The sequence below is a fragment of the Bacillus cereus group sp. BfR-BA-01311 genome, assembly GCF_022664295.1.
Lineage (GTDB): Bacteria > Bacillota > Bacilli > Bacillales > Bacillaceae_G > Bacillus_A > Bacillus_A cereus.
Genome location: NZ_JAKUHC010000007.1, coordinates 57,672 through 115,342, shown reverse-complemented (window position 1 = coordinate 115,342; position 57,671 = coordinate 57,672). Strand labels below are relative to the sequence as shown.

Sequence of the window (57,671 nt, the reverse complement as noted above, 5' to 3'; positions counted from 1 at the left end):
AGGTAGACGGACTTGTGCCAGGTGAATATACGTTAGAAGAAACAAAAGCACCAGAAGGTTATGAGTTAACAAAACAAATAATTCATGTAACAGTTGACGGTGAAAAAGTTATTGATGTAAAAGTAACGAACAGTAAGAGCCTTGGGCAATTCGAAATCGTAAAAGTAGATGCTCAAGATAAAACGAAAGTATTATCAGATGCAGAATTCGAAGTGTATAAGGATGGTAAAAAAGTAGATACGTTACGAACAGATAAAACTGGTAAAGTAATTTCTCAGAAATTAGAGCCAGGAACATACAAATTAAAAGAAACGAAAGCACCACAAGGATATAAGTTGTTAAAAGAAGAAATTGAAGTCGTTGTGGAAGCAGACAAAGTAGTAGAAGTACAAATAGAAAACGCAAAAGAACTAGGAAGCTTACAAGTAATCAAAAAGGATGCAGAGAGTGGAAAAGTTCTAGCAGGTGCGGAATTTAAATTAAAGAACGAAGCTGGTCAAGTAGTTGGAGAAGCGAAAACAACGAATAAAGACGGCGTTGTGAAATTCGAAAGCTTAGTGCCAGGAAGGTATACGTTAGAAGAAACGAAAGCGCCGGAAGGTTATAAGGCGTTAGAAGTAACAGTAGAAGTAAATGTTGTAGCGAACGAAGTAGTAAAACAAGAAGTTATGAATGAAAAAGTAAAAGAAGAAATTACAGGTCAATTAGAAATTACAAAGGTAGATGCTAATAATACAAATAAAACATTAGCAGGCGCAGTGTTTGAAATTTGGAAAGACGGAATAAAAATCGACACATTAACAACAAATAAGAGCGGTAAAGCGACTTCTAAGAAGTTAGAACCAGGAGATTACACTTTAAAAGAAATCCAAGCGCCAGAAGGATATACTTTATCCGATAAGGAAATGAAATTTACGATTTCTAATGAAAAAATTGAAGTTGTAAAGCTTCAAATTACAAATAAAAAAGATACAGATAAAGATCCGGAAAAACCAGGTGAAGGAACAGGAAAACCAGGTGAAGGAACAGGAAAACCAGGTGAAGGAACAGGAAAACCAGGTGAAGGAACAGGAAAACCAGGTGAAGGAACAGGAAAGCCGGGTGAAGGAACAGAAAAGCCGGGTGAAGGAACAGAAAAGCCGGGTGAAGGAACAGAGAAGCCAGGTGAAGGAACAGAAAAGCCAGGTGAGGGAGTAGAAAAACCTAATTTACCAGAACAAGGACAAGGTTCTTCTAATAATCAACAACTCCCAGCTACAGGACACAATACGAATTACGTTCCATTCATCGGTTTTATGCTTCTGTTACTAGGAATACGTTTAAGATTCATGGCTAAAAATAGTTAACGGATGTATAAAAGGCATCAGAGATATACAATCTCTGATGCCTTTTAAATTAATACAGATAAATATTTTAAGCTTCAATTACGCTAAGCATTCTGTTTATAAATGCAGCTGCGTGTGCACGTTGTGATGGTCCTTTTGGTACGAATTGATTCAATTCATTACCTTTTACAATTCCATATCCATATACTCTTTGTACTTCTTCTTTAGCGTAAATTAAGTTTTGGTCTACGAATGGTAGTTCAACTTGTTTTGCAAAAATACCAGCGTGTTTTAGAGAACGATCAATCATAATAACAGCTTCTTCGCGTGTAATTGTAGTATTTGGATCAAATGTATTATCACCACGTCCGCGGATTATGCCTGCGCTTGCTGCACGATTAATACCGTCTCTTAAAGATGGGTGTACTTGTTCTAAGTCTGTGAACTTAGCATTTCCACTTGGTAATTGTAAAGCACGAGTAATTAATGTAGCAAATTCAGCACGCGTTACAAGACGTTCTGGGAAGTACTTGCCGTTTCCTTCTCCTTGCATAATGCCTCTAGCTGCTAATTGACGAATGTCTTGTTCATACCAGCCACCTGTAATGTCATCAGTTACTGGATTTTTTTGATTTTCTTTATAGTATGTTTCAGTTCCTTTTAAGAAAGCATCCCATTGTCCGCGTTGAATCATAAACGCAGGGCAGTTTTTTCCTGACCAAAATTGGTGTTTTTGGACCTTATCTAGAGAAATATTTAAGTCGTTCATTAAATAAGCTGCCAATTTACGGGCATTTTCTACCGCTTTTTCATAGTTTCCATCTTGATTAACGGCAATTTCAATTCCGATAGATTCATAGTTTCCAGTTTTATTTCCAGCATGCCATCCAACTTCATTTACCGGAAGATGTTGATAAATTTCTTTATCATCTACTGTGAAATGCCAAGATGCGGCGCGATCAGCTGTTCCGCGTGCTTGATTATCTAAGAATTTTGCATGATTTAGAGCATTAGCACCTTTCGCTGTATTAGCCGTTTCGTGAATCGTAATATATTTAGGCACCATCGGGTAGCCAGGTCGAATATCGTCATTTCCTTTTGGGACAATCATTTCTTTAAATGTAACGCCATAAATATTGTTTGTTTGTAGAGCTTCTGGCGATCTCAATAAACTGTTTTTAGCAGTACGACTGTTTTTTAATAATGAAGCTTTTGTACCTTCAAATGTAGCAGAAGGTGCATAAATCCATTTTGCTGTTTCGTTTATTTGGACTTTAAACCAATTTCCAGCTTGTTCAGTAGGAGTAATGACTTGTGGCTCTAGTTTCCCTTCTTCTTTAAACGATTGGAACGGAAGTGCATGTATGGAAGCTTCTTCTTTTACGATTAATTTTTGGTTAGATAGTTTATGAATCTCTTGAACTTCTAAGCTATTATCATTGTTATCTATCCATCCAGCGCCAGTTGGCGTCGTTATGTAGTAAGCATTTCCTTTTTTCTTTGTCGCCGTTACGACTTGTTCTGTAATCTCGATATTCGATTTGTTTTTTAAATCATTCGCGGTATATAATGAATGTTTTTTTGAAGTGTATAGTAGGAATTGGCCAGTAACCTCGATATCTTCTTCATGAGTACTATGCTCATTAACATGCTCCTTAATACTTTTAAAAACTTGATCCTCCGTATATACTTCGGCGGATTTTTCAGCACTCTCTGCAAATGAATAAGTAGGTGCAAGAACAGTTTGTAATGCAAGAGAGAGAGTTAATACACTATAAAATTTCTTTTTCATATTTGTTTTTAACACATTAGATTGTGGAATCTAGTGTTAACAGTCCTCCTTTTATATTGTATTTTCACTATGTATCGATTTTAACACTAATAAATTTTAACAAGAGAAAATGATGATGTCTATATACATGAGCGATATTCATAAAAAGAATTATTTGAAAAAATGTAAGAGAAACAGGTAAAACCTTCTGTATTGACCTGTAAACGCCCTTCAAGTAAACTAAAGAGAGTTTGCAAATGAAAAGGTGATAATGTTGTTAATTTCAATTAAAACGTTACAAGATGATCGTTTTTTACGTCCGCTACAAAATATTGGCGGCTTATTTTTTGAAGATAGTACGATTGGATTTGAACAAGAGGAAGCAAATCTGATCGTTGATATACACATTGAGGATAATGTGAAAGCATCCGCTCGATTAACGGATGTTAGCACAGGAAATGTGTATGAAGAAACATTCTCGAAAGATCTATCTGCTTTCACAGATGAAAAAGAGCGTATGAAGCAAGTGAAACACGTTGTTTCTTATGTATATCTTTCTGTTCTTCAGCAGTTAACTGGTATTGAACAAAGCTGGGGTATTTTAACGGGAGTACGTCCGACGAAACTTCTTCACAAAATGCTTCAAAATGGTATGTCAAAAGAAGAAGCGCATCAAGAACTTCGTGAAAGTTATTTAATTCATGAAGAGAAAATTGAACTTCTTCAGCGCATTGTTGATTGCCAATTAGCAGTTGTTCCGGATTTATACCGTTTGAAAGAAGAAGTAAGTATTTATATCGGTATTCCGTTCTGCCCAACGAAATGTGCATATTGTACATTCCCGGCTTATGCAATTAATGGACGCCAAGGATCTGTTGATTCGTTCTTAGGTGGTTTACATTATGAAGTTCGTGAAATTGGTAAGTTTTTAAAAGAAAAAGGTGTAAAAGTTACGACGATTTATTACGGCGGCGGTACACCTACAAGTATTACAGCAGAAGAGATGGATATGCTGTATGAAGAAATGTATGAAGCGTTCCCAGATGTGAAAAATGTGCGTGAAGTAACAGTTGAGGCAGGTCGCCCAGATACAATTACGCCAGCAAAGCTAGAAGTGTTAAATAAATGGAATATTGACCGTATTAGTATTAATCCGCAGTCATACCATCAAGAGACACTAAAAGCAATTGGACGTCATCATACTGTAGAAGAAACAATTGAGAAATACCATTTAGCTCGTGAAATGGGAATGAACAATATTAATATGGACTTAATTATTGGTCTTCCTGGTGAAGGGTTAGATATCTTCAAGCATACGTTAGATGAAACAGAAAAGTTAATGCCAGAATCATTAACAGTTCATACGTTATCATTTAAACGTGCTTCTGAAATGACGCAAAACAAACGTAAATATAAAGTAGCAGGTCGCGAAGAAATTACAGCGATGATGCATGAAGCAGAAGAGTGGACGCAAAAGCATAATTACGTACCATATTACCTATATCGTCAAAAGAATATTTTAGGTAACTTAGAGAACGTTGGTTATGCAATGCCGACGCAAGAAAGTATTTACAACATTGTCATTATGGAAGAAGTACAATCAATTATCGGACTTGGTTGTGGTGCATCAAGTAAATTTGTTCACCCGAAGACGGGAGCAATTACGCACTTTGCGAATCCGAAAGATCCAAAATCATATAACGATGGCTTTGTGAAATATACAGAAGATAAACTGAAAATTTTAGAAGAGCTATTTGCATAAGAAGAAAGAGGTTGTTCCGACTCGGAACAACCTCTTTTTTATCCTGTAGGCGGTCCGATTATATCTTGTCAGTTTTTGTCGGTAAGTCGATATATTTTGAAAATCGCCGATATAATTCGAGTTGCGCTGATATATTTCAAGTTACGGTCGATATATCCGGAAAATCGCCGATATAATTTCATTTACCTTCTAGCGGTACCGTATGTAAAACTATGTCGATAATAATCAGAAAAATTAGTCAAATCATTAGAGGACAATGTCTACTTATGGACGAAATGATAGATTTATGAAAGAGAAAAGGGGGAAATCGTTGGCATGTATATGACGATAGGGAGAATTTTTGATTTATCAGTTGGTAAGTATCCAAATAAAGAGGCGTTAGTGGAACCTGAAAAAAATATTCGCTGGACGTATAAACAGTGGGATGAACAAATAAATAAAACGGCACACGCTCTATTAGAAGAAGGGGTAAGAAAGGGAGATACGGTATCTGTTTACTTATATAATTGCCGTGAATTTGTAAACGTTTACTTAGCCTGTGCGAAAATTGGTGCGATTTTTAACCCGATTAACTTCCGCTTAAAGGCGAAAGAAGTATCTTATATTCTTCAGGACGCATCCTCGAAAATCGTTGTCTTTGAAAAAGCAGTTGAGTCAACTGTTGCTATAATTGAAAGAGATTTTCCAAATACATCTTTTTGGTCTATAGAAAACGATAAACCTTCCTATGCAAGTTCCTACCATGAAAAAGTGAATGAAGCATCTTCTGAGAAAGTAAATATCGAAATTGATGAAATGGATTATTGTTCTATGCTGTATACGAGCGGTACGACAGGTCATCCGAAAGGCGTGTTACATCGCCATCGTGAAATGGCTGAGCATAGTATGATTTGTACGTATTTCCTAAAATATAATAGAGATAGCGTTGGGCTTGTTGTTGCACCTTTATATCACTGTGGTGAATTAAATGCCGGAATCATACCACGCATTCAAGTTGGCGGAAAGAATGTTATTTTGCATCATTTTGATACAGAAACAGTATTACATACGATTCAAGAAGAAAAGATTACGACGTTCTTTGCAGCGCCGACGATGTGGAATATGTTGTTGCAAAAAGATTTAGCTCAGTATGATTTAACGTCAATGAAAATCGGTATATATGGCGGAGCAGCAATGGCACCGGCGTTAGTGAAGGAATGTAAAGAACGTCTTTATATTGATCTTGTTCAAATATACGGAATGACAGAAATGGGGCCAGTTGTTGCATTTCTCGTAGAGGAGGATCAAATTACCAAAGCTGGTTCAGCAGGCACGCCATGTTTTAGCCATGAAGTTCGTATTGTGAAACCGAACGAGGATGCACCGGCAGAACCAGATGATGTATTACCTCCTTATGAAGTGGGAGAAATTATTTTACGCGGCCCAACTATGATGGCTGGCTATCATAATCGTGAAGAAGCGAATAAAAAATCGATGTATAAAGGATGGTATCATTCTGGTGATCTAGGCTATTTTGATAAAGACGGTTATTTATTCGTTGCTGATCGCGTTGATGATATGGTAATTAGCGGTGGCGTAAATATTTATCCTCGTGAAATTGAAGATTTCCTTCATAGTCATCCAGGTATATTAGATGTGGCGGTACTTGGTGAGCCAGATGAATTATGGGGAGAGCGTGTTGTCGCAGTTATTGTGAAGAAAGATGAAACAATAACTGAAGCTGATTTAGAAACGTATTGCAAAGAAAGTGATGAACTAGCAGATTATAAACGTCCGCGTCATTATTTATTTGTAGATGAACTCCCTCGTAATGCGAGCGGGAAGTTGCAGAAGTTTGTACTGAGGGAGTCGTTGAAAGGTGCGAAAAAATAGAAAATGCAGGATGCCCCATATCTATGGGGTATCCTGCATTTTTCTGTATTAAACAGAAGAAACAATATCTTTGTTAATTCTCATTTTTTCTTGGTGAAGGTTAATTAGCGCATTTGAAATAAGGTGGAAACACAAAATGGATGTAATGTCCAAAAAGAAAAGACACCTTAAGGTGCCTCTCTCCGACTTGAACCATTTCATTTCATACGAATCGGAATCTATCCGTATTACCATTACCCCTTTGTTATAAGTGTAAACACACACTATAAAGCAGAATCGTCTATATACACTAGATTGTTAGTTCACAAAAGACAAGAGATTTGAGATCAATATCGAAGTGACGCCACATCCCCTATAATAATTGATATGTTACGCCTTTTAAAAGAATCTGCTTTATAGAACGTGCCCACAAGTTATATTTTACTACATGTAATATTCATTTAGTGTATTTTTTAATGAATATGTATAATTACATAAACTGTATGAAAAAAAGAGAGTATACTCTAATATTGTGTAATAAAGATGAAGCCCGCCTACGGAATAGGGGGCTTTTCTTACTTTTTATAAATATTTATTCCAATTATATTATCAAATGAGTCTAAACGAATATAAACGTCAGCTGATAAAAGGTGTGCATTATATATTCGTTGTTTATATGTTGATATCTCGAAGCGTTTTCCATTTAATTCACATTCTAGAATAATCATATCGCCATGTTCTTTCCAATTTATTAATTTAGCAGTTGTATTCATATAAACCTCCTCTGAATCATTTTATGAAAATTAGTAGAGATAGTGTGAGAAAGGAGTTTATATAACAAAAAAAGACACCTTAAGTGTCTTCTTTGATTACTATAAAAGTCGTTGAATGAAATAGGTTTCTATTTTTATTTGCGTGAAAAGCCTTCTTCATCAAGGTATTCCGCAGCTTCTGGATAAGAGTTGAATGTACCGTCTAAGTTTACACCAGCGTACACGTTCCACATGTCATCCTCTGAAATAAGAGTAAGAATATGACCATCTTCGTTCTGCCATTCTTCTTCTTTCGCAGGTTCTACAGGTGCTACTACTTCTTCTTGTGATAGAAGGTCAATTGATTTCGCAATTACTGAACGTAACTCCTCTGCTGAAAACTCACGGATGTTAACCATGCCTTTATCATCTGTTTTATAACCTTTAATACCGCTTGCATATACAAATCCATTTCCATTTGGGTGTAAATGAAATACAACGTTCTTTTTATCTAAACGACTTTCTTCAAAGTGGAAGTTTACACGTTTTAATGATACGTTCTTTCTTTCTAGTTCTGGGAAAGATTCAATAATCGATAATTTTTCTTCAAAAGTTAGCATAGTGCCTCCAAGTATATAGTAAAAGATTTAATTTGTTCATTATAGCATAGTTGCAATTGTTTCCAAAGATAAGGGGGAAACTTTTCATTGAATACGTTTACGTCACGAGAATGTAAAAAGTGAGCTAACGAATGTATCTTTTTAGGTGTACAATGGAACATGGACTTTATACAAAGGTGGTTTTTTTATGTTTCAAAAAATAGCAAAGGAATGTTTAGCAGGATTTACTGTTGCGATTGTTGCGTTACCACTTGCGATTGCATTTGGTATTGCCGCGACAGGAACGTCTGAGGGAGCGCTTGTTGGATTGTATGGTGCGATTTTTGCAGGTTTATTCGCAGCGTTATTTGGCGGGACACCTGGGCAAGTAACAGGGCCAACAGGACCAATTACCGTTATTGCAACAGGAGTTATTGCGACGCACGGGTTAGAGGCAAGTTTTATTGCCTTTATGATGGCAGGGTTATTTCAAATTTTATTCGGTGTATGTAAGCTCGGTTCTTACGTTCGATATATTCCGTATCCTGTCGTTTCGGGATTTATGAATGGTATTGCATTAATCATTATTTTAGGCGAAATAAAGCACGTACAAAATAGTTTTTTACTTGTTGTGTTAACGATTATTGTAATGATTGTTTCTGGTAAATGGATTAAGGCGATTCCGTCTAGTTTAGTAGCACTAGTCGGTGTGACAGCTTTGCTTCCTTTATTTTCTTCCTTACTCGAAGGACTTACAGTAAAGTTACCGATTATCGGAAATCTTTCACTAAATAAAGTAATTGAAAAGATTGGAACCATTCCAGAAGCGATGCCTACGCTTCATATTCCATCTTTAAGTGGAACAGGAATAGCAGCACTTATTTTGCCAGCGCTTAGTATTGCTTTATTAGGATCGATTGACTCGTTGTTAACATCGGTCGTAATGGATAATGTGACAGGTACACGTCATAAAAGTAATAAAGAACTGGTCGGACAAGGTATCGGTAATATGATGAGCGGATTGTTTGGCGGATTAGCAGGTGCAGGTGCGACTGTAAGGTCTATCGTGAATATAAGAAGTGGCGGTAAAACGGCACTTTCGGCATGTATGCATAGTGTTATCTTATTTATTTTTATTATGGGTCTTGGTTCGGTCGTACAATATATTCCACTTGCTGTATTATCAGGTATTTTAATTTTAACTGGTATTGGAATGTTCGATTGGGGAAGCATGAAAAAGATGCATGTCGCTCCTAAAGGTGATGTCGTTGTTATGCTCGTAACGATGATTGTAACGGTGAAGTTCGATTTAATGATTGCTGTTGCATTCGGTATTATTCTTTCGTTCATCATATATATGGTGAAATGTAAAGAACGCAAAACTTCTATCGTAAAAGAAAAAGAAGAAACGTACACAATTCAAGGACCGCTCTCTTTCCTATCAGTAGATCGTATTTTCTCTACTTTACAAGATGTGAAGTCACCGGTTGTTTTACGTATGAAAGATGTGCGTTATATGGATGTATCAGGAGCTATGGCATTATTAAATTTTGTTGAGCAATCAAATAAAGTAGGAGCAAGTGTAAAGCTTGAGCAAGTACATCCGAGTATTGAAAAAACAATCGCAGTAATGGCAAGCAATGAACAGAAAGAGCAATTGAAAATTTTAAGTGTTTAGATGGTAATTAGAATATCTCACAATCTTACATAAATTATAATGTAGAGTTGTGGGATATTTTTATAATGTTTTTAGTAATATGTATCGCAGTGATAGAGAGGAAGGGCTCTTTTGAGTAACAGAAACGGTTATAGTGTGTACATATATAATGGAAGGAATTAGAAAAAATATTGTGAAGAGACAGGCTTAAATGGGTTCTCTTTTCTATTTTGAAAAAAAAACCAAGTATTCAACCTATAATAAATTTGTTATGATAACCAATGGGATAAAGTGAATTCCTATCGTTTAAAACAATATGTTTGAGAGTATATGTATAAAAGAAAAGAGAAAAAATATGAATAAAACATTTGTAAAAGGAGCAGCAATTTTAACCATTACAACTTTTTTGTCGAAATTGCTGGGTAGTTTTTTTCAAATTCCATTACAAAATATTGCAGGAGATGAAGTGCTCGGTATTTTCCGCCTTGTTTTTCCTGTATATATGATTGCTCTTACATTATCGGTAGCCGGAGTTCCACTTGCAATTTCGAAACTAATTGCAGAGTTGAACGAAAAAAATAAGCAAAAGGAAATTGCGAAATTATTTAAATCAGCGTCAATTATTGGGATAGCATTTGGCGTTTTCGGCTGTTTAGTCATTGTATTATTTTCTATTGAAATTGCAAATATGCTTGGTGGACAAGAAACTAGAATGCCGTTGCTTATTACTTCATTAGCATTACTCATTGCGCCATACATGGCGGTGTATAGAGGGTATTTTCAAGGTTTCGGTGATATGAAACCAACAGGGGTATCACAGGTCATTGAGCAATTTGTACGTGTGTTTTTTATGTTAATAATTGCTTACATACTAGTATCATGGGATAAGAGTAATACTGTTATTACTAGTGGTGCGATGGTTGGCTCTTTTCTTGGAGTCATTAGTTCGCTTATATATTTGCGTATAAAATATAATAGAAGTCCATACTACAATAAAAGCAATTCCTATTCGCTCCGAGATTTAAGAGAAAACGGCAAAAAGATATTGCGGGTATCGATCCCAATCGCTATTGGAGCTTTATCAATGCCACTTTTAAATTTAGTAGACTCGCTTACAATACCGCATGTATTACAAGGATCATCAACAGAAATTCAAGAACAATTTGGAATTTACAGTCGCGGTTTTGCATTCACGCAAATAATTGTTATTTTTGCAAGTGCAATTGTATTTCCGTTAATACCACTCTTAACTTCCGCATTGGCCAAAAGAGATATAAATTTGGCGAAAATAACAATTCAAAATACAAATCGACTAGCGCATGTTTTGACAGCACCGTTAACAATATGGTTGATGGCATTAACAGTACCGTTAAATGTCGGATTGTTCACAGATGTAAAAGGCAGTAGTATGTTAACAGTTATGATTGGCAGTTCGTATTTTACTGCGGTTATGGTATTATCAATAGGTGTTTTACAGGGCATTAACCGTTCTGCACAAGCTGCATGGATTGTTATTGGTGCGAGTTGTGTGAAAGTCGTGTTAAACATAATGTTCGTGCAGAAGTTTGGTATAGATGGAGCGGCGTATAGTACATTCATTACTTACGTATTGGTTTGTATTGTAAATCATTTGTATATTCGAAGCTATATTGCCTATTCTATTCATTTAAAAAGCTTTTTTGGTGTGCTAGCAATAGCATGTATTTTGGGACTAGGATTGTATGAACTATGTAATGTGATAAATATTACATCTTCAAGAATTATGACGTTATTATTCAGTGGTATAGCATTAAGTATTACAACCATTTTGTATGGTGTATGTGCTTTGAAATTAAAATGGATATCAATAAACAAAATACCATTTTTGAAAAGATAAATATAGAAATTTAATTTTTATTATAATTCATATGAACTGATAAAGAGGAAACTATGTAGGGTATCAAGTGTTTAGGTAAGGAATGGGTACTAGTTTATGTTAGATGAAATAAACGGTTACCTAGTTTTGGAGGAGATTTAGGGTGCGTTTAGTCTTATCAGGATATTATGGTTTTTATAATGTTGGAGACGAGGCGATTCTACAATCAATTATTGAATCGTTAAGTAAAGAGAACCCGGATATAGAACTAGTAGTACTATCAAATGATTCTAAATATACAAAGGAAATGTATGGTGTAGAATCGGTAGATCGCTGGGATATAAAAGCTGTTTATCATGCAATCAAAAACAGTGATGGAGTTATTAGCGGTGGCGGGAGCCTTCTTCAAGATCAGACAAGTACGAAGAGTATTCTATATTATACGGGTATTATGGGACTCGCTCGATTATTAAAAAAGCCGTATTATATTTATTCACAAGGAATAGGTCCAATTACAAAAGGATATAATCGTCTATTAGTAAAATGGAACTTGTCAAAAGCTTCCTATGTATCAGTTCGAGATGAGGATTCGTTTTTATATTTAAAAGAACTTGGCATAAAAAACGATATTGAAATTGTTCCAGACCCTGTTTTAACATGGAAACGGACAAAACAATCGGATTGGTTGCAAAAGCATTCGATACATGGAAAAGTAATTGCGGTTAGTGTGCGTTATTGGAATGCAAAAGAAGATTATATAAAAAAATTAGCTGCGGCATTAAAAAAATTAAAGCAAGAAGGATACCAAATTCTATTTGTTCCAATGCATGAGCCATTTGATCAAAAAGCTTCGCGTGAAGTAGTAGACTTAATGGGAGAAGAGACGTATATGCTTCCATATAAAATGGATATCGACGAGAAAATATTCATTTTATCACAATGTTCATTACTAATTGGTATGCGTCTTCATGCACTAGTTTTTTCTGCTGTAGCCAAAACTCCAATGGTCGGGATTTCATACGATCCGAAAATTGATTCGTTTTTAAGTCAAGTGAATCAGCCAGTTATAGGAAGTGTGGATGGCGAATGGAGTGCTGAATATTTATATGAGATTGCGAAAAAGCAATTAATGCAACAAGGAACTGTGCAGCAAGAGTTACAATTGACAATAGATGAGCTTCGGTTGCAAGGCAAACAGGCAACAAAGAAACTCATTGGTCATATGGAAAAAGGCACTTTATTAAAAAAGTAAAGTGCCTTTTATTTTGTTTTGAATGTAATGAAAATTCTAATTAAAAAACGTTTTATTTTAATTCCTATTTATTATGCTAAAATGATTGTGATTATTATATAATCAAATTTGTGATAATAAATTCGTAGATTACGAGGAGGATAACCTTGAAGACTTTTTCAAAAGGTATAACAGCAGTGGCATTAACGGGATCATTACTTTTAACTCCTATTTCAAGTTATGCGGCAAATGATGATATTACAGGACATATGTTTGAGACGCATATGCGCTCACTTATTACTAAAGGAGTTTTAATGGGGTATGGAGACAATGTATATGCGCCTGATAAATTAGTAACAAGAGCAGAGTTTGCTACATTCATAGCAAGGGCTTTAAATTTACCGAAAGCTGATTCGAATTTCGAGGATGTGCCGAAGACTTACGGTTTATATGATGGTGTAAGTAGAGCATATGGAGCGAAAATTATTAATGGTCGTACGAACGAGACGTTCTCACCAAATGATGTGATTACACGTGAAGAAATGTCGATCATGGTAAAGCGAGCGTTAGACTATAAAAATATTAAAGTAGCTGTAAGTCCGCTTACCTTTACTGATAAAGATAGTATTAACTATAAAGAGCATGTGCAAGTTATGGTGGCTACTCAAATTATTAAAGGGTATCCAGAAGATAATACATTTAGACCACATTTATCAGCTACAAGAGGGATGGCTTCAGCTATGTTGGATCGCATGCTTCAGACGATTGAAAAAAACGGAAATACCAATCCTGTAGAAACTAAGAAATATGTTGTGACAAATGTAAGAGAAAACGGAACAGAGCAAGAAGTAGAGCGCTATAATACGTATAAAGAAGCGGTTACGGCTGCTCAAAATAAAGGTATGAATGCGGTAAAATATGAGAACGAATTTTTATGGATTAAAGATGGTTTTGCAAGTGCGAAAAGAATAACTGGGCAAAACATCATTAATATTTATGATGAGAATTTAGCAACAGTATATACGTATATTCAGTATGGAACAGAATTGAAAGTGTTAGAAGTTGGCGAAGATCGTGTGAAAGTTCAACTTTCTGGTTTGACAGGTTATGTGAAGAAGAATGAAATCACTTTAATTCCTACCAATGAAATGAAACAGTCGTCTTATTATGTGAAATCAGATGGATATTTATACCATAAATATTATACATATAATACAAGTTCACCTGGATATACAGAATTTAGATATGGTGTGGCACCTTCTTTCATGAAGCAAGGACAGCAAATGTATAGTGTAGATGGAAAGACATTCGGAGACGAAACTTTCTATCAATATTTCAATTATTTATCATTACGTTCGAAAACAGATTATACAGCTGAACAACTAGATAGTTATGTGAAATCGATTAAGCCAGACTCTCCATTAATTGGTTTAGGAAAGAAATTTAAAGAAGTAGAAAGCAAGTATAATGTAAATGCATTATTCTTATATTCATTAGCAATTCATGAAAGTTATTATGGAACAAGCGCTCTTGCAAAAGACAAAAATAATTTATTTGGTTTAAAAGCAACAGACGATAGTCCATATGGTAACGGAGAAGCATTCAATTCAAAAGAAGATTGTATTGAACATGCAGCAAAATTATACATGAATGAAGGATATTTAAATCCAGGACATTGGCGTTATACAGCAACATATACAGGTGATAAAGCTGCTGGTTTAAATGCGAAATATGCATCTGATGCGAACTGGGGTAAAAAAGTAGCGGGGCATATGAACCGTTTTGATTCTTATTTAGGTAAAAAAGAATACAACAAGTACAAACTTGCACGTGTGATGAATAACGTGGAAGTGAAAAAGAATCCTAGTATATCAAATGAGCGACTGTATCGTTTAAATACAAATGTAGTTGTCACAGTTACTGGTGAAGAAATAATAAATGGAAAAGCGTGGGTTAAAGTTATTTCAGATAATCCTACTGTAACAGAAGCGTATATTGCAAAAGAAAGCTTAGAGTACGTAAAACATTAATTAAATAAAAAAGAAGGTGCTACTAATATTTCGTAGCACCTTCTTTTTATTCAATTTCAAAATCAACAATGATATAGGCGAGTATAACAACGAAGAAAATGCTAACGGCTGGCGCTGTTAATACGTGGCCAGACATAAAGCCAATGCCAAGTGATAGAATGAGTGTGCTCGCTAATAGCATATACTTTACAGTCATGATTTTCTTAAAGTTTGTGATCATGCGGATGAATAATGTAATACCAAAGTATAGAAGTGGTATTAAGTAAATAAGGAAACCGATAATTCCAAATGCGAAAAATAGGTCATGGAAGTCCATTTCAATTAATTTAATTTTATCTGTGTAGTTACCAGCGTAACCCATTCCGAATAGTTTTTGTGAAAGCGGTGCGTCTTTATAGTACTGTTTGTATGTTTTTAAGAATTTGTCGCGATCGCTGTAAATTAAACTTTTTACTTCAGAATCTGTAAGTTCACCTTTTGCATGTTTTTTTGCATCTTCTGGATCTTCTTTAATTACTTTTCCTTCTTTTCGATCTTTCTCTTCTTGTACTGATTTTTTGTATTCGTATATTTGCATGTGAATGCCCATATTTTTTGCGATAGGAGTATGCGGTGTAAGAACAATTAAACCTCCTAGTATAACAGCGGCAACAACGGTATTTACAATATGTGTGAATCCTTTTCCTTCTTTTTTACGATTTATCATGTACTCAAGGAATGAGAAGAAAAGTGCTACGCCTAATGTAATAACAATTGCGCCATATCCGACTTTCGTTCCGACCATAATACTTGCATACATCGCAAGTATTGTTGGAATCCAGTAATATATTTTCGAGAAAGAAGTTGTTTTATGAATTGAATATAAGACAATGATTGGGAACATAATGGCGAAAAGAGAACTTAAATCATTTCCAGCGAAGAACCAACCTCTTGAACCGATTTTTGAATGAGGATAGCTTGGGAAATCCGTTCCAGTTTGCATTGCGACAATCATTGTGATGCTTAAAATTAAAGTTGCATATAAGAAATATGTAATGATTTTATGAAATACATATTCTTTATTTTTTAGCTCTTTAAAGGCGATAATATATCCAAACAGTAGCACAATTGGATATATGCTCTTTAAGATAAATTTAACTTCTTCTCCAAATGAAATTGGAGATTTAACCATCATATTATTTACAAGACCGATTGCGAGTGCGATTCCGAGTAAACATAAATAGAGGATGTACTTTTTCGCATCTTGTTGTTTGTGATGAAGAAGTAGGTATCCTAATGCAAGAAGCATAAAGGCGAAACGGACTACAACTCCAACTGTTGCGCTCATGTGTAGTATATAGATTGAAAAAGATGTTAATAAATCTAAAATTGGTTGAAACACAATGAATAGCAATAGGAAATGTGGGAAGTAGTTATCCGTTTGTTTCAACTTATTAACCATATGTTCCTCCAGTTCTTCATTCCTTTATTACAACACCCAAAAGATGGGTATAAAGCCTTTTTTACATAGTAAGGCGAATGAATTTCAATATTTGTTTTTTTATCAAACTTAAGAATACACCATTTCATTGTAATGGTAAATAGATGAAAAGCATGGATAAACCGACTTTAATTTCTATATTTTTCAACGGAATTGTATGTTTTATACGGTATATGTACAAATTGCGAGATTATTAGACAGAAAATTGAGAAAAAAGAAGGATTTTTCAGTGGTTTTCTATAATTATATAAGTATAATCTTTATGGAGAAAAGAGGGGTATATATAATGGAAATAACAAGTAAAACAGAATCTGTCGTTGTGAAATATGAAGGCCACGTTGCAACGGTTATGGTCAATCGCCCAGAGGTGTTAAATGCGTTGGATGAGCCGACCTTAAAAGAGTTATTACAAAAGTTGAAAGAAGTAGCGGAAAGTTCTGCGCATATCGTTGTGTTATGCGGGAACGGCCGTGGTTTTTCTGCGGGTGGGGATATTAAATCGATGCTTTCAAGTAATGATGAAAGTAAGTTTGATGGCATTATGAATACCATTTCTGAAGTTGTCGTGACATTATATACGATGCCAAAGCTTGTTATTAGTGCAATTCATGGACCGACTGCAGGTCTTGGGTTAAGTATTGCGTTAACAGCTGATTATGTAATGGCGGATATATCATCTGTTATTGCAATGAACTTTATTGGAATCGCTTTAATTCCAGATGGAGGCGGTCATTTCTTCCTTCAAAAGCGTGTCGGTGAAAATATGACGAAGCAAATTATTTGGGAAGGTAAGAAATTATCAGCGACAGAAGCGCTTGATATCGACTTAATTGATGAAGTAATCGGCGAAGATTTCCAAACGGCTGTGAAGCAGAAGATTAATGAATGGTCACAAAAACCGATTAAAGCAATGATTCAAACGAAGCAAATTTTATGTGAAGTAAATCGCTCTAATTTAGAGCAAACATTGCAATTAGAAAAGCGTGGTCAATATGCAATGAGACAAACAGCGGATCATAAAGAAGGTATTGCTGCGTTTTTAGAGAAACGTTTACCAGCATTTAAAGGGGAATAAAGTTTGTCCATTCCTCACTGATTATTAGCTCGTTAATTCGGGATAAAGGGGAGAAAGTGCTAACACATTTTAGTATAATTGTGTTAGCACTTTTTTTTAGGAGTAATACATGAAGAAAATGATCGGTGTTATCACTATTATTTTGCTTACATATTCTGCTTTGCATAGTACACCATCTTTGGCAGTTCGGACTGCGTTATTTTTTGAGGGACATCCAAGTGTTGCATTTTCTGACGGGGTGACGAAAGAAAAAGATGTGAAAAAAGAAGCGATTCCAGATGAGTATCAAACTCTATATGGTAAGGACGAAGACTTAGAGCACTATTTCTTTCCACATGTAAGAGCACATGGATCAGGAATTGATATGTTAAGTGCATGCGTGAAGAAAAAATGGTTTTTCTATAAAGCAGAGCTCGGATGTTATTAAATATAGGAGGATGAATGATGTCAGCATATAACAAGTTAGTAAGAGATCGTGTTCCAGAGAAGATTTTAATGTCTGGAAAAACATATACAGCACAAAAATTAACAGGTCAAGCCTACATACAAGCTTTAGCGAAAATTGGAACGGAAGAAATTCGTGAATTTGCTTCTATGAAAGAACGCGAACATGCACTAGATTCTCTTGCAGATGCGCTAGAGGTTATCATTTCATTAGCACGTGCAGAAGGTGCATCGATTGAAGATGTGGAACGCCTTCGTAAGCAAAAAGAGATAGAGCGCGGTGGATTTGAAAGAGGTATTTATTTATTAGATGTTTCAGAAGAATAGTTTTATAGGAAAAGCATAGCGTTAATGAGTAACACTATGCTTTTTTGTTGCAATGAAGCTAATAATGAAGAAGATAGCTGTTAATATCCAGCCGATTGTAATAGAAGTAGTAGTATGAATGGCATAAGAGATTTGTAAACAAAATAATGATGCTAAAAACCAAATGAGTGCAATGTGTATATATTTTTTTGATATATTCATATTTCAGGGCTCCTTTTGTATACTAAAAAGAATTTTACTACAATTTAGAAAATTAGGCCATATAAGTAGAGGTTTTCTGGCGAATTTTGTATACTGAATAGTAGAGAAAATGAGGAGGAAACGACAATGGCACACCATACGAAAGAAACGATGGAACTGATTAAGGAGCTTGTCTCTATTCCAAGTCCATCTGGAAATACAGCAAAAATTATTAATTTCATTGAAAACTATGTCAGTGAGTGGAACGTAGAAACGAAACGTAATAATAAGGGAGCTCTTATTTTAACGGTAAAAGGGAAGAATGATGCGCAGCACCGCTTATTAACGGCACACGTTGATACGTTAGGTGCGATGGTGAAAGAAATTAAGCCTGATGGTCGCCTGAGTCTTTCTATGATTGGTGGATTTCGCTGGAACTCTGTAGAAGGGGAATATTGCGAAATTGAAACATCAAGTGGCAAGACATATACAGGAACGATTTTAATGCATCAAACATCTGTACATGTATATAAAGATGCAGGTGAAGCAAAACGCGATGAGAAAAATATTGAAGTTCGTATTGATGAGCGCGTATTTTCAGCTGATGAAGTACGCGAATTAGGAATTGAAGTAGGAGACTTCGTTTCATTTGATCCGCGTGTTCAAATTACAGAGAGTGGATACATAAAATCCCGTCATTTAGATGACAAAGTAAGTGTTGCGATTTTATTAAAATTAATTAAAAGATTACAAGATGAAAACGTAACATTACCATATACGACGCATTTCTTAATTTCTAATAATGAAGAGATTGGATACGGTGGTAATTCTAACATTCCTGAAGAAACTGTTGAATACTTAGCAGTTGATATGGGAGCGTTAGGTGATGGACAAGCATCTGATGAATATACAGTATCTATTTGTGCAAAAGACTCTAGCGGCCCGTATCATTACGCACTGCGTAAACATTTAGTAGAGCTTGCGAAAACGAATCATATTGAATATAAAGTAGATATTTATCCATACTACGGATCTGATGCATCAGCTGCGATTCGCGCGGGATTTGATGTGAAACATGCGTTAATTGGAGCGGGTATTGATTCTTCTCACGCATTTGAACGTACACATGAAAGTTCTATTGCGCATACAGAAGCATTAGTGTATGCATATGTAATGTCTAATTTAATTGAAGAATAATTTCATAGATAATAGAGAGCTGATTAAAGATATTATTTTTAATCAGCTTTTTATTTGGCAAAGCGATTAGGAGACATGTTCTAATCGCTTTTTAATCCCGCTATTTGCCGAGTAGTAAGACCCCTACCTCAAAATTCAGCGAAAGCAAAAAAGTTAGATGGGGACCGGGCTGCCTGTAAAAGCCCGATTGGTGAGGGCTGATTAAAGTTTTTTATATACATTCATTATAAGTTATATATATGCGATTTTTGTTATACGACCGGAAACGTATTTACTATAGATATATAATGTTATACACTATGAAAGGAATTAATTAATAGTTAATATTTTTTAGTTAGCTTGATTAAAAAAATTGTATGAATATGAAGTTTTGAGAGGAGATTTATTTTTCATGAAGTACAAAGCAATAGCCGCAGGTTTATTAGCAGCAAATTTACTAGCACATCCAATTAGTAGTTTAGCAGAAACGAAGAAATTTCCTGATGTTTCAGATAGTGCGTGGTCGAAAGACGCAATTTATTATTTAGTAGAGAGAAATGTAATTAACGGTATGCCAGATGGTAACTTTATGCCATACGGAAATTTAACACGTGCCCAGGCAGCAAAGATTATCGCAACAGCAATTGGTGCTAAAGTAGATCCAAATGCAAAGCCGTCTTATAATGATGCGAAAAATAGTTGGGCAGCTTCATTTATTGCAGCCATGGAAAAAGAGAATATTATTAAGGGACGAGAACCAGGAGTATTTGATCCTGAAGGAAAAGTAACTCGTGCTGAAATGGCAGCTATGCTTGTAAGAGCATATAATTTGAAGAGCAAAGTAACAGGACCAGTTCCTACAAAATTTGCTGATTTAGAGAATCATTGGGGTAAAGAAGAAGTTAATATTTTAGTAGAATTAAAACTTTCTTTAGGTACAGAGAATGGCTGGAAACCGAATGATTCTATTACGCGTGAACAAGCAGCTCAGCTTACTGCGCAAACAGATAAATTTAGCAAGAATAGTGATCGTCCAGTAGAAACAAAGAAAATGTACATAGATAGAAAATTCATTACATATCACGCACCATCATTAAGTTCTGGGATTAGTGCAAATCAGCATAATCCACAAATGGTTGAAATTAAAGAAGAACGAGATGGATGGATCAAAATTGCAACAAGTAACGGTGATAAATGGACACCTTTAGTAGAGAAAACAGAAGTTATTAATGAAGGGTTCACTACTTATGCAGAAGCTTCTTCTTCGTCAAAAGTAATGGGAACACATAACGCACAACAAGTAACTGTTATTGAAGAGAGCGGCAGTTGGATTCGTATCCGCATGGGCGCTGGTTTCCAATGGGTTAATAAAAATCAATTAAACCCAGTGAAGCAAGGTAATTTCTTAGAAGGCAAAGCGATTATCATTGATCCAGGTCATGGTGGAGTTGATCCAGGTCATTCTGGTGTGAAAATGGATGAAAGTGCTATTGTATTAGATACATCTTTACGTGTACAAAAACTATTTGAACAAAAGACACCATTTACTGTCTTATTAACACGTAATGATGATACGCGTCCGGGAAATACCCCTGGTGAATCTTTGAAAAAACGTGTAGAATTTGCACAAGAAAATAAAGGTGATATTTTCGTAAGTATTCATGCAAACGGGTTTAATGAACAAGTAGAAGGAACAGAAACGTTCTACTACAGATCAGCAACAAATCCAAACTCAGAAGAAAGCCGTGTACTAGCAGAAAAAGTACAAAAACGTTTAGTACAAGCACTTCAATCAAATGATAGAGGTGTAAAGACAGAAAACTTCTATGTAGTGAAATACAATACAATGCCTGCTATTTTAGCTGAACTAGGTTTTATCGATGCTAAAGGTGAAGGTGAAAAACTAGCTACTGAAGAATGGAGACAACGTGCAGCGGAAGCTATTTATCAAGGTATTTTAGATTACTATGAAGAAATGGGTAACAACGTGTCTTCTTTCCGTTAATAAATAATAAGAGATTGCCATTGGCAGTCTCTTTTATTTATTAACGTTTCTCTTTATTTCCGGCATATGATATCATTTAATTTTATATACAAAAGTATTTGAGTAATTGTAATTAGAACAATTTTAAACGATAGAGGATGATAATAGATTGAATAATCATAGTAAAACACCTGCCTGTATATATACGTATGCATTTCGTGAGGAGGAGCGTGCTTTATGTTACTTGGAAATGCGCTCGTTCTTTGGAATGGAGTCCCACGTTAATATTTTAAAAAGTGATGTCAAAATTGACCCTAGTAGAAGTGCGTTTATGAAAGAGCGAATTGAAGTTATGTATGAAGGGGACGACTTAGAAAGCATTTTAAAACAAGTGGAACAAATTGATTTGGCGGGAGCGACATTTAAAGTTATCTTCGTTAAAATCAATGACCTCGTTGGGGAGAATAAAATTGAATATGGAGAAAGACGTCTTATTGAACGAGACCTTGGCATGCATATTGAAGGAGAAGCGGATGTTCGTAATCCAGAGCGTGTATTTGGGATTGTTCCTCTTGGAGGGCGCTGGTACTTCGGGCACTATGTAGAAAGCGAACCAGTTTGGTATCATCACATAAAAAAACCGCATAGCTATTCGACATCACTTAGCACACGTGTTGCGAGATCAGTTGCAAATATCGCTGTACCAAATCCAGAGGGAGTACGAGCAATTGACCCGTGCTGCGGTATTGGAACAGTAGTAGTAGAAGCACTTTCTATGGGGATTAACATCGTTGGTAGAGATATAAATCCACTTGTAGTTCTTGGAACGAGAAAAAACATCGCACATTTCGGATTTGAAGGAACAGTAACAAAAGGTCCAATCGAGGAAATTACTGAGAACTATGACGTTGCCATTATCGATATGCCGTATGACTTATTTACGCATGCCACACCAGAAGACCAGCTCTCCATTCTTTCAAGTGCGCGCCGCATCGCTAAAAAGGTAGTCGTTGTAACGATGGAGACAATGGACGACATGATCCATGAAGCAGGATTTGAAATTACAGATCGCTGTATTACAAGAAAAGGATCATTTACTAGACAAATTCTTGTTTGTGAATAGAAAGAGAAAGGTCACCCGTTTGGGTGACCTTTTTCTATTGTAGTTTGATGTGTGATTGGTTGGTGGTTTAGGTAGATGAATTAGCGAAATTTGTCGATAAGTCGATATTACATGTCGAATCGCCGATATCGTTACATTAGAATGTTACTGTTCTTTTAATTTCTCTTGTTGTGCGATTAATAAATTGCGTAATATGTGTCCGCGGTAACTTTCTAGTTTTCGTCCTTCATGATAGCGTACGCCTAATTTTTTTAGTTCAGCTACGTACCAGCCCTTTGTTCCGTAATACATGGGATCACTTCCTTTTTGCTTTTGAACAGTATATGTTGGGGAGCGAAGTAACTTTACATTGAAAATAATAAGACTGGTTGTATCAAGGGGGCCCCCATAACATAGCCTCTGGACAGTGTATAAAAAAATAGACAGTAGTGTATGTTTTTCTAAACAATGCATACAAATTTATCCCCTATGCGTTGGCATGATATTTGCAATGAAAAGAGTATCAACGTATAGGGGAGAGATAGAAATGAAGGTTAGTAAAATATATACAACGATTGATGCACACGTAGCTGGGGAGCCGCTTCGAATTATTACGGGCGGAGTGCCAGAAATAAAAGGAGAAACGCAGCTGGAAAGACGCGCCTACTGCATGGAACATTTGGATTACCTTCGTGAAATTCTGATGTATGAACCGAGAGGGCATCACGGAATGTACGGTTGTATCATTACACCGCCAGCAAGTGCCCACGCTGATTTTGGTGTGTTATTTATGCACAATGAAGGATGGAGTACGATGTGTGGTCATGGCATTATCGCTGTTATTACAGTTGGAATTGAAACAGGCATGTTGGAAGTAAAGGGTGAAAAACAAAAGTTCATTATTGATAGCCCAGCCGGAGAAGTTATTGCGTATGCAAAATATAACGGGAGTGAAGTAGAATCTGTATCATTTGAAAATGTTCCTTCATTTGTATACAAAAAAGACGTTCCTATTAAAATAGATAACTATGAATTTCAAGTAGATATCGCGTTTGGAGGAGCATTTTACGCTGTTGTAGACTGTAAAGAATTTGGTTTGAAAGTTGATTTCAAAGATTTATCTGCTATTCAAATGTGGGGCGGTAAAATTAAACATTATATAGAGAGCAAAATGGAAGTGAAACATCCACTTGAAGAAGGATTGAAAGGAATATACGGCGTTATTTTCTCAGATGATCCGAAAGAGAAAGATGCAACTTTACGAAATGTAACAATCTTTGCTGATGGGCAAGTAGATCGTTCTCCTTGCGGTACAGGAACTTCCGCAAGAATCGCAACTCTTTTTGGAAAAGATGCTTTACAAAAGGGAGAAATTTTCGTCCATGAATGCATTACTGACGGGAAATTCGAGGGGGAAGTATTGTCGGTAACCGCAGTAGATACATATGAAGCTGTCGTTCCAAAAGTAACGGGGAATGCCTTTATTACAGGATTTCATCAGTTCGTTGTAGATCCGAGAGATGATTTGAATCGAGGATTTTTGTTAGGATAAGAGGAGGGGGTGGAAAGATATGCTTGTCATAAGCGCGAACGAACAAAGAAACTTAGTAAATATGAATGAAGTTATTGAATACGCGGCGCTTGCTTTAAAAGAATTTTCCGCAGAAAGAACGATTACACCAATAAGAGGCTCATTACCATTTGCGAACGAGCAAAATACGGCATTAATTATGCCTTCAGTAGCGGAAGGACTTGAGGCACTTGGAGTAAAAATAGTAACGGTAGTCCCGCAAAATAAACAGATAGGAAAGAAAACGATCAATGGGATTGTGATGCTATCAGACTTTCAAACGGGAGAACCGCTCGCACTTCTAGAAGGATCGTACTTAACGATGATCCGAACGGGCGCCTTATCAGGAGTAGCGACAAAATATTTAGCTCGTCATAACGCAAAAACTTTATGCATTATCGGCACGGGTGAACAAGCGAAAGGAATTGCCGAAGCAATATTTGCGGTTAGAGATATCGAAAAAGTCATCTTATACAATCGCACAGAAGAAAAAGCGTATGCATTTGCGCAATATATACAAGAGAAATTTGGTAAACCTGCTTACGTTTACAAGGATCCAAATGAAGCAGTACGTGAAGCAGACATCATCGTGACAACTACGAACGCAACCACACCAGTCTTCTCAGAAATCTTGCAAAAAGGCGTCCACGTAAACGCCGTCGGCTCATTCAGACCGAGCATGCAAGAACTACCCTCACATGCCATAGCTAAAGCAAACAAAGTAGTAGTCGAATCAAAAGAAGCAGCACTAGACGAAACAGGAGACCTTCAAGTTCCGATAAAAGAAGGTCTATTCAAAGCAAACGCCATTCACGCTGAACTTGGTCAAATTATAAGCGGAGAAAAAGCTGGGCGCGAAAATGATGAAGAGATTACTATTTTCAAATCAGTTGGTTTGGCGGTAGTAGATATTATCGTTGCGAAGTATTTGTATGAGAGAGCGTTGGAGCAAGGGGTAGGGAATAAGATTGAGTTTTGAGACTGCCTTTTGGTGGTCTTTTTTTCAATTCATCAAATGTCATGATAACCTCCTAAATGTGTTTTTTGTCTTTAATCCCATTCTACATTTTCGATCATATAAAATAATCATTTTAGAGGGATTTTCTGTAAGTTGATAGTTTTTTACCTCATTTTATGAGGCTACTTATTCGTGGTCTTTTTATTTTCTCCTCCGCATAAATATAGTTTATTGCAAGAATGCATTAATAGATTACAAACTTTCTACCTTTGCGAAAAAGTTTGACAATACATACGGGTAGTGGTAATTTAAAACCTATAAGAAAACTCGGTATTAATTCCGAGTTTTCTTATAGGTGTAAATAGTCGAGAGGGGTCGAAATATGAAGAAGAAGTTGTTTGTATTACCATTTGTCCTACTATTATTTATTGCATTAGCTGCTTGTTCAGGGGAAAAAGATTCGAAGCAAGCAGGAACTAGTAAATCAGGGACTCCGAAAGACGGAGGGGCGTTAACGATTGGTGTTAGCGATAATCCAGATACGATGAATCCGCTTTATGCGAATGATCGTGTGTCATTAACTGTGCAGCAAGCTTTATATGCGCCGCTATATCATATGGAAAACGGTAAGAAAAAGTTTGTTCTTGCTGAGAGCTTTACGCCTTCAGAAGATCAATTAACTTGGACACTGAAGTTAAAAGATAATTTGAAATGGCATGATGGTAAGAAAATTACATCAGACGATATAGCATTTACATTCCAATCTATTTTGGATGAGAAGCAAAATAGCTCAAGTCGTGAAAACTTTATTTTTAAAGGAAAGCCGCTTGAGGTGAAAAAGGTAGATGAGTTAACAACTCAATTCGTTTTACCACAAGTAAGCGCATCTTTCGAAGGTGTGATGAATGATTTCTTCCCAATTCCGAAACATGTATTTGAAGGGGAAGCAGATTTAGCGAAGAGTAAGAAAAACTTACAGCCTGTAGGATCAGGGCCGTTTAAGTTTAAAGAGTATAAATCAGATGAGTACGTTGCATTAGATCGATTTGATGATTATGTAGGTGGGAAAGCTAAATTAGACTCTATCGTATACCGAGTTGTAAAAGACCGTAATACAGCAAATGTTTCACTGCAAAATGGTCAAATCAACATGAAGATGATTGAGCCACAAGACTTTAAGAAATTAGATAGCACTGGGAACTTCTCAATGGTGACATTCCCTGAAGGTAGATTATTCTACTTATCTTATAACATGAATACGGAGCTTATGAAGAAAAAAGAAGTGCGCCAAGCAATTGCACATGCGTTAGATAAGAAAGAAATGATTAACTCAGCATTCGTTTCAGGTGAATTTGCAGAACCAGCAAATTCAATCTTAACGCCAGACGCTATGTATTATGCGAAAGATATTAAAGACTATAAGTATGATAAAAAAGAAGCGAAAGATTTATTAGCAAAAGCTGGCGTGAAAGATAAAGAAAAAGTACGTGTGATGTATGTAACGAATAATAAAATTATGGAAAGCTTAGCGTTATATACACAACAAAAATTAAAAGAAGTTGGCTTAGAAGTTGAACTAAATGCATTAGATGCTAGTGCGGCAAGTGAAAAAGGCTTAGATAAAGAGAATAAAGAATATGACATTACATTTGGTGGTTACATAATGGGACCTGAGCCAGATTCATATAAGAGCTTATTCTTAAGCAATGCTGAATACAATTATGCACGATATAAAAACGCTGATTTCGATAAGTTATGGGAAGAAGCTGCAGTTGAGACAGATAAAACAAAACGCGCAGAGCTATACCATAAAATTCAAGAGACAGCTAGAGAAGACGTACCTTATCTACCAATCGCGTATCCGAAAGCAGTTATTGCAGTAGATAAAAAGTTTGATGGATTAAAAGAAGCGAAAGCAATTCCTGTCACAATGTTTGAAGATCTATCTAAGATTTATGAAGTGAAATAAGAAACAATAAAGAAGCTGGTGGAAATCAGCTTCTTTAGCTTGAGGGGGGAAGTTTGTGTATAAAGTAATTGCGAAGAGGCTTTTAAATGCAATTCCGCTTTTATTTGTTATTTCTATTATTTCTTTTCTATTAATAAAACTAGCACCGGGGGATCCGGTTCGAAACTTTGTAACGCCAAACATGAGTCCAATTGATGTGGAGCGTATTCGCAAAAGTTTAGGACTAGATCAACCAATTTACGTGCAGTATTTTTTATGGTTAAAAAACATTTTAACAGGAAACTTTGGTTACTCACTTCAAAATCATCGTCCTGTTTTGGAACTTATCACAGAAAGATTACCTGCAACAATTGGATTAATGGGATCATCTTTACTCGTCTCATTCGTAATCGCAATACCGCTTGGACTATTTACAGGTGTGAAAAAGAATTCATTCTTTGACCGCATTGTAAACTTTATTTCATACGTTGGTATTTCTATGCCGGTTTTCTGGTTTGCACTACTATTAGTCTACTTATTCTCTTTAAAATTGAACCTACTTCCGAGTATGGGTATGCGCACCGTAGGTAAAGATTCTGTCTGGGATATTGTGCAACACGGCATTTTACCTTGCATGGTGCTAGCGTTCCAAAACGTATCTGTTTATATGAGATATATTCGTTCAAGTACGATTCAGCAATTAGAAGAAGAATATGTACAAATTCAATATGCGTACGGCGCTTCAAAGAAAACGGTTTTATTTAATCACGTACTTCGAAATGTATTAATACCGATCATTACAATTTTCGGATTATCGATTCCAAGTTTAGTAGGTGGAGCATTTATTACGGAAACAGTATTTTCATGGCCAGGACTTGGTTCACTTGGGGTAAATGCTATTTTTAGATTTGATTATCCGATTATCATGGCAATTACATTACTATCATCATTCATGTTAATTCTCGGTAACTTAATTGCTGATATTTTATATGGCGTAGTAGATCCGCGCATTCGAATGAGGGGGTGATTTGGAATGAATAATAGGAGATTTCAAACGATAAAACATAGCTTTACGAAAAATAAGTTTGTTGCAATGGGAGTTATTATACTTGCGATTTTAACGGTCGCATCAATTTTCGCATTCGTGTCGCCGTACGATCCTAGCAAAATGTCGATTCCAGATCGCTTACAAGAACCGAGTATGAGTCATCCTTTCGGAACGGATGATTACGGAAGGGATTACTTAACGAGAGCGTTATATGGCGGACGAGTTTCACTTGCGGTCGGTTTCCTTGCGATGGTTGTTTCTATTACAATCGGTACTGCAGTTGGAACAATTAGCGGGTATTTTGGCGGAAAGTTAGACAACTTTTTAATGCGAGTTGTTGAAGTGCTTATGTCAATTCCATCATTCTTTTTAATGCTATTATTAAATGCGTATTTAAAACCAGGAATTACGACGTTAGTTCTTATTATCGGATTACTAACATGGATGGACACCGCCCGTATCGTAAGGGCAGAAACGTTATCTGTAAAAGAGCGTGAGTACGTTTTATACGCAAAAGTATCAGGACAAAAGTCACTTATGATTATTGTAAGACATATCATTCCTAACATTTTATCAACCATTATTATCGCCGCGACATTAACGATTGCGACATCAATTTTAATGGAATCATCACTTAGTTTCCTAGGTTTAGGTATTAGAGAACCAGATTCTTCTTGGGGCAGCATGCTAAACAATGCGCAAGGATATATTGGTGAAGCTTGGTATTTAACGCTCTTCCCAGGATTTCTTATCCTTTTAACGGTACTTAGTTTTAACGTAATTGGTGAAGCATTGAAGAAAGCTTTCGCACCAAAAGGAGCCGGACATGAAAACTAAAGTGTTAAGTGAAAGGAGTGAGAAGCGTGTCTGAAAAACTACTAGAAGTGAAAAATTTAAAGACTTCTTTTTTCATAGAAAGTGGCGAAGTTGAAGCGGTTCGCGGCGTTACATTTCGCTTAAATAAAGGAGAAGTAGTCGGTATCGTTGGGGAATCTGGAAGCGGAAAGAGTGTAATGGCGAAGTCTGTTATGTCTCTCGTTATGTCACCAGGAAAAGTGAAAGAAGGGGAAATCCTTTTTCATAATGAAAACATACTTTCTAAATCTGAAAAAGAATTACGTTCTATTAGAGGAAATCAAATTTCACTTATCTCTCAAGACCCAATGTCAGCGCTGAATCCGGTCGTGAAAATTGGGAAACAAATGATGGAAGTAATTATACGTCATCAAAAAGTGAAAAAGAAAGAAGCAGAGCAAATCGCGATTAACTTGTTAAAACAAGTCGGCCTTTCGTCGCCAGAAGAAAGGGTAAAACAATATCCGCATGAACTAAGCGGTGGTATGAAGCAGCGAGTTATGATCGCAATGGCGATGTCTTGCAACCCTGACCTTCTTATTGCGGACGAGCCGACGACTGCACTTGATGTAACGATACAAGCACAAATACTAGATTTAATGAAAAACTTAAAGAACGAAACGAATATGGCGTTACTTCTTATTACGCATGACTTAGGAATCGTCGCGCAAAACTGTACGCGCGTTATCGTTATGTACGGCGGGCTTATTATGGAAGAAGGACCTGTACTTGATATTTTCCAATCGCCGAATCATCCATATACGAAAGGGCTATTAAACTCTTTGCCAAAAATAGCGAACGGCGTAAAAGAAAGACTCGCTCCTATTCAAGGTGTAACGCCAAACTTATTAAACCCGCCACAAGGTTGCCCATTCGCAGAGCGTTGCCCGCATGCGATGGACATTTGTGAAAAAGAACGTCCGCCATATTTTGAAATTGGAGACGGAAGGCGTTCCATGTGCTGGTTAAATGATAGGGCGGTAGGTGATTCCCATGCATGAAGAAAACTTAATTGAAGTTCGGAACTTAAAAAAGTATTTTCCTATTAAAAAAGGACTATTCGGTAGAAAAACAGAGCAATTAAAAGCAGTCGATGACTTAAGCTTCACTATTAAAAAGGGTGAAACATTCGGGTTAGTAGGAGAATCTGGCTGCGGAAAATCAACGACAGGAAGAAGTATCATTCGCTTACACGATGTCACTTCAGGTAACGTTTTATTTGACGGAAAAGATATCGCAAGTTTAAAGGAAAGTGAACTAAAAGAATATCGAAAAAGAATGCAAATCATTTTCCAAGATCCATACGCATCATTAAACCCGGCAATGAACGTATTCCAAATTATTAGTGAGCCAATGAACATTCATGGATCTTATGAAAAAGAAGAACAAAAAGAAATCATATTAGACCTGCTCAAAAAGGTAGGCTTAAAAGAAGAACATTTATATCGCTACCCGCACGAATTTAGCGGGGGCCAGCGCCAGCGCATTAGCATCGCGCGCGCACTATCTGTAAAACCAGACTTTATCCTATGTGACGAACCAATCTCAGCACTCGATGTCTCAGTCCAAGCACAAGTCGTAAACATGCTGCAAGACATCCAAGAAGAAACAGGCGTCACATACTTATTCATCGCACATGACCTATCGATGGTAAGGCACATATCAGACCGCATCGGAGTCATGTACTTAGGAAACATAGTAGAAATTGCCGACAGCGAAGACCTATACACAAAACCGGCACATCCATACACACAAGCACTACTCTCATCCATGCCAGAACCAGATCCAACAAACATAGGAAAAGAACGGATCATCCTAGAGGGAGAAGTACCAAGCCCACTAAACTCACCATCCGGCTGCAAATTTAGAACGCGATGCAAATTCGCCACTGAAAAATGCGCGCAGGAAGTACCGAAGATGGTTGAGATTGCGAAGGGGCATCAGGTGGCTTGTCATTTGTTTTAGAGGGAGAGCACTAGGGGGACCTGGTGCTTTTTTTTTTTGCGTTGGGGTGTGGGATTGGTTGTTAGTTTAGGAGATAACGCGCTCGAAATTTGTCGGTAAATCGATATGTTGTGTCGGTAAATCGATATGTTGTGTCGAAACGTTGATATATTCGGAGTTACGATCGATATAATTGAATAATCGTTGATATATTTTTGTAAAGAGTGGGATTAGTTGTAGATTAATGTAGAAATTTAATGTTTTCGAAAAAAAGAATTGACTTCTATATTAGTTGTAACTAAAATAGTTACATAAAGATATAATCAATTTAGTTACAACTAATATCTGCTAAAAATATGATTTATATATTTAATTAAGGATGGTGGTCCATACGTTGCCACCCGGTGTAGAAAGTTACTAACACATTCAAATCGATGCATATTCTAAGCTTTAGTATTTTCTGTTACGGGGCAATAAGGTGAAACGTTATCTTTTGTTAAAAACCTTGGTGGATCTTTCTTTGGAAATATTAGTTTTGGGGAAATATAGTAAGGTATCTAAAAAAGAATAAGGTATAAAAAGATGTACTTATATAAACCAAAAATTTAGTTGAGCTGGATAATAAAAAAAAGGTAGGAGATTTAAATGGAGACGAAACAAGATAATCTTATTTACGTATGGGATGCATATTGTGGATGGTGCTATGGTTTTTCAGAAAGTATTAAAGGATTTTACAAAAACCACACTGAAGTACCATTAACGGTTTTATGTGGAGGGTTATTTTTAGATAATTTACCAATGAAAAACTTTTCATATATAGAAGAAGGAAATAAAAGAATTAATCAACTTACAGGTGCTGAATTTGGTCCTTCCTATCAAAAATTGGTGGAGGAAGGGACTTTTAAAATGAATTCGAAAGATGCTGCAATTGGTTTTTCAGCTTTACGCTCATTAGCGCCAGACCGTTTATTAGAATTCACTTCGGCTATGCAAAAAGCGTTTTATTATGAGGGCCAAAGTCTGAGTGATCCAGAAACATATCGCAAAATTGCAATCGAGCATGGTTTGGACCCTGAACAAGTATTAGAACGTTTAAACGCTCAAGAAACAATAATAGATGTCCAAAATGATTTCAATAAAGTTCGACAGCTTGGTGTTAATAGCTATCCTTCCTTACTTTTACAAAAGGATAATCAAATTATTCCTATTGGTGGTGGCGTAATGACGCCGGATAAAATTGAAGCGCGTTTTAAAAATTTATATTAAGAAAATTTAGGATATAGTAGCAAACATGTTATCTTAAGCTACCTGACATTTATCTCCGGAATATTCGCCAGTACTATTACACTTTCAGATAAATGGGAGTGGGAGATTTTATCCCGCTTTAACGGGCAGTAAGACCCCCACCTCAAAATTCAGTGGAAGCAAAGAAGTTAGGTGGGGGATCAACTGTCCGTAAAAGTCCGATTGGTGTGGGCTAATAATCAGTGGGGGATGAACAAAACCCCCACTGATTAAAGTTTCACTTTATCGGAACAAGATAAAAATATGATAATTAGTTAATAACTTTAACAATAGAAGAAAACTTATTTAAGTAGAAGAGGTAGGTATATATGAAATTAGAGAAAAGTTTAATCATAACAATTATTTCTGTATTTATTTTAGGAGTAGTTTCGACTTTGGTATATCAAGCTTCCACTGGTAATAACAAAGGGAACTCAATTAAGAGCGAAAATGTCGCTTCTGTATCAAAAGAAGTAAAAGAAAATGAAAAGAATAAAAAGATGGTAGTTGATTTCTATAATGAAGTTTTTAACAAACATAATATCGATATTATCCCTAAATATGTTAGCGAAGATTATAAGCAACATAATCCTTTTGTTGCTGATGGACGAAAAGCCTTCATGGATTTCTTTAAGGATGATTTTGTTAAAAATCCTAATTCCTCTGCAGAGATTAAACGTGTAGTAGCTGAAGGGGATACAGTTGCTCTTCATGTACATTCTCGTACTAATTCTCAAGATAAGGGAGTTGCTATAGTGGATATATTTCGTATCAAGGATGGAAAGATTCTCGAACACTGGGATGTAATTCAAGAGATTCCAAGTGAAGCAGCTAATGATAATACGATGTTTTAGATAGAAGATATATTTAATAATTGTTTAATTGATAGTGCTGTATATAATTTGGAAATTTAGATAATAAGTTATCAAATTTAGAAAATATTTTAAAATAGCATATTAAATGATGGCACAAATTAATACGAAATAGCTCTTTAATAAAAAATCCTACTCATTAAAAAATGAGTAGGATTTTTTATTAAAGAATAGTGCTAATTTTTTGATTCGGCACCATCTAAATTTGGAAACCATGAAAGTATAGGTACTCTATATCCACGTAAAGTAAAATCGTAATTTTTTCCTTCTTTTATGTTTGCTTGCAGATCCACTGAATGAAACTTCATCATAAGAAGGCTATCCTCATTAGAAATAACTTTTTCGGTTCCATTTTTTTGCTCAACCTAGTACAATCTCACCGATATAAAAAAGGACCACCATTACTGGCAGTCCTTTTTTGGTAGTTTTAGAAATTAAATTATAACATATTAATATACAAATTTTAAATATACTTTTCCAAAAGATACTATAAGTTTTTTATAATTCTTGATTTCTAAATTTTCATTGCATGATGAATTTTCTAATAAGTATTAACAACTAACAATAAAATTATCAATCCAATAGATTATTAGAAAAAACTGGTTATCCATATGATTTTTTGGTAAAATATAGATATAATTTAAGAGGGTAAAGTTAATATAGATCAACTAAGTAATGCTAAGAAAATGTTTTATTGCATAAAAAAAGGCTCCATTGCTGGAGCACTCAAAATAAACAAACGAATTAAAACAAGAAACAGACAATTTAACTATATAGATAAAACATAAATAAATCTATATATATGTAAAAATGCATATAAAAACTCTATTTATTGATGCTATAATAGGTTTACTCGATGATTGTTATATTTTTTTATGGTTTTTAAGCAATAAATACCTTCTTAACACCAAGTGTACAAGTAAAAGAAGACATCTTAAGCGATGTCTTCTTTTCTTATATAATAACAACACAATAAAATTAAGATGGTTCAAGTGGGAGGAAGGCACCTTTGGGTGTTTTTTCTTTGTCGAATTTGCCTAATAGGGGCAGCACCACATTGCTATCAAGTTAAAAAATTTTTTTCACCCAAAACAAAAAAACGAGCTGAATTCACATAAATAACTATGGAAGAAAACAAAAACTTGGGATTAAAGAACTTGTGATGTGTGACTATATTGGCTGTTTTTATCCAGAAGGATATATTAATCCTGAGTATACATTTGTATTTAATCATGAGGATATCGAAGAAATTATATTTGTAGGTTTTATAGATGAGGAAGAAGAGGCATTTGTAGGATTGCTTAATTGAATAGGATCTAGAAACAGGTGATCTTCAAATTCCGATAAAACTAGCAATCTCCACGCCGAAATTGGACAAATCCTAAGCAGGGAAAAAACGGACGCGAAAATGATGAAGAGATTACTATTTTCAAATCAGTTAGTTTGGCTGTAGTAGATATTATCGTTGCGAATTATTTGTATGAGAAAGTAGTGGAGCGCGGGATGGGATTGAGTTTTGAGGGACTGCCTTTTGGTGGTCTTTTTTGCATAAAATCTTGTAAAGTAAGAAAAAGTTGAATATTAATATTCTAATATTCAATAGAAAGATAAAATGTTTTAAAGTTCAAAATAATACATTATAATATATTTAGTAAAATTAACCAATTTATATTTTGCTCATTATGTATTAAAGGGGAAATGAAAATGGCTGGACAAATTCGTATGTCACCAGAGGAGCTTAAATCGAAAGCAGCTCAATATGGACAAGGTGCAAATCAAATTGAGGACATTTTAAGTCAACTACAAAATTTACAAAATGAATTAAGAGGAGAATGGGAAGGTCGTGCTTTCGAAGGTTTTGACCAACAGTTCAATCAATTAAAGCCAAAAGTACAAAACTTCGCACAGCTATTACAAGAAATTAATATGCAGCTTAATAAAACTGCAGAGGCTGTTGCTTCTCATGATGAAGAATTATCACGTAATTTCGGTTTGAAATAAAAATTGTCATACTCTATATAACAAGCATTTCAAATGAGCCATACAGCTTATATTGTATGGCTCATTTGATTGCATGCCCAACTTAGCTGGACACACGTTTAAAAAGAGTGATATTGATAGGGAATTTTCATATATTTATTGGGATTTCTTTGGCATGTTCTGAAAATTAGAGAAAGGATTTGAGTGATGGGACAATTTCAAAGTAATTTTCAAACGGCACAACAAATTGCTACGCAGATGAGAACAGCTTCGAATATAATCCAAAGTGCAACAAATCGTTCTATAACAAAGGCGACGCGTACAACACTATCTGTTAATTCCAAAGCACAAGAAGCGAATCAACAAATGTTAGATTTTACGAAACAATTTTCCACTGCCTTTCAACAAGCGGTCGATAATATTCATTCAGTAGCCCAAGAGTTTGAGAGAATGGATAACGAACTTCACAATACTTTTCGCTAATGTGACAACCTACGTAAAGGTAAAATAGTAGGAGGAATATAATGAGTCAAGATATTGAAAAACAAATCAATCAAGTAAATCAAAAGTTAAGAAGTGTATTTGAAGAACAAGACCGAAATCAATCCGCGATTCACATTCAGGAGCAAGCGGAAGCAGATTTTTATGAATGGAGAGGTCGAAACCATCGTTTGTTTGATCGAATTTTAGGAACTTGGTATGGTGATAGAGAAATGTCTCAATTTTTTATGAATACATATCAAGAGGCACAACATATTGAACGAAAAGTCACATTTGAATTAGAAAACCAAAAAGAAACGTTGCTTAAAGAAAGACGAAACCTTAGTGATTTAGAAAACGACCTTTCCTATCAACAACAACAATTAGCGAGGGAGGTCAATGCATGAGCTTAAATATGTATTTAGGAGAAGTACAAGGCCAAACTCAAAGTATGAATGCTGTATGTAACGCTACTATTCAAGGTATGGAACAAGTCATTCAGTCAATTGATGCCTTTGCAATTGATACTGTTCTACAAGGACAAACTTATAGCAGTGCAAAATCATTTTTTGTACAAACCTTTCGTCCTTTAGCGCAAGGAATCATTTATCTGTGTGAAGAGTTAATTCGCCAGAACGATGCTTTTCCAAGTCAATTTCAATCACAAGTCGCTTCCACAGATGTAATTGAACAAGAAATATTAGAACAAATTCGAGAAATTGACCGAATGAAAGCAAGTATGGAAGCCATCAGTCAAGCTATGCCAATCCCAGGTATGGACGCTATGGCGAATCTTTTTACTGTGATGAGGAAAAAACTGCAAGAAAAGCTGGATCATTTGTATCAATTCAATCAGACCTCTAGTAATAATTATAGTACAGCACTTCAATTAGCAGCTAGTATTGCTGCAGGTCTTGCGGAAGTTCAAAGTGGAAAAGGCTTTAGTCCTGCAAGTGGTACATTTAGTACGCAAGGGTTGAATATGGAATGGACAACTTCAATTCAAGCGATTACAGAAGAGAGGGCACGACAAGCTGCCAATTCAATTGAAGAAGGTGAAATGTGTGGTAAGCTACCTGAAAAATCTACTGGTGAAAAAATTTGGGACGGTATTGTAGAGGGTACGGGACAAGCAGTTAGCGATACAATAGACGGAATAAAAGCTTTAGGAGATTGGGAAACGTGGGAAAACATGGGGAACGCTGCTTTGCACCCTATTGATACCCTTAGTACCATGTATAATACATTGTCAGATTCATTTATTAATGATGTAATAAATGGAGATGCTGAAAGTCGTGCTAAATGGGGAAGTTATGCTTTAACACAAGTTGGATTAGGACTTATTGGTGATAAAGGATTAAGTAAAGCAAGTAAATTAGGTCAAGCAGGTAAAGTGACCAAACTAGCAAAAAATAAGATTCCGCAAGCTGTTTCACATATTACAAGTAATTTACAAATGGGAGATCGCTTTGCTTTTGCTGGTGGAAATAGTTTGCGGTTTAGATTTGATACGCCTGATTTTAAAAAAGCTGAAGAAAAGCTGTCGACCTATCAGTTTGCTAGAGGTGAAAGTAATTATGGTGGGAGTAATTTTGTTAATGAAAATCATAGATCTTCACTTTCTAATAGGGAAATTATATCTAATTTACAACATACAGAAAAATTTAGACCAAATACACTCAAACATATCCTAGAGGGTGAAATAAATTGGCGTGGTGACGCAATGGGTTATCATACTGAAGTATTGGAGAATACACCTGGAAAAATAATTAGCGGAACAGAAGAGATATTAAATGATCAAGGCATTTATAAAGCTAGGGTAGAAGTGAATGGAACCCCTAAAACTGGAAATAGAGGATTTTCTACATTTTTCCCTAAAGATTGGAGCCCGCAAAAGATTGTAGATAATATAAATGAAGCATATAATAATAGAACGTATGAATTTGGTAACACATATTCTGGAATAGGTTCAGAGGGTATAAGGATTAGCATGTATATAGATGGGAATGGGAAAATTATCTCTGCTTTCCCAGCGGAATAAATTTTATCTTTAGTATAAAGGAGTACAATAGTAATGAAATATCCATATAGCTTTGAAGTACTTACCAATGGAAAACTAGTTATGAGGCTTCCTCAAGAAATTAAACTTATGGAGACTTTTTTAGGCGTTGAAGTTTCTGCGTTTGGAGATTGGATTTTAGAAGAAATACATAGTGTTTTAAATGGGAAAGAAAATTACGTAGTAGTAAATGGAAACATTTGTGGTTTAGAAATTCGGAAAGATACAACTACTGTCCTAGACAATTTGGCTGAAGATGGTAAGGGAGATTTTTGTGAGATAGAAACGATTGAATTAGTAGATTTAATTCATATTTGGCAAGATAAACAAAAAAAATTTAAAAAAGGAAAAAATAAAGAATTGAAATAATAGATAGAGCTGACTTCTTATAGAGGTCAGCTCTATCTATTATTTCATATTTCTCCATTATCTCAGGTTTTAAAGTCTTTTTTCCTAAATAATTATCAGCAATAGTCATTGCAAAAGAATCTAAAGGTATTTAGATATGATGATGGGTGGAGAGATAGTTCGCATGAATTTTGGTGTGATCCATTTAGTGGATTAAGAATTCGTTTACAGGAAGAGATTGCTATTGTATCTGATTTTATAGAAAATTTATATGAAGTGGATGAATATATAAAGATTTTAGACGATGCTGTAGAAGGGAAATATCTCGATTTTGAATTAGAATATAATGCTGCAGTAGTAAATTCTAATAGTCCGTGGAAATGGAGGTAGATTAGTGGTGGAGAAAAATTAACAGCTCCCCAAAAAGCTATTATTAAGCAGGTTGCTATTGAGAAAGGTTTAATACCTGATGTTCCTATGAAATTAGGTACACAATATCCTGATTTTAAGAAAGCTGGTTTAATTATTAAATCGGATGAGTTACCAGAGGAAATGTGGTTGGCAAGTGACAAACAACAATTTAAATGGTTAGATGCCAGGTAAAATGGAATTAGTACCATTTGGAATACATAATAGCATATTTCATAAAGGTGGGCGGAGTGAAGGACATTGGTCTTATAGATCTAAAGGTAGGTAAAGAAATGGAGGAATTAAAATGAAGATTAAAAATGGTAGTGAACTTCAATCACCAAATGATGAATTAATTGAATCATTTGAGGAATATTGTGAGATAAAATTACCAAATGATTTTATAGATTTTTTGAAAAAATATAATGGCTCTATTCCAATTACTAATGTTTTTTCACATGAAAAAAACGAACTTTTAATTGAACGTTTCTTATGTTTGTTGGAGGACCCAGAAGATGATGATGAAAATGGTTGGTATGATATAGAGGTTGTATTATCTGATATCGATACTCGTTTAACGGATGATGAAGATTTAACAGGGATAAATGTTATTCCATTTGCTGTTTTATTCGCAGGTGATTTTCTTTGTTTAGATTTTAGAGAAAAGGAAATACCATCTGTTGTGGTATGGTATCATGAAGAATCAGAAGAGTTGAATCAGGTAACTAGTGAAGTTGCAGATAATTTTAGTGAGTTTTTAAGTATGTTAAAAGAATAATGTAAGAAAAATAATTAAATTTTATTTATGGGTTTGAATTTGTATTAAAGTTTTTTTGCTTTTAATATTTTAATTAAAAAAGAAGACTAATATTTGCTTTTTAATAGGTTGATATATATTTTAAAGAAATTAAAGGAGAAATGTATCAAGGATATTATCCTTTTCTTCTTTATTGATACCAATGTATTTAAGTGTAAATTGTGGGCGATATAGATTGTTATAAATCCTAGGAAACAGCAATTACAATACACTCTATTTCGTGGGGTATTTGGCATGGTATGTTCAGTAGGATTATTAGTTATAACCCAAAAGTTTGCATATGGAATGTTAGGATTACAAACCCCTATCTATTTTATTTTTTCGGTTGGTTTGTATATTTTTGCTATGAATTATTATTATAAAAATCATATTAAAAAACTTCAGGAATCAATCAAAAAATAAAATCATCGAAAAAAAACTCTGGTTTTGGAGTAGTGGCTTTTGTAGGATTGGGTCAACTCATTGCTAATATCAGTCTTGGTTTTGCAACACAAAAGATGGTAGCAATTGTATTAATGTGTGTATACTCCATGTTTTCGTTTATTTTGTTTCATTTCATTATGGAACTCCATAGGTACTATTATTTAAGGAAGCATATAGAAGATGGGGGAAAAGATAGTGATAAATAGGGAGTTTTATAATTATGAACAACATTACATGGATTAATGTAAGTGAGAAAAAAGTTACAGATGAACAAATTGAACAATTAGAAGAGTACTTTGGTATTAAATTTCCTAATGATTTTATTGAGTGTGTAAAGAAATATGATGGTGGCTATCCTACTCCAGATACATTCAATATTCCTAATCAGGATGAAGATTCACTTAATAACCTTTTAACCTTAGACTCTGAGAGAAAAATTTCTATGCTGCAAACATATAATAGTATAAAAGATAGATTGGTAGATAAAGTATATCCTTTTGCTAGAGACCCGTTTGGTAACCTTCTATGCTTTGATTACCGAAATAATCCTCAGTCACCAACAGTCGTATTTTGGGACCATGAGGAAGAAGAAATGGAAGAATCCATCTATCCTGTTTGTTCATCTTTTGCAGAATTACTTGATAGCTTATATGAGTTTGAAGACGAGGACGAATAATTAATTATGAGTAACAAAAGTAAGACTTATGTGAATTACGCATAAGTCTTTTTAATATTATCTCAAAGTTAAGAAGATTGAGGGGGAAAATTCTCATGAATCTAGGGGAGCTAGTTTAAAAGAAATTAAAAGACAATTAAATATACCTAGATTTCAACACCCGATTAGTCAAAAGATGGTACCATTAACAGATAGTAATGGTAAAAGGATATTGAATGATAATAAACAGCCTATTATGACTCGAGAATTTACATATGAAGTAAAAGGTCAATCAAGATTATTCAGAGGGTCATAAGTTTGGAGAAGGTGGAGTTGGAGATCATCCACCGCATCATAATGTAAGACCTGAATACAATACACGAACAGGACAGGTAGATGGTATGGAGGATTATTATTATTTTGAGAAGAGAAATAATAAATAGGGAGTAAAAAATGATTGATCAATTTAAATTTTTAAATCCACAAGCGTTAATTAGTATTTTTGGGAAAATACCAAAGTTTGAAGAATCAGAGTTAGTAGATGTGCGTCTTAAAAGAGATGGTCCTACTTTAGTTATTCAATTGATGATAAAGGAAAAAGTTGAAAATAAGCCAAAACGATGGAATAAGTGGGATGTAATTTATGTAGAGATATCTTTCTTTACTATTTATAATTTAACAATAAAAGGTTTAGGGACAGAAAATATAATTGATTATTTTGAAATAAATAAGATAGAAGAAGGTTTATTAAAAATTAAGTGTAAGAATCAAATGTTAGTTGAGTGCTCGTTTGAATGGGCGAAGGTAGAAGGAGTAACCCCAGGCTTAATAGGATTACCGTAATTTTGATGGGAAGTAGATAGTTAATTTTTATAATATTCATATTTTAATGTTTTGGAGTTAAGTCAGGAATTTATAAAGGACATTTGAAACGTTGATAGTGTTGCAAACATATGAAGCGGAAATTACTAAAATTAAGATACCTAATTATATACCTGTATTAGGTGATTATGATATAAGTTCTAAAGGTGAGATTGTAATAGGTGGGTATGGTTATAGATTCCGCAGGAGTTTCATTTAAGTTTGAGAAGGAATCGAGATAATAGAATGCGAAAATTTTCAAAAATAGTTATATGTGTTGGTGCGTTAATAATGATTATACTAGGCATGATTGTATATGATATATGGAAGGATAGGATTTATTTTTCTTTAGCTGTACTTTTTGTTACCGTACTTTCTTTACTATGGAATATAGTTGCTCATAATATTATGGATAAATTTATGGGGAGAGAATGAATAGTTATGAAACTTTTACTGATTGGAACAGTAGCGGGGTGGTTTAATTAATATGAAAAAAAGTATAGATTTTAATAAGAAAGCTTTTGCACATTATATGGCTCTTTATCCTGTAAATGAAATAAGAGTCCACGTAATTGTCCTTGTCCTTTTGGGGGCAGACGTGTTTGTTCTCTTGCCTGCGTTTGCGAATCCTTTTCGATTACTCTATGTATATATAGTAACTCCTCCAGTTGTTTTTTTAAATTTGTGGGCGATATGGATTGCTATCAATCCTCGGAAACGACAGTTACAATACACTCTATTTCGAGGAGTATATGGCGCCATATGTTCAGTCGGATTATTGGTTATAACTCAAAAATATGCTTATGAAGTGTTACAATTACAAACTCCTATCTATTTTATTTTTTCAGTTGGTTTGTATGGTGTTGCTTTGTATTATTTTTATAAAAATCATATTGAAAAACTTCAGGAACCAAGAAAAAAATCAAAGTCGTCGAAAGGAACTGGTGGTGTAAAAGTAGCAGCTATTGCAGCTGGATTGGGGCAGTTAATTGCTAATATAATTCTTAGCATTGCAACACAACAGATGGGGGTAATTGTATGTATGTGTGCATGCACAGTGTTTTCGTTTGCTTTGTTTTATATGATTATAGAACTCCATAAGTATTATTATTTACGGAAGCATATAGAAGATGGAGGGAAAATACGTATAGGATTTTAAAGAGGATTTGTTGCATTTCAAGTGTATAATTGCATTCTTCTTATAGTTGGTTAAAGGATAGAAAAAATAGGAGGAAAGTTAATCTAATAAATGAAAAAATTATTTTATCTGTTGTATTTTGTTTGGTAATGCTATTATCTATTTTTATAGTTTAAATGTATTTTTTAATCATAATCAAATTGATAGTTTATTTTTTAAAGGTTTTGAAACAGTTGAAGAGTTAGAGTTAAGAGATAAACTATCAAAATTTTAGTGAAAAGGTAGATTAATTATATGTTTTCAGGATTTCAATGGTTTCCTAAAAAATGGTGAAAAAGAAAAGTTTCAGAACAGTTTCATCAATCAAAGTTTGCTGATGAAGGTAAAGGTATTTTGATTACTATTTATGCTATAGATTTGTATTTTATATCTATTCCTTTAAAGGTAAAAAATATAATTAGTTTTAATCATAAATATATTCTTTATTTGAAGGTTGGGGTAGTACCCCATCACCATCAACTTAAGAATTCACAATTACCCCAAAACGAAAAAATGAGCTCTTTGTTATAAGTTAGCATAATTTTTGGTTCTGGGGGGACTATAAAATTCTATTTTTATTTACCGATTACTACCAATAATTTTGATAAGCGAGAGCTTCAACTTTTGTAGAGGTAGTAGCAACCACTAAATAATTGTTATCTACTAAAATGGTATATGCATTTTGTGGGATTACGTTGCTGGGATTTAATTATCTTGTTTGTATCAAATTGATTTTGCGGAAATATTAAATCGTCGTAACAAGACTTTAATTCGTTATATATATATAATTTATATTCTAATAAAATATATTTTGCTAATGACTAGATGTTAGAGATAATGTATTTTGCTGACTATCTATAAAATCGCTGGTTATTACTTATAAGTATCTATAAATATCTATAAAAATATTTTAAATATTTTTATAGATATTTATAGATACTTTTGATAAACTATTTTACGATAAAAAATTTTTAGCGGGTATAAAATATGAGGACTTATGATGTGAAAAATTCAATGTTTAGCTTACTAGATTTTTATATTGAAAATCTAGAGATAAGGGAGGAAATATATAAGTTTATTGAGTCTAAAGAAGAACACGGATTTTATTTTAGTAGATTAACAATTTTACATTTTGAAATGTTTAATGGCAGTTCCAATGAAATTATTAAAGCGGCTTCAGCAGTTGAGTACTTAAATTTAGCTCTTGATATCATAGATGACATTCAAGATGAAGATAATGCAGGAAATGCATGGGGAAGCATAAATAAGGCAACCTTGCTTAATTATGCTATTTTGCTTATTTTTATTAGTCAAAAAATTTTGATAGATATTGAGTTAATGAAAAAAGATGCAATTTTACGTTATTTTAATGAACTTACTATTACAGCAATTCAAGGACAGCACTTAGATTTAAATATGGTTTGTACAAATGAGGAACAATATTTAGAAATAATAAAAAAGAAATCTGGTGCATTAACGTCTTTAGCAGTGGTAATTGGTGTTTTAATTGCTCAAGATAATTATGCATTAGAAAGTATCATTGAGTATGCAACATACATAGGGATTTCAGGACAACTGCTTAATGATGCTTCAGATGTAATTAGATTAGATGATAAAAGCGATGTAAGAAATAAAAAATTGACGTTTCCCGTTTTATATTTATTAAATCATCCAAGTCAAAACCTTACTATTGTAAAATCCTACTATAATGATGAGATCGGTTTTGGTGAATTGATTGAAAATAGAGAATTAATAATCAAGGAAATATTAAATTCAAAAGCAATAGAATATACACTAATTTACAAAGAAATTTTTGTTCAAAAAGCACTTGAAATAGTAAAGGGAATCGCTTTTTCTAATCAGAAAAAAAAATATGAATTTATAGACTTTTTATTAGGTGGGGGAAAATAATGAAAGAGTTAATGTATTATTTAAGTCAAAATCCAGAACTTGTTTATAAATTAGAGAAAAATGAGTTAAGTTTAGTTATCGATCCTAAATGGGGAGTTAGCAATGAAACGATAGTAAATGTTTTGAAAAAATCTATTGCTACTTTGCGTAGTGAGTATTGGCAATAACATTTTTAACCGATTAGGGATTTCCTAATCGGTTTCTTAAGTAGAGGGGGAGGAATAGTGAAAAGAAAAAATATTTATATATCAATGATAATAATTACCTATTTTTCTTTTTTGCTATATATTGGAGTGAAAATAATTTTCAATCCATACATTGGAGTAGAGGTTAAAAGAGAAGGGGCAACTTTAACTATTACGGATGTTTATAAAAATAGTTGGGGCAGTGAATATTTGAAAGTTAATGATAAAATAATTGAGGTATTCCCTTATTATGATGAATCTTCTGGGAATTTAGAAGGTGCGAAAAAAATAAAAGTTATAAAAAACCACAAAATTATAGAGTATGAAGTGAACTATAATCATTTGTTTAGCCAATTATTTTATCATTTAATTATTCCTTCAATTTTTATTGGGGTTTGTTTAATATATTGTTTTGTATTGTATCGAGATGAAAATTTTAATGAATTACATAGAAATATTATTTTTATTTGTTTAATGCTGTCAATTGGCTATTTTAGTGCTGGTGCTTCGGCGAGAGGAGATATACTATCAAGAGAAATAACAGGTTTATGTTTTAACATAATACCAGTTCTATTAGCCCATAATTTATATTACACTTTTTCATATTTGTTTATAAAAAAACATATTTATAAATTTTTCTATTTTGCTTATATACTATCATTTATTATTTGTATAACTGATTTGCTTGGTCATTCAGTAGATATAAGTAAAGTTACAACTGTAATAAGATTAGTTTTTTTTAGTTTAAGTAACTTATTATTATTTATTTTTATTATAAAAATATATTTTCAGGTGAAAGAGAAAAAAGATGGTCCGGTGCTAAGGATATTTTTATGTGGTCTTTGCATTTCCTTCTTACCGATTTTCATTTTATATGTTATTCCTAAAATATTGTTCGATAAATGTATAGTTCCTGCAGATACTGCTGCATCTTCTTTGATAATTTTACCAACAACATTGTTCTATTTAACTAAAAAAGAAATATATTTTGACGTGGATTATTTATTAAAGAAAATTAAACAGTACTCGTTATTTGCGCTGTTTCCTAGCGTTATTATTGTAATGCTTAGTACTAATATAGAAAATGAATTGAGTTATTTATTTTTATTTATTATTTGTTTACTAATATGCTTTAATATTATTTTCTTTTTAAGGGATAACTTAGAGGAAAAATTTAAAAAGCATTTTACTCATCAAAATAGTTTATATAATTTTATAAAAAAGACATCATATATTTATTCATTAGAAGATTTAGTAGATTGCATGAATCAGGAAATACAGGAAGTATTTAATGGTGTAGAGGTTACTTCTTTTAAATTAAGCATGAAGACAAAAATGTGTTGTAGCGAAGTTGCTTTAAACTGTAGTCATGTTGATTTATTGTTTCAAAAATTACTAAACAAAGGAAATGATATATACCAATTAAATAATGTTATTAATGTGGAGAATCAAGTATATTTAGTTTTAGGTGAAAATAAATCAATCTACACGATACTGCATTTAACGGAAAAGTTAAATAGCATTCAATTTAACCCTGAAGAAAAAAAGTGGATTGAAATGCTTATGTATTACGCGTGTATTGTGTTTGAAAACTTGAAGAAAATAGATGTACTTCTTTTAGAAATTAAACAATTAGAAAAAGATACTTCTAAATACCCTTATTGGGTTTCAAGGTTATTCTGTACCATTTCAGAAAAGGAACACATGAAATTAGCAAACGAGATACATGACAATATCTTACAAGATCAACTCTTGATTTATAGAGAGTTCGAGCAAATAACAACTACTTTAAAAGATGGACATGAAATTCCTATTGAAAAAATAGATGGTCTAAAAGAAAATTTATTAGATAATATTTATTTAATTAGAGAAACTTGTAATAATTTAAGACCTGCATTTTTGCAAGAAATTGGAATTAATGAGGCGTTGAAGAATTTAATTCAAAAAATTCAACTTCATGCTAATTTTGAGGTTATATATTACTTTGATGAGTTGCAAAATTTCTCTAATGAGGTAACTATAAATGTTTATAGAATTATACAGGAATTGTTAAATAATGCTATAAAACATTCGTATGCAACTAAAGTAATAATAACGCTACAAATAAAGGATGGTAATTGTATTTTAAATTATAAAGATAATGGAGTGGGATTTAATTCTAGGTATACGGAAAACACCAGCTCAATTGGACTTTTTAGTATAAAAGAAAGAGTTCATGCGATGAAAGGAGATATCACTTTTACTTCAGTACCAAGTGAAGGATTAAGTGTAAATATTTCTTTTGTAGAAACAAATATTTGGTAGGAGTTGTAAACAAGGATTATGACTAAAGTAATAATTATTGATGATCATCCAGCTGTAGCGCAAGGAACTAAATATATTCTAGAACAAGAAGGTAATTTTAAAGTTGATATGACCTTTTCTAGTATAGAAGGATTAAAACTGATGGAAAGAAATAAATATGAAGTAGTAATTTTAGATTTACATATGCCTGAAATTAACGGTATAGATTTAGCAAAAATGATTTATAAGAAACATCAGGCTAAAATTATTATTTATACAGGATATAATATAGATAACTATTTTAATTTACTTGTAGAGTGTGGAGTAATTGGATTAGTTAGCAAAACTTCTTCTCCATCACAATTAGTTAATGCAATAAGGTGTGCAATTCGTGATGAAGCAGTGCTACCTGTTACTTTACTAAGGCAGTTACGTCGAACATCTTTAAAAGTATTAGACGATCAGTCTAATATAGATGTAACAGTTACTGAAGAGGAACAAGCTATCCTTATTGAAATAGATAAAGGATTGACTAATAAATCCATATCTCAAAAATTACATGTAAGTCAAAGGACTATAGAACATAGATTGACATTAATATTTCAAAAACTAAACGTCACATCTCGAATAAAGGCAGTAGCAAAAGCAAAAGAATTAGGATTAATTCCTGATAATAAGAATTTAAATGATTAAAGCTCTATTATTTTAATAGAGCTTTAATCATTTATAAATCAGAAAATTAAATTTTTTAAGATAATTTAGACCGCCAATAAAATGTGGTAATCCGCATTATGTTGGCGGTCTAAATTGTTTGTAAATTCTATATAATAAGAAATTGAAAGGAGGGCTTCATATTTATCTTATTGGTAGCGATATTATTGAAGTAGATAAAGTGAAAGAGTCTATTAATTATTTTGGAAAAAAATATTTACTAAAACTATATACTGATAAAGAGATAGATTATTGTATGAGATTTTATAATACATACGCTCAAAATTTTGCTGCTAGATTTGCTGTAAAGGAAGCAGTTATAAAAATACTTAATCCAAGTGATTATCACATTAGTTTCAGAGATATTGAGTTAGAAAAAAATAATGATGGTTCTTGTAATGTAAGACTTCATAATAATGCAAGGATTTTAGCTAAAAACAAAAATATTAATGATTTTTCTGTAAGTTTAAGTCATGAAGAAAAATATGCATTAGCTACTGTAATAGCTAGTGTTAAACGAGGAGATTAAAAAATGGAAGAGCAAATTAAAATGATTTTGAAAAAATATGGAAAATTAACAGTGGAAGTAGAAGAGTTAAATGAAAATAGTAATTTATATGAAGCTGGTTTGTCTTCTCATTCTAGTGTTAATGTCATGTTAGCATTAGAAACGGAATTTGATATAGAGTTTTCAGATGAACTACTAAGCAAAAAGATGTTTGCTAGTATTACGAATTTAAAAGAAGCTGTTCAAGCAGCCCAGAATTAATTAAAGGAGAGATACTAAAATGATTATTGAAGAACTATCAAAAAAAGATATTATTTTTTCTAACCTTAAAGAAATTGGGAAAGTTATGCAAGATAATGCTGATGATGTAGATAAGAAGGGAAGATTTCCTCATGAAGCAATAAATGCAATGAAAGAGTTTAAATTGATGGGGGCATATATTCCAGAAAATCTTGGTGGTCTTGGATGTAATATGAGGGAATTAGTTGAAATAGGTAAAGAACTTGGTAGATATTGTGCTGCATCAGCAATGATTTGGGCTATGCATCAAATTCAATTAGCTTGCTTAGTACATCATGGTATGCATATGGATTCCATCCGTGATTACCTAAAACGTGCTGCAGAAAACCAACATCTTATTGCATCTATTACTTCAGAAGTAGGTGTAGGAGGAGATATTGGTAGAAGTATTGCAGGTGTGGAGATCACAAATCAAATTGGGACTTTACATAAAAAAGCATCAGTGATTTCTTATGGGAAATATGCGGATTCTTACTTAACGACTGCAAAAAAATCTCTAGATGCTTCTGAAACAGATCAAGTTTTAGTGTTATTTGAGAGTAAAGATACAGTGGCAGAACAGACTACTGTATGGGATCCTATGGGAATGCGTGGAACATGTAGTCCAGGGTTTAATATTCAAGCTACCTTTCCTACAGACTATATCCTAGATACACCATTTAAGGATATTGCAGTCCAAAGTATGGTACCTGTAACTCATATCTTGTGGGCTTCAGTTTGGAGTGGTATGGCAAGAGATGCCGTGTCAAAAGCTCAAAAAGCTACTAAATACAAAATGAAACAAAATTTAAAAAATGGAATTCAGGGCACAGTGAATAGTCAATTAGTAGAAGTTGATAATAAGTTGACACTAATGATTAATAATTTGGATATTTGTACTGATAAATACAGTGGATTAATTAATGAGATTAATACAGATTCTCGAGGCTTATATGCATTAGATTTCACTTTACAACTTAATAATTTAAAAATGGTATCTTCAGAAATGGCTGTAGAGATTGTACAAAAATCAATGTATATCTGTGGAATTGTAGCTTATTTAAATAATACACCATATAGTCTAGGGAGAAGTTTTAGAGATATTATGTCATCGGTAGTTATGATTCATAATGATCGTTTATATGCAACAAATTCTTCATTACTTATGTTACAAAAATAAATTTAGATAGGGGAAATAGAAAATGGAAGCAGTACTTACAAAATCATTATTAGATGAAGTTATTGAAGCAGGACATTTTATTCCAACAGGTGTTAAAGGTGTTTATGGTAAAGGAAAAGATATGAATCAGTTACTAATTAATCTGGAAAAATATATTTCAGATATAGGTCGTACTTCTGATACAGAAATAATGATGTTCCCTCCAGTAATGAATAAATTGAATATAGAGAAAACCGAATATTTAAAATCTTTCCCGCATTTATTAGGGAGCGTTCATGCTTTCTTTGGAGATGAGGAAAATCATAAACAAATGTTAGATAAAATCAGTAATCAAGAGGATTGGACAACTGAATTTAAACATACTGATGTGGTTATGACACCAGCTGCATGTTATCCTGTTTATCCAAATCTATCTGGTGATTTACCTGAAAACGGAAGGGTTGTTGAGGTATCATCATTTTGTTATCGACATGAGCCATCTGATGAACCAACAAGGATGCAATCTTTTAAAATGATTGAGTTTGTAAAAGCAGGTACACCTGATGATGTGAAAACTTGGAGACAAGAATGGCTTGAAAAAGCTCAAGTGGTTTTATCTAATTTAGAATTAAACTATGAAGTAGAGATTGCGAACGATCCGTTTTTTGGAAATGGAGGTAGATTGCTTAAAATTAATCAAAATCAATTGGAACTGAAATATGAGATTGTTATACCTATAAATAGTTTTGAGAAACCTACTGCGGTTGTTTCTTCTAATTATCATCAAGAGCATTTTGCTAAAAAGCATCAAATTTTCACAGAAACTGGAGAGGTAGCTCATACATCTTGTATTGGTTTTGGCTTAGAAAGGTTAGCTTTAGCGCTACTTAAAACACACGGTCTAAATGTATCTCAATGGCCTGAAAGTGTCAAAAAAGAGCTTGATTTATAAAGATGAGGGGGTGTTTTAACTGAAAAAGTATACACTAATTGGAACACTGGTATTAATACTCTCAGCCTTTTTGTCTTCAATTAATCAGGTTTTCTATGCAAAGTGGGTTCAAGATATAGATCCATTTGTATATAGCTTTTTAAGCTTTTCTATAACATTGCTATTTTTCTTAAGTTTAACTGTTCTTAAAAGTATTAAAGTTAAAAAATCTAATATTAAGTTAAATAATAAAAGAGCAGGTATGAATAGTATAGTCGTATTAAATATAATTACAGCGATAATATTTATATGTTTTTATTATGCGAACAAGTATATAGAACCGGCTATTGTAAGTGCAATTGAAATAGGGATTGGCCCTATAATAGCATTAGTTTTAAGTTTAATTATTCAAAAAATTAATATATTAAAATTCGATATTTATGTCTGTCTGGGTATATTGATAGGAACTTTAATTCTAGTTTGGGCTTCGTTAAGCGGTAAGTCAGGGATAGCAAGTGACGCTTCATTCACGTATAAAGGTTTATTGGCAACATTTACGGCTGGAATAGGTATGGTTTTAGCAACTATTTATTCTAAAAAGTTAAGTCAAGCTGGATGGAGTACATATGAAATTTTAGCTCACAGATTTTATATGTTAGTGCCTGTCACAATAGTTTTTGTTCTAAATAAAAAAGCTTCTTATATCCTTGATGTATTTCAAAGTAACTGGAATTGGATAATTGTATTTACATTTTTAGGTTTAATTATTCCATTATACCTAATTCAGGTAGGAATAAAATATTGTAATCCACTTTTTGTGTCGGTCACTCTAACACTCGGGCCAGTCTTTACTTTTGTTTTTCAATTGTTAGACCCAAGAGTTAAGTGGTCATGGATATCGCTATCTGGGATTGGATGCCTTTGTGTATTTGTAATAATCAAAATGTTCATTCAAAATGTGGGTTTAAATAAGGAAAAAACAAAAGGGGAGAAATTAAAGCATGCGTAATGATGATTATTGTGTCATTGTAGATGCCTATTCTACAGGGAATCAAATGGCAAAACATTTTAAAGAATATGGATTTGAGGTAATTCACGTACAAAGTTCAAAAATTATCTCTTCTGTTTTTGAACCTTCATTTAGAAGAAAAGAATTTGAAATTAATATTATTCATAATGGAAATCTAATAGAAACATTAGAACAAATTAAACAGTATAATCCTAAACATATTGTTCCTGGTGCTGAGACAGGGGTAGAACTAGCCAATGAACTGGCTAAGGAATTATATTTACTAAGGAATGATGATGATAAAGTACATGCTAGACGAAATAAATTCATAATGAATGAATTAATTAGGGAAGAAAAGCTTCCAGCGGTAGAACAGTTGAAAACTAACGATTCAGAAAAAGCTATCGATTGGGCTCTTGATCTTAATAAGTGGCCTGTTGTAGTTAAGCCTCTTCATAGTGCAGCTTCTGATGGAGTAGCCTTTTGTTACAATGAGAATGAATTAAAAGATGCTTTTAATAAAATTGTTAATATAGAGAACTCACTTGGAATATTAAATGATGAAGTTTTAGTTCAACGCTACCTTGAAGGGCCTCACTATGTAGTTAATGCTATGACACATGAAGGAAAACATTTTATAACAGATATATGGAGACATGATTTCTTTAAAGGAAATGGAACAACTGTCATTTATGACAAAATTCAACTGATGCCATATGATCGTAAACATTATTATGAGATGACTAAATATGTTGAGGATATTATTACTATTTTGGGAATTCAATATGGTCCAACTCACACGGAGGTTAGATTGACAAATGAAGGGCCTAGATTAGTTGAAGTGAATTGTAGAACTATGGGTCTCTCATTAAAAGAAGAAGTAATTTCAGATGCACTATCTTATAGCCATTCTTCATTAGCGGTTGATTGTTATGCTAATCCGAAAAAATTATTAGAAACGTTACAAAACCAAGAAAACTATTGTATTAAAAAGTATGTTTCTGTAGTATTTTTAAATTCGCAGCAAGAAGGAGTAATTGAAAGTATCGATGGAATAGACTTCGTCAAAGGATTATTATCTTTTGCAGATATACAATTAAGTAAGAATGTAGGAGATCATTTATACAAAACTACTAATGTAGAGACGCATCCTGGATTTGTTATATTAACTAGTACATCAAAAGAGCAAATCGAAAATGATTACCTTGAGCTACGTAGACTTGAAGAATCAGAAGGATTCTTTAAAACTAAAATGCTTGTCAAAAAATAAATACCTATATACAGCATGTTTTTAGTAAAAACATGCTGTATATAATTTCTATAAAAGAGGTTATATCTATGGGCGGATACTTTGAATTTTTAAGAAAGAAAGATGATGCAGAGTTTACGTTATTCTGCTTTCCTCATGCTGGAGGAACAAGTGAGTTATATAAGAATTGGGATGAAATTATAAACGAAAATTGCAATGTGTGTATACTAACTCTACCAGGAAGAGGGAGAATGGCTTTAGAAAAGCCGTTTCAAGATATAAGTAAGGTGTTAGAACAGCTGAGCCGAGATATTGAAAGCCTCTTAGAAAAACCATTTATCTTTTTTGGTCATAGTATGGGCGCATTAATAAGTTATGAATTAGCTAAATTATTACAGAAGAATTTTAAAAAACAACCAGATCATATATATGTATCAAGCTATCCCGCTCCTCATTTATTAAATGAAAATCTAATTAAAGATGAAATAAATGATGCAGAGTTAATAATAAAATTAAAAGAATTAAATGGAACACCAAAAGAAATATTAAGCCATAAAAGGTTTATAAAAATGTTACTTCCTATTATAAGGGCGGATTTTGCAGTTTTAAATTCTTATAACTTTAAAGAAGGGGTAATTCTTGATTGTCCAATAACAGCTATTATTGGTACTAATGACAATTTAAATATTGAACAGGCAAAAGAGTGGTTTAAACATACTACTAATATGTTTACTTTAAAAATTTATCATGGGGATCACTTCTATTTAAATGATCTTAGTATACAAAATGAGTTGGGTCAATTAATTGAAAAGGATTTCGCAAAATTATAAATAAAAATTTAATGTAGTTTACTAATTATTGAAACAGGGGGTATTTATGCGACAAGATGAGAATTTGCCACATTTACATCAAAGCTTAAAAGAGAGGCATATTACACTTATGTCTCTTGGTTCTACTATTGGAGTAGGATTATTTTTAGGTTCCGCATCTGCTATTAAATTAGCCGGTCCATCTATTTTATTTGCATATACTATAGCTGGATTTGCTATTTTTTTTATAATGAGAGCGTTAGGGGAAATGACTATTCATAGACCCATATCAGGATCTTTTGGCCAGTATGCATATGACTATTTAGGTCCACTAGTGGGATACCTAACTGGTTGGAATTATTGGTTTTTATGGGTTATAACCTGTATGGCTGAAATAACCGCTATTGGTGTATATATGCAATATTGGTTTCCAAATACACCACGTTGGTTATGGGCCCTATTGGCACTATTATTAATGAGTATTTGTAATTTTATGGCTGTAAAGCTTTATGGAGAATTAGAGTTTTGGTTTTCGCTTATAAAGATAGTGACTATTATTTTTATGATTGTTGTTGGGACAGGGATGATTTTATTTGGTATAGGTAATCAGGGGATTCCTACTGGAATTCATAATTTATGGGATCACGGCGGGATTTTCCCTAATGGTATAAAAGGGTTTTTACTTTCATTACAAATAGCATTATATGGATATTTAGGAATAGAGATGATTGGTCTAACAGTAGGAGAAGCCCAAAATCCTAAAAAGTCAATTTCAAAGGCAATAAATAATGTGTTTTGGAGAATTTTAATATTTTATGTAGGAGCTTTATTTGTAATAATGTCAATTTACCCATGGAATAGTATTGGAGATCAAGGAAGTCCATTTGTATTGACTTTTGAGCAAATAGGTATAGCTAAGGCAGCGGCTATAATAAATTTTGTAGTGGTAACAGCAGCACTTTCTTCATGTAATGGAGGGTTATTTAGTACAGGTCGAATGTTATTTACATTGGCAAGACAAGGTAAGGCACCTCGGGCATTTGGAGAATTAGGTAAAAATGGAGTTCCTATTAAATCGACGTTAGTAACATCCGCTGTTTTATTAATAGGAGTAGTCCTAAATTATTTGGTGCCAGGAAAAGTGTTTACTTGGTTAACTAGTATTGCTACATTTGCAGCGATTTGGACATGGATAATAATAATAATATCTCAGTTGCAATTTAGAAAAAAATTATCTAATACGGAAAAGAAAAAGTTATCATATAAAATTCCCTTTTTTCCGTATAGTTCCTATATGACTCTAATGTTTTTATTAGTTATTTTAGTAACTATGCTATATTCGGATGACAACCGCATAGCGTTAATCGTTGGTCCTATATGGATTTTAATGCTAACAGGAATCTATTATAAAAAGTTTAAAAAAGATAGCACGTTAAGTCATCGAAATCAACGAACCTCCTAAATTGATTTTTAAAAAATTTAAGGGGATGACTATTATTGTGGGATGGGCCACCATCCAAAGTAAGAAAATCTTGGGCATGTGCTTAATTATTAAAGAATGCAGATCTAATAGGTTAGCAGATGGTGGCTCATTTTAATTTAAAGTTAGTTAAAAAGAACTAGGGAAGGGTAAGAACTCTAGAAAGATTTTTAATTGCTTTTTTTAACTATGGTTTGTTTATTTTCAACAAAATAATATTATTAATAAATAAAAAAATTTTATACTTAGATTTACATTTTTTTATTTTGTCTGAAATTTTAAAGATAATTATATATTTATTAGAAAAAAATTAGGTTTAGGAGTGTTAATTATGCCAAAAAATACAGTAGAAGAAATTATGAAAGCAAGAAAAAGTGTGAAAAAATACGAAAAAGGAATAAAAATCCCTCAAGATCAAATAGAAGATATTTTAAAATTAGCTACTACTGCCCCTTCAGCTTGGAATTTGCAGCATTGGAGATATATAGTTATTTCGTCAGAAGATGGTAAGAATCGCTTATTACCAATTGCGTATAATCAAAATCAAGTAGTAGATTCATCTGTAACAATAGTAATTTTGGGAGACTTAGAAGCTAATAAATCTGCCTATGAAATATATAATCAAGCAGTTAAAGAGGGACATATGAATCAGCAAGTTTGTGAAACTTTAATCGATCAAATTGAAAGTGCCTATAAACATAATAAATCATTCGCAAGAGATGAAGCTATTTTAAATTCATCATTATTTGCAATGCAGATTATGCTGTCAGCGAAATCAAAAGGGTATGATACCTGTGCGATGGGGGGATTTAATAAAGCAGCGCTTATAAAAGAATTAAATGTTTCAAGTCGCTTTGTACCAGTTATGTTATTGACAATTGGTAAGGCGGCAGCACCGGCTTATCCAAGTTCTCGTATTTCATTGGATAAATTGGCACTTAGAGAAGAATTGTAATAAAACAATAAGAAATGGAATGATGAATAGCTATGCGAGAAAAAAAGAGATTAGCAATAATTGGCTCGGGTGTTTCTGGTTTATGTACCTTTAATTATTTAATTAAGGAATTCAAACTTTTAAACGTAGACCTAAATATAACAATGTATGATAGGAACGCTATGATTGGGCCTGGAGTACCATATCAGGAAGATTATGATGTCTTATTATTAAATAGACATTCTCAACAAATGTCTGTGTTCAATGAAGAACCTGATGACTTTTGGCAGTGGTATAAAAAGAAACATGAAGTATATTTTTCTCTAGATGAATTCCTTCCAAGACGTTTTTTTGGACAATACCTTAATGAAACTTTTCATAAATCATTAAAAATAGCTAAAGATAAAAATATTTATGTAGATGTTAAGTTTGATGAGGTTGTTAATATACAAGCCATAAATGATGATAAATTTATTGTAACATCTTTGAAGGATAGAACAGAGTATGATTACGTGATATTGTGTCTAGGTCACACTAAATTATCTGATTATTACGAATTGGAAGGTAATGAAAAATTTATTTATGACCCTTATCCGTTAATAAAAACCTTAAATAATATAAATGATAAAGAGGACATAGGTATTTTAGGATCTAGTTTAACTAGCATTGATGTTAGTGTAGTTTTGAAAGAGAAAGGGCATCAGGGGAAAATCCATATGTTATCAAGAAATGGATTGCTTCCAGCTGTTAGAGGGAATATTCAGCCGTATAAATTAAACTTTTTTACTGAAGAAACTCTAAATGAGTTACTTTTAAAGAATAATAATGAAATTACACTTGAACAGATAATTAATATTCTAAGTAAAGAATGTCAGTATGTAGGTTTGAATTTGAATAATATGATATATAAAAGAAAACATAATCTAACACCTAGTCAAGCAATAGAAAGCGATATGAAAAATCTAAATGAGATAGGTTTATGGCAATCGATTCTAATGACGGCAAATGATGTGATTAGTGAATATTGGTATTATCTAAATCCAAATGATAAGATGGTGTATTTGAAAAAATATGAACGCTTATTTATGAGTGAAAGGAATCCTATGCCTATATTAAATGCAAAGAAGATTTTAGAAATGCTAAATGAAAACAGGCTTGTGGTTAAAAAAGGAATAAAAGATATAAAAATTATAAATGATCAGTTTCAAGCTTATTTTAAAGATTCTGAAGAAAAATATGGATACATTGTTAATGCAGTGGGATCTACAAAATATTTACACAAATCTTGTAGAGATCAATTATTAGATCATTTAATAGAGTTTGGAACAGTAAAACTAAATAATTATGGTGGTATTGAAGTAGATTTTAAATCTGGAAGTATTATTAATGCAAATGGTAAGGTAAATAAGCAGCTAAAAGCTTTAGGGCATATTACTTGTGGAACTTATTATTTCACAAGTTCTGTTGAAATGATATCTAAGCAGGCAAAACTAATATCAAATGATATTTTAGAACATATGTCTAAAATCGCATTGGTGAGTGTATGAAATTGAATTTCAGAATGGTTAAGAATAAAAATAATTTACTTTTAATAACTTTAATTTGCTTAGTGTGTATACCTCAACTATCTATTAGTTTATATTTACCTTCATTACCTCATATGTCAAATGATTTTAATACTGGAAATGATTTAATGCAATTAACCTTAAGTATATATATGGTTGGATATGCCATATCAACTTTAGCTTGTGGAATATTTTCTGATAGATATGGGAATAAACCAGTAATTACTTTTGGATTGTTCTTATATTTATTAGCAACAGTTATTTGTTTATATACCTCAAATATTTATGTTTTAATTTTGGGTAGATTTCTTCAAGCACTTGGAGGCGGTTGTGGTACGGTACTGGCTAGAGTTATTGCTAAAGAAAAGTT

Annotated in this window: 54 protein-coding genes and 6 pseudogenes (2 of these 60 cut by a window edge); 53 read left to right on the top strand and 7 right to left on the bottom strand. The window is 33.4% G+C overall.

Annotated features, from left to right (window positions below; all coding sequences use genetic code 11):
• Nucleotides 1-1,346, top strand: partial view of an MSCRAMM family protein gene (locus MR136_RS17740; RefSeq protein WP_242259549.1) — the 3' end only. It extends 2,536 nt beyond the left edge of the window; only the last 1,346 of its 3,882 coding nucleotides appear in the window; the start codon falls outside the window, past its left edge; the stop codon is at nucleotides 1,344-1,346.
• A 67-nt stretch (nucleotides 1,347-1,413) separates the two neighbouring features.
• Here the strand turns inward: MR136_RS17740 and MR136_RS17735 are convergent, their stop codons facing one another.
• On the bottom strand, nucleotides 1,414-3,117 hold the full coding sequence (locus tag MR136_RS17735) for an S-layer homology domain-containing protein (RefSeq protein WP_146718341.1): 1,704 nt from the start codon (nucleotides 3,115-3,117) through the stop codon (nucleotides 1,414-1,416).
• Between the two features lie 250 nt (nucleotides 3,118-3,367).
• Here MR136_RS17735 and MR136_RS17730 point away from each other — a divergent pair, with 250 nt between their 5' ends.
• Together MR136_RS17730 and MR136_RS17725 are read left to right on the top strand one after the other, a co-directional pair.
• Nucleotides 3,368-4,858: a coproporphyrinogen III oxidase gene (locus MR136_RS17730; RefSeq protein ID WP_001999181.1), complete on the top strand. Its 1,491-nt coding sequence runs from the start codon at nucleotides 3,368-3,370 to the stop codon at nucleotides 4,856-4,858.
• A 315-nt stretch (nucleotides 4,859-5,173) separates the two neighbouring features.
• Nucleotides 5,174-6,730, top strand: coding sequence for a fatty acid--CoA ligase (locus MR136_RS17725; RefSeq protein ID WP_098214035.1), 1,557 nt, complete (start codon nucleotides 5,174-5,176; stop codon nucleotides 6,728-6,730).
• A gap of 554 nt (nucleotides 6,731-7,284) precedes the next feature.
• Here MR136_RS17725 and MR136_RS17720 read toward each other — a convergent pair.
• Both MR136_RS17720 and MR136_RS17715 read right to left on the bottom strand, forming a co-directional pair.
• The gene (locus MR136_RS17720) at nucleotides 7,285-7,482 is read right to left on the bottom strand and encodes a hypothetical protein (protein ID WP_146718340.1); all 198 of its coding nucleotides are present in this window, start codon (nucleotides 7,480-7,482) and stop codon (nucleotides 7,285-7,287) included.
• Between the two features lie 134 nt (nucleotides 7,483-7,616).
• Nucleotides 7,617-8,081, bottom strand: a complete 465-nt coding sequence (locus tag MR136_RS17715) for a hypothetical protein (protein WP_146718339.1) — start codon at nucleotides 8,079-8,081, stop codon at nucleotides 7,617-7,619.
• A gap of 187 nt (nucleotides 8,082-8,268) precedes the next feature.
• Here MR136_RS17715 and MR136_RS17710 point away from each other — a divergent pair, with 187 nt between their 5' ends.
• From MR136_RS17710 to MR136_RS17695, 4 genes are all read left to right on the top strand, one after another.
• Nucleotides 8,269-9,738 (top strand): SulP family inorganic anion transporter, encoded by a 1,470-nt coding sequence (locus tag MR136_RS17710; RefSeq protein WP_048655873.1) that lies wholly within the window; start codon nucleotides 8,269-8,271, stop codon nucleotides 9,736-9,738.
• Nucleotides 9,739-10,072: 334 nt separating this feature from the next.
• Entirely contained in the window at nucleotides 10,073-11,593 is a 1,521-nt protein-coding gene (locus MR136_RS17705; protein ID WP_001044001.1) for a putative polysaccharide biosynthesis protein, read from the top strand.
• A 142-nt stretch (nucleotides 11,594-11,735) separates the two neighbouring features.
• Complete coding sequence (csaB, locus tag MR136_RS17700) at nucleotides 11,736-12,824, top strand: polysaccharide pyruvyl transferase CsaB (RefSeq protein ID WP_242259548.1); 1,089 nt, start codon at nucleotides 11,736-11,738, stop codon at nucleotides 12,822-12,824.
• Nucleotides 12,825-12,970: 146 nt separating this feature from the next.
• Nucleotides 12,971-14,833 carry an S-layer homology domain-containing protein gene (locus tag MR136_RS17695; protein ID WP_000847498.1) on the top strand — a complete coding sequence of 621 codons (1,863 nt, stop codon included), beginning with the start codon at nucleotides 12,971-12,973 and terminating at the stop codon, nucleotides 14,831-14,833.
• 46 nt (nucleotides 14,834-14,879) lie between these two features.
• Here MR136_RS17695 and MR136_RS17690 read toward each other — a convergent pair whose 3' ends face one another.
• Nucleotides 14,880-16,274, bottom strand: a complete 1,395-nt coding sequence (locus tag MR136_RS17690; RefSeq protein ID WP_146719240.1) for an O-antigen ligase family protein — start codon at nucleotides 16,272-16,274, stop codon at nucleotides 14,880-14,882.
• 301 nt (nucleotides 16,275-16,575) lie between these two features.
• On the opposite strand from MR136_RS17690, the gene MR136_RS17685 reads away from it, so the two are divergent.
• The 3 genes from MR136_RS17685 (at nucleotide 16,576) to MR136_RS17675 (ending at nucleotide 18,159) form a co-directional block, all read left to right on the top strand.
• Nucleotides 16,576-17,388, top strand: a complete 813-nt coding sequence (locus MR136_RS17685; RefSeq protein WP_130055419.1) for an enoyl-CoA hydratase — start codon at nucleotides 16,576-16,578, stop codon at nucleotides 17,386-17,388.
• Nucleotides 17,389-17,497: 109 nt separating this feature from the next.
• Nucleotides 17,498-17,815: a hypothetical protein gene (locus MR136_RS17680; protein ID WP_000738198.1), complete on the top strand. Its 318-nt coding sequence runs from the start codon at nucleotides 17,498-17,500 to the stop codon at nucleotides 17,813-17,815.
• A gap of 17 nt (nucleotides 17,816-17,832) precedes the next feature.
• The gene (locus tag MR136_RS17675; protein WP_001277350.1) at nucleotides 17,833-18,159 is read left to right on the top strand and encodes a nucleoside triphosphate pyrophosphohydrolase; all 327 of its coding nucleotides are present in this window, start codon (nucleotides 17,833-17,835) and stop codon (nucleotides 18,157-18,159) included.
• Nucleotides 18,160-18,180: 21 nt separating this feature from the next.
• On the opposite strand, the gene MR136_RS17670 is transcribed toward MR136_RS17675, so the two are convergent.
• A complete protein-coding gene (locus MR136_RS17670) occupies nucleotides 18,181-18,360 on the bottom strand; it encodes a hypothetical protein (protein ID WP_001027083.1) in 180 nt (59 codons plus the stop codon).
• A gap of 126 nt (nucleotides 18,361-18,486) precedes the next feature.
• Here MR136_RS17670 and MR136_RS17665 point away from each other — a divergent pair, with 126 nt between their 5' ends.
• The 3 genes from MR136_RS17665 (at nucleotide 18,487) to MR136_RS17655 (ending at nucleotide 22,622) form a co-directional block, all read left to right on the top strand.
• A complete protein-coding gene (locus MR136_RS17665; RefSeq protein ID WP_000930085.1) occupies nucleotides 18,487-19,536 on the top strand; it encodes a M42 family metallopeptidase in 1,050 nt (349 codons plus the stop codon).
• A gap of 391 nt (nucleotides 19,537-19,927) precedes the next feature.
• The gene (locus tag MR136_RS17660) at nucleotides 19,928-21,520 is read left to right on the top strand and encodes an N-acetylmuramoyl-L-alanine amidase (protein ID WP_017674480.1); all 1,593 of its coding nucleotides are present in this window, start codon (nucleotides 19,928-19,930) and stop codon (nucleotides 21,518-21,520) included.
• 148 nt (nucleotides 21,521-21,668) lie between these two features.
• On the top strand, nucleotides 21,669-22,622 hold the full coding sequence (locus MR136_RS17655; protein ID WP_001059319.1) for a TRM11 family SAM-dependent methyltransferase: 954 nt from the start codon (nucleotides 21,669-21,671) through the stop codon (nucleotides 22,620-22,622).
• Nucleotides 22,623-22,766: 144 nt separating this feature from the next.
• Here the strand turns inward: MR136_RS17655 and MR136_RS17650 are convergent, their stop codons facing one another.
• Nucleotides 22,767-23,042 (bottom strand): YflJ family protein, encoded by a 276-nt coding sequence (locus tag MR136_RS17650; protein ID WP_121868505.1) that lies wholly within the window; start codon nucleotides 23,040-23,042, stop codon nucleotides 22,767-22,769.
• 106 nt (nucleotides 23,043-23,148) lie between these two features.
• On the opposite strand from MR136_RS17650, the gene MR136_RS17645 reads away from it, so the two are divergent.
• The 19 genes and pseudogenes from MR136_RS17645 to MR136_RS17560 all read left to right on the top strand — a co-directional run bounded on the left by MR136_RS17645 (nucleotide 23,149) and on the right by MR136_RS17560 (nucleotide 39,133).
• Nucleotides 23,149-24,153 (top strand): proline racemase family protein, encoded by a 1,005-nt coding sequence (locus tag MR136_RS17645; RefSeq protein WP_017674479.1) that lies wholly within the window; start codon nucleotides 23,149-23,151, stop codon nucleotides 24,151-24,153.
• Nucleotides 24,154-24,172: 19 nt separating this feature from the next.
• On the top strand, nucleotides 24,173-25,150 hold the full coding sequence (locus tag MR136_RS17640) for an ornithine cyclodeaminase family protein (protein WP_000960320.1): 978 nt from the start codon (nucleotides 24,173-24,175) through the stop codon (nucleotides 25,148-25,150).
• Nucleotides 25,151-25,511: 361 nt separating this feature from the next.
• On the top strand, nucleotides 25,512-27,098 hold the full coding sequence (locus MR136_RS17635) for an ABC transporter substrate-binding protein (protein WP_063245595.1): 1,587 nt from the start codon (nucleotides 25,512-25,514) through the stop codon (nucleotides 27,096-27,098).
• A gap of 55 nt (nucleotides 27,099-27,153) precedes the next feature.
• On the top strand, nucleotides 27,154-28,104 hold the full coding sequence (locus tag MR136_RS17630) for an ABC transporter permease (protein WP_000278778.1): 951 nt from the start codon (nucleotides 27,154-27,156) through the stop codon (nucleotides 28,102-28,104).
• Between the two features lie 6 nt (nucleotides 28,105-28,110).
• Entirely contained in the window at nucleotides 28,111-28,962 is an 852-nt protein-coding gene (locus MR136_RS17625) for an ABC transporter permease (RefSeq protein ID WP_001065278.1), read from the top strand.
• Nucleotides 28,963-28,988: 26 nt separating this feature from the next.
• Entirely contained in the window at nucleotides 28,989-29,981 is a 993-nt protein-coding gene (locus tag MR136_RS17620; protein WP_017674477.1) for an ABC transporter ATP-binding protein, read from the top strand.
• Entirely contained in the window at nucleotides 29,974-30,945 is a 972-nt protein-coding gene (locus MR136_RS17615) for an ABC transporter ATP-binding protein (RefSeq protein WP_000544130.1), read from the top strand. The genes MR136_RS17620 and MR136_RS17615 overlap by 8 nt, the downstream gene beginning before the upstream one ends.
• 624 nt (nucleotides 30,946-31,569) lie before the next feature.
• Nucleotides 31,570-32,190 carry a DsbA family protein gene (locus tag MR136_RS17610; RefSeq protein ID WP_000448622.1) on the top strand — a complete coding sequence of 207 codons (621 nt, stop codon included), beginning with the start codon at nucleotides 31,570-31,572 and terminating at the stop codon, nucleotides 32,188-32,190.
• 347 nt (nucleotides 32,191-32,537) lie between these two features.
• Complete coding sequence (locus tag MR136_RS17605) at nucleotides 32,538-33,062, top strand: nuclear transport factor 2 family protein (protein ID WP_242259547.1); 525 nt, start codon at nucleotides 32,538-32,540, stop codon at nucleotides 33,060-33,062.
• Between the two features lie 1,141 nt (nucleotides 33,063-34,203).
• A pseudogene (locus tag MR136_RS17600) lies at nucleotides 34,204-34,389 on the top strand (DUF4176 domain-containing protein); the annotation flags it as partial.
• 116 nt (nucleotides 34,390-34,505) lie between these two features.
• Nucleotides 34,506-34,658: an ornithine cyclodeaminase gene (locus MR136_RS28615; protein WP_230641402.1), complete on the top strand. Its 153-nt coding sequence runs from the start codon at nucleotides 34,506-34,508 to the stop codon at nucleotides 34,656-34,658.
• A gap of 126 nt (nucleotides 34,659-34,784) precedes the next feature.
• A complete protein-coding gene (locus tag MR136_RS17595) occupies nucleotides 34,785-35,081 on the top strand; it encodes a WXG100 family type VII secretion target (RefSeq protein WP_000918587.1) in 297 nt (98 codons plus the stop codon).
• 186 nt (nucleotides 35,082-35,267) lie between these two features.
• On the top strand, nucleotides 35,268-35,543 hold the full coding sequence (locus tag MR136_RS17590) for a TIGR04197 family type VII secretion effector (RefSeq protein ID WP_000529655.1): 276 nt from the start codon (nucleotides 35,268-35,270) through the stop codon (nucleotides 35,541-35,543).
• Nucleotides 35,544-35,584: 41 nt separating this feature from the next.
• The gene (locus MR136_RS17585) at nucleotides 35,585-35,947 is read left to right on the top strand and encodes a DUF3958 family protein (RefSeq protein WP_000076122.1); all 363 of its coding nucleotides are present in this window, start codon (nucleotides 35,585-35,587) and stop codon (nucleotides 35,945-35,947) included.
• Complete coding sequence (locus MR136_RS17580; protein WP_000056051.1) at nucleotides 35,944-37,581, top strand: ribonuclease; 1,638 nt, start codon at nucleotides 35,944-35,946, stop codon at nucleotides 37,579-37,581. Before MR136_RS17585 ends, MR136_RS17580 begins: the two co-directional genes overlap by 4 nt.
• Before the next feature lie 33 nt (nucleotides 37,582-37,614).
• The gene (locus tag MR136_RS17575; protein ID WP_242259546.1) at nucleotides 37,615-37,968 is read left to right on the top strand and encodes a type II toxin-antitoxin system toxin; all 354 of its coding nucleotides are present in this window, start codon (nucleotides 37,615-37,617) and stop codon (nucleotides 37,966-37,968) included.
• A 108-nt stretch (nucleotides 37,969-38,076) separates the two neighbouring features.
• Nucleotides 38,077-38,307: pseudogene (locus MR136_RS17570) on the top strand (hypothetical protein); the annotation flags it as partial.
• Between the two features lie 232 nt (nucleotides 38,308-38,539).
• Nucleotides 38,540-38,644: an HNH endonuclease gene (locus MR136_RS17565; RefSeq protein ID WP_098343272.1), complete on the top strand. Its 105-nt coding sequence runs from the start codon at nucleotides 38,540-38,542 to the stop codon at nucleotides 38,642-38,644.
• Between the two features lie 18 nt (nucleotides 38,645-38,662).
• Nucleotides 38,663-39,133, top strand: a complete 471-nt coding sequence (locus tag MR136_RS17560) for an SMI1/KNR4 family protein (protein ID WP_017674472.1) — start codon at nucleotides 38,663-38,665, stop codon at nucleotides 39,131-39,133.
• 129 nt (nucleotides 39,134-39,262) lie between these two features.
• Here the strand turns inward: MR136_RS17560 and MR136_RS17555 are convergent.
• Nucleotides 39,263-39,337, bottom strand: a pseudogene (locus MR136_RS17555) (integrase); the annotation flags it as partial.
• Here MR136_RS17555 and MR136_RS17550 point away from each other — a divergent pair.
• From MR136_RS17550 to MR136_RS17445, 21 genes and pseudogenes are all read left to right on the top strand, one after another.
• Nucleotides 39,329-39,801, top strand: a pseudogene (locus tag MR136_RS17550) (hypothetical protein); the annotation flags it as partial. The pseudogenes MR136_RS17555 and MR136_RS17550 sit on opposite strands and share 9 nt — an antisense overlap.
• Before the next feature lie 14 nt (nucleotides 39,802-39,815).
• The gene (locus MR136_RS17545; RefSeq protein WP_001060032.1) at nucleotides 39,816-40,271 is read left to right on the top strand and encodes an SMI1/KNR4 family protein; all 456 of its coding nucleotides are present in this window, start codon (nucleotides 39,816-39,818) and stop codon (nucleotides 40,269-40,271) included.
• Nucleotides 40,272-40,603: 332 nt separating this feature from the next.
• Nucleotides 40,604-40,693, top strand: a pseudogene (locus tag MR136_RS17540) (HNH/endonuclease VII fold putative polymorphic toxin); the annotation flags it as partial.
• A 10-nt stretch (nucleotides 40,694-40,703) separates the two neighbouring features.
• The gene (locus MR136_RS17535) at nucleotides 40,704-41,093 is read left to right on the top strand and encodes an immunity 50 family protein (protein WP_139846939.1); all 390 of its coding nucleotides are present in this window, start codon (nucleotides 40,704-40,706) and stop codon (nucleotides 41,091-41,093) included.
• 505 nt (nucleotides 41,094-41,598) lie between these two features.
• Nucleotides 41,599-42,270: a hypothetical protein gene (locus MR136_RS17530; RefSeq protein WP_078421577.1), complete on the top strand. Its 672-nt coding sequence runs from the start codon at nucleotides 41,599-41,601 to the stop codon at nucleotides 42,268-42,270.
• Between the two features lie 154 nt (nucleotides 42,271-42,424).
• Nucleotides 42,425-42,523: pseudogene (locus tag MR136_RS28610) on the top strand (DUF4176 domain-containing protein); the annotation flags it as partial.
• Between the two features lie 767 nt (nucleotides 42,524-43,290).
• Nucleotides 43,291-44,199 (top strand): polyprenyl synthetase family protein, encoded by a 909-nt coding sequence (locus MR136_RS17515; RefSeq protein ID WP_242259545.1) that lies wholly within the window; start codon nucleotides 43,291-43,293, stop codon nucleotides 44,197-44,199.
• Nucleotides 44,199-44,366 carry a hypothetical protein gene (locus MR136_RS17510; RefSeq protein WP_017674467.1) on the top strand — a complete coding sequence of 56 codons (168 nt, stop codon included), beginning with the start codon at nucleotides 44,199-44,201 and terminating at the stop codon, nucleotides 44,364-44,366. The genes MR136_RS17515 and MR136_RS17510 overlap by 1 nt, the downstream gene beginning before the upstream one ends.
• A 57-nt stretch (nucleotides 44,367-44,423) precedes the next feature.
• The gene (locus MR136_RS28605) at nucleotides 44,424-46,688 is read left to right on the top strand and encodes a sensor histidine kinase (protein WP_242259544.1); all 2,265 of its coding nucleotides are present in this window, start codon (nucleotides 44,424-44,426) and stop codon (nucleotides 46,686-46,688) included.
• 18 nt (nucleotides 46,689-46,706) lie between these two features.
• A complete protein-coding gene (locus MR136_RS17500; protein WP_000169852.1) occupies nucleotides 46,707-47,360 on the top strand; it encodes a response regulator transcription factor in 654 nt (217 codons plus the stop codon).
• Between the two features lie 142 nt (nucleotides 47,361-47,502).
• Entirely contained in the window at nucleotides 47,503-47,907 is a 405-nt protein-coding gene (gene acpS, locus MR136_RS17495; RefSeq protein WP_000675803.1) for a holo-ACP synthase, read from the top strand.
• 3 nt (nucleotides 47,908-47,910) lie between these two features.
• A complete protein-coding gene (locus MR136_RS17490; RefSeq protein ID WP_000392448.1) occupies nucleotides 47,911-48,147 on the top strand; it encodes an acyl carrier protein in 237 nt (78 codons plus the stop codon).
• 19 nt (nucleotides 48,148-48,166) lie between these two features.
• Nucleotides 48,167-49,345: an acyl-CoA dehydrogenase family protein gene (locus MR136_RS17485; RefSeq protein WP_078421633.1), complete on the top strand. Its 1,179-nt coding sequence runs from the start codon at nucleotides 48,167-48,169 to the stop codon at nucleotides 49,343-49,345.
• Between the two features lie 22 nt (nucleotides 49,346-49,367).
• Complete coding sequence (locus tag MR136_RS17480) at nucleotides 49,368-50,276, top strand: amino acid--[acyl-carrier-protein] ligase (protein ID WP_017674465.1); 909 nt, start codon at nucleotides 49,368-49,370, stop codon at nucleotides 50,274-50,276.
• A gap of 19 nt (nucleotides 50,277-50,295) precedes the next feature.
• On the top strand, nucleotides 50,296-51,264 hold the full coding sequence (locus MR136_RS17475) for a DMT family transporter (protein WP_323655473.1): 969 nt from the start codon (nucleotides 50,296-50,298) through the stop codon (nucleotides 51,262-51,264).
• The gene (locus MR136_RS17470; RefSeq protein WP_001243216.1) at nucleotides 51,257-52,534 is read left to right on the top strand and encodes an ATP-grasp domain-containing protein; all 1,278 of its coding nucleotides are present in this window, start codon (nucleotides 51,257-51,259) and stop codon (nucleotides 52,532-52,534) included. The genes MR136_RS17475 and MR136_RS17470 overlap by 8 nt, the downstream gene beginning before the upstream one ends.
• 68 nt (nucleotides 52,535-52,602) lie before the next feature.
• Nucleotides 52,603-53,343, top strand: coding sequence for a thioesterase II family protein (locus tag MR136_RS17465; protein ID WP_000509653.1), 741 nt, complete (start codon nucleotides 52,603-52,605; stop codon nucleotides 53,341-53,343).
• 46 nt (nucleotides 53,344-53,389) lie between these two features.
• Complete coding sequence (locus MR136_RS17460) at nucleotides 53,390-54,784, top strand: amino acid permease (RefSeq protein WP_001248298.1); 1,395 nt, start codon at nucleotides 53,390-53,392, stop codon at nucleotides 54,782-54,784.
• Nucleotides 54,785-55,133: 349 nt separating this feature from the next.
• Nucleotides 55,134-55,757, top strand: coding sequence for a nitroreductase family protein (locus MR136_RS17455; protein WP_078421156.1), 624 nt, complete (start codon nucleotides 55,134-55,136; stop codon nucleotides 55,755-55,757).
• A 32-nt stretch (nucleotides 55,758-55,789) separates the two neighbouring features.
• Nucleotides 55,790-57,283, top strand: coding sequence for an FAD/NAD(P)-binding protein (locus tag MR136_RS17450; RefSeq protein ID WP_078421155.1), 1,494 nt, complete (start codon nucleotides 55,790-55,792; stop codon nucleotides 57,281-57,283).
• Nucleotides 57,280-57,671, top strand: the 5' portion of a protein-coding gene (locus tag MR136_RS17445) for a multidrug effflux MFS transporter (RefSeq protein WP_000772962.1). It continues 829 nt past the right edge of the window; only the first 392 of its 1,221 coding nucleotides appear in the window; it begins with the start codon at nucleotides 57,280-57,282; its stop codon lies off the right edge, out of view. The genes MR136_RS17450 and MR136_RS17445 overlap by 4 nt, the downstream gene beginning before the upstream one ends.

Coding starts and splice junctions, on each gene's coding strand:
- MR136_RS17710 (WP_048655873.1), top strand. CDS start 8,269: ATGTTTCAAAAAATAGCAAAGGAATGTTTAGCAGGATTTACTGTTGCG.
- MR136_RS17595 (WP_000918587.1), top strand. CDS start 34,785: ATGGCTGGACAAATTCGTATGTCACCAGAGGAGCTTAAATCGAAAGCA.
- MR136_RS17670 (WP_001027083.1), bottom strand. CDS start 18,360: ATGAATATATCAAAAAAATATATACACATTGCACTCATTTGGTTTTTA.
- MR136_RS17735 (WP_146718341.1), bottom strand. CDS start 3,117: ATGAAAAAGAAATTTTATAGTGTATTAACTCTCTCTCTTGCATTACAA.
- MR136_RS17460 (WP_001248298.1), top strand. CDS start 53,390: ATGCGACAAGATGAGAATTTGCCACATTTACATCAAAGCTTAAAAGAG.
- MR136_RS17720 (WP_146718340.1), bottom strand. CDS start 7,482: ATGAATACAACTGCTAAATTAATAAATTGGAAAGAACATGGCGATATG.
- MR136_RS17610 (WP_000448622.1), top strand. CDS start 31,570: ATGGAGACGAAACAAGATAATCTTATTTACGTATGGGATGCATATTGT.
- MR136_RS17645 (WP_017674479.1), top strand. CDS start 23,149: ATGAAGGTTAGTAAAATATATACAACGATTGATGCACACGTAGCTGGG.
- MR136_RS17680 (WP_000738198.1), top strand. CDS start 17,498: ATGAAGAAAATGATCGGTGTTATCACTATTATTTTGCTTACATATTCT.
- MR136_RS17500 (WP_000169852.1), top strand. CDS start 46,707: ATGACTAAAGTAATAATTATTGATGATCATCCAGCTGTAGCGCAAGGA.
- MR136_RS17725 (WP_098214035.1), top strand. CDS start 5,174: ATGTATATGACGATAGGGAGAATTTTTGATTTATCAGTTGGTAAGTAT.
- MR136_RS17455 (WP_078421156.1), top strand. CDS start 55,134: ATGCCAAAAAATACAGTAGAAGAAATTATGAAAGCAAGAAAAAGTGTG.
- MR136_RS17730 (WP_001999181.1), top strand. CDS start 3,368: ATGTTGTTAATTTCAATTAAAACGTTACAAGATGATCGTTTTTTACGT.
- MR136_RS17470 (WP_001243216.1), top strand. CDS start 51,257: ATGCGTAATGATGATTATTGTGTCATTGTAGATGCCTATTCTACAGGG.
- MR136_RS17485 (WP_078421633.1), top strand. CDS start 48,167: ATGATTATTGAAGAACTATCAAAAAAAGATATTATTTTTTCTAACCTT.
- MR136_RS17465 (WP_000509653.1), top strand. CDS start 52,603: ATGGGCGGATACTTTGAATTTTTAAGAAAGAAAGATGATGCAGAGTTT.
- MR136_RS17450 (WP_078421155.1), top strand. CDS start 55,790: ATGCGAGAAAAAAAGAGATTAGCAATAATTGGCTCGGGTGTTTCTGGT.
- MR136_RS17580 (WP_000056051.1), top strand. CDS start 35,944: ATGAGCTTAAATATGTATTTAGGAGAAGTACAAGGCCAAACTCAAAGT.
- MR136_RS17565 (WP_098343272.1), top strand. CDS start 38,540: ATGCCAGGTAAAATGGAATTAGTACCATTTGGAATACATAATAGCATA.
- MR136_RS17675 (WP_001277350.1), top strand. CDS start 17,833: ATGTCAGCATATAACAAGTTAGTAAGAGATCGTGTTCCAGAGAAGATT.
- MR136_RS17635 (WP_063245595.1), top strand. CDS start 25,512: ATGAAGAAGAAGTTGTTTGTATTACCATTTGTCCTACTATTATTTATT.
- MR136_RS17615 (WP_000544130.1), top strand. CDS start 29,974: ATGCATGAAGAAAACTTAATTGAAGTTCGGAACTTAAAAAAGTATTTT.
- MR136_RS17590 (WP_000529655.1), top strand. CDS start 35,268: ATGGGACAATTTCAAAGTAATTTTCAAACGGCACAACAAATTGCTACG.
- MR136_RS17625 (WP_001065278.1), top strand. CDS start 28,111: ATGAATAATAGGAGATTTCAAACGATAAAACATAGCTTTACGAAAAAT.
- MR136_RS17490 (WP_000392448.1), top strand. CDS start 47,911: ATGGAAGAGCAAATTAAAATGATTTTGAAAAAATATGGAAAATTAACA.
- MR136_RS17685 (WP_130055419.1), top strand. CDS start 16,576: ATGGAGAAAAGAGGGGTATATATAATGGAAATAACAAGTAAAACAGAA.
- MR136_RS17510 (WP_017674467.1), top strand. CDS start 44,199: ATGAAAGAGTTAATGTATTATTTAAGTCAAAATCCAGAACTTGTTTAT.
- MR136_RS17605 (WP_242259547.1), top strand. CDS start 32,538: ATGAAATTAGAGAAAAGTTTAATCATAACAATTATTTCTGTATTTATT.
- MR136_RS17575 (WP_242259546.1), top strand. CDS start 37,615: ATGAAATATCCATATAGCTTTGAAGTACTTACCAATGGAAAACTAGTT.
- MR136_RS17715 (WP_146718339.1), bottom strand. CDS start 8,081: ATGCTAACTTTTGAAGAAAAATTATCGATTATTGAATCTTTCCCAGAA.
- MR136_RS17660 (WP_017674480.1), top strand. CDS start 19,928: ATGAAGTACAAAGCAATAGCCGCAGGTTTATTAGCAGCAAATTTACTA.
- MR136_RS17640 (WP_000960320.1), top strand. CDS start 24,173: ATGCTTGTCATAAGCGCGAACGAACAAAGAAACTTAGTAAATATGAAT.
- MR136_RS17530 (WP_078421577.1), top strand. CDS start 41,599: ATGAAAAAAAGTATAGATTTTAATAAGAAAGCTTTTGCACATTATATG.
- MR136_RS17705 (WP_001044001.1), top strand. CDS start 10,073: ATGAATAAAACATTTGTAAAAGGAGCAGCAATTTTAACCATTACAACT.
- MR136_RS17665 (WP_000930085.1), top strand. CDS start 18,487: ATGGCACACCATACGAAAGAAACGATGGAACTGATTAAGGAGCTTGTC.
- MR136_RS17560 (WP_017674472.1), top strand. CDS start 38,663: ATGAAGATTAAAAATGGTAGTGAACTTCAATCACCAAATGATGAATTA.
- MR136_RS17535 (WP_139846939.1), top strand. CDS start 40,704: ATGATTGATCAATTTAAATTTTTAAATCCACAAGCGTTAATTAGTATT.
- MR136_RS17690 (WP_146719240.1), bottom strand. CDS start 16,274: ATGGTTAATAAGTTGAAACAAACGGATAACTACTTCCCACATTTCCTA.
- MR136_RS17585 (WP_000076122.1), top strand. CDS start 35,585: ATGAGTCAAGATATTGAAAAACAAATCAATCAAGTAAATCAAAAGTTA.
- MR136_RS17545 (WP_001060032.1), top strand. CDS start 39,816: ATGAACAACATTACATGGATTAATGTAAGTGAGAAAAAAGTTACAGAT.
- MR136_RS17480 (WP_017674465.1), top strand. CDS start 49,368: ATGGAAGCAGTACTTACAAAATCATTATTAGATGAAGTTATTGAAGCA.